This is a genomic window from Paenibacillus guangzhouensis, from assembly GCF_009363075.1.
GTDB classification, from domain to species: domain Bacteria; phylum Bacillota; class Bacilli; order Paenibacillales; family Paenibacillaceae; genus Paenibacillus_K; species Paenibacillus_K guangzhouensis.
The window spans coordinates 865,070-922,740 of record NZ_CP045293.1; the positions used below are offsets into that span (position 1 = coordinate 865,070).

Below are 57,671 nucleotides of genomic sequence, written 5' to 3' on the forward strand. Positions count from 1 at the left end.
GACCGGACGCGCGCCAGAGAAGATGATGGCGGACATGATCGATTTGTGCACGTTGCGCGGGACGATAATCTTGTCGCCAGGCGAACAGACGGACATGATCATCGTCATGATCGCGCCGCTTGTCCCTTGGACAGAGAATAGCGTGTAGTCCGAACCGAAGGCGTCAGCGGCAAGCTTCTGCGCTTCCTCGATTACGCCAGTCGGCTGATGCAGGTCATCTAGGGGAGCAATATTAATCAAGTCTATAGAAAAGGCGTTATCGCCGATAAATTCACGGAATTCTTGATCAGAGCCGGCTCCTTTTTTATGGCCTGGGATGTGAAACTGAACGGGATTGCTCTCCGCGTGCTGCCGAAGAGCAGTGAACAAAGGTGTACGTGAATGATCCATTCTTTCATCCCAACTTTCTCGAAATAATAAACAAACAAGGAGAAGTATAACAAAAACGTGGGGGAATGCAAGCAATTTATTAGTGGATATTTGGAAGATTTCATGGATGATGTGCAATTTTTCCATCAACTTGGGCCACACTAGTGGAATAGGGTTGCTTACGGACTTGATAAGGAAGACGAAGTTGATAGAGGAGTTGGTTGAATATGGAAAGGACGACAAAGAAACATAAGCTGCGGCAGCTGTTATCTCCGTTTGTGATTGAGCTGCTGGTTATTCTATTTCTTGTGGAATTTGTGAAGGGAGCGCTGCTCGTTACAATTCTTCCCATTTATATGGGGACAGTCCTTGGACTATCAGCTTTTGCGATTGGCTGGGCGTTCTCCCTGCAATATATCGGGGATAATATATTTCGCAGTCCGATCGGTTGGGTGACGGAGCGTGTAGGATACCGCGTCACAATGTTGGTGGGGCTGATCATTACATTTATCTCGGTAGGCCTAATTGCGTTTACCTCGAATTTATTTCTTATCGTATTCGCTTGTCTATTGCTTGGTATTGGGACATCACCGCTGTGGCCCTGCGTCGTGACCGGCACGACACAGGTTGCGGGTGAGAAGGCGCAAGGGACCGTGCTGAGCATCGTTTATGTGGCATGGCTTAGTGGTACCGGCGTCGGCCCGGTCGTGATCAATTTCTTCGTTGCGCACTCGTATGCGCCGGCTTTTCGCGTTCTGTTGATCTGCATGGCTGTTGTAACGATTGTAGCGCTCTTCTTGCCGGGCAGACAGCAGACAGAGGAGATTCATGCCCATGAAGGCAGTTCGAAGTCGATATCCAGCCCAAGTGCGAGACTATCCGTTCAGAATCTATCTAGCAAAGTGCGGGAGACCTTGCGTGAGGTGCGGCGCAATCTGCATGTCAGTTGGCTGTTCTTCTTCGGGCTCTTTCTGCAGACCTTCTCGATTGGGTTGTTAACTCCCGTTATCACGCTTTATGCCAGAACGGTTATTGGTCTAACGCCGGCACAGTATAGTGTTCTGCTGATGATAGGGGGAGGGATTACGGTGCTGGCCCTTATCCCGATGGGAAGGTGGGTGGATAAGATCGGAACGAAATGGTTCTTGCATATTGGGTTTGGTATAACGGCTGTCACGTTATTTATCTTTGCGACAGCGCGCTCGATGTTCCTGGTCTATATCCTGGTATGCCTAATTGGGGTCGGCTATGCGCTAATCGTTCCTGCTTGGAATGCTTATATTGCATCGGTGATTCCGAAATCGGAGCGGGGGGCGGTCTGGGGATTCTTTCTTACGATCGAAGGGTCTGGGATGGTCGTTGGTCCGATTATCTCGGGGAGACTGTGGGACATCCTAGGTCCGCATGCGCCGTTCTATGGCAGCAGCTTGGTGTTAGCCTCGTTGTTCGGCATCCATTGGTATATGACGTCAAGATCGCGTTCGAAAGTGACGGCCTAATTTGCAAAATAAAAGGCAGTACGGTGTCCTATCGTGGGAACTGTACTGCCTTTTCATCTATGTGGGCAAAGATCAGAAAGCGAGTCGATATAGCGGAAGCAGCTGTTCGAAAGTATGTTCGATCGTACGGAGCAGCTTCTCGCCGTCGGCAAGTAGTGGATTATCGCGATCAATGCGCAGACCGCAGAGCACTTCGGATTTCTGGATATGCTGCAATTTGTGAATGATCGTCTCGAACGCCTCGTCATTCATCTCCGTATGCGGCGTTCCTTCCGGCTTCATATGATCAAGCGACCAGAAGTAGTTCGCTGGAATCGTCTCGCGTACTTCCTTAAGATGCTCAGCAAGATGCTTCGCGAACACCTTCTTATTATCGCTCTCATAGATGACGGCGAAAATAATAAAGAGATGCGACCCGAACATGCCAACTTGAAAGTGCGGGTGGGCTTTGTAGCCGCGTTTGTTGTTTGCCCATGCGACCCAAGTGTCGTTCGGCGGGTTGATCGTGCGTCTAGCATGTTTTGCGACGTGCGGGAACATCTCTTCGCCGCAGAGCGCCGTTAGATGGGACGCAAGCTGGTTACCAAGCTCGGTAAGCTTTGGACGCACGCGCTCGATTAAGGCGCTCATACGCGCTTCTAGCCCTGAAATAGCGAAGACATTAAAGTCTTCCGCAACAAAGTTTGGTATCGATTGTGTATTGGTTGTCATGATGAGGTTAGGCCTCCTATGTTAAGTAAAAGATTGCGATTTGCGTTCGGTCTCGTAAGGATAGTTTGCTAAGGATGTCTGAAATATAATTTTTCACGGTGCCTTCGCTTAGGAAAAGTGTCTGTGCAATTTCCTTGTTGGATTTGCCGGCGGCAATGAGCTCTACAATCTGCTGCTCCGCCTTCGACAGCTGGTGCTGCGCAAGCTTCGTGCTGCGGTCAAGCGCCGGCGGATTCGGTTTCGGTTCGCTTACGAGCGTCGCGAGTTTCCTCGCAATATCCGGATGAATAAGCAGGTCGCCACGATGAACGGTTCGAATGCCTTCCATAATCCGCTCTGGAGGGATATTCTTGAGCAGATAACCGCCTGCCCCATGACGAATGGCCTCCACAATATAATCATCATCATCGAATGTCGTTAAGATGAGTACAGCAACATGAGGCGCATGCGCCTTGATCAGCTTCGTTCCTTGCACTCCATCGCATTCTGGCATACGGATATCCATCAGTACCAGCTCAACTTCGGGATGGGCCTGGACGAACGCGAGCGCCTCATTTCCATTCGCGCAGGTACCGACGACTTCAAGATCCTGCTGCAAGTCAAGGATCATCTTCAAGCTCTCCCGGATGAACGCATCGTCATCCACGAGGAGGATTCGAATCATAGTATTGCTCCTTCCGATAAGCTTCTTTCTTTAGGATAATGCGGGAGAATGGTCATAATGCTGAATTGATCCGTGCAAGACCATTGCAATTGTCCGCCGATTAAGTGGACCCTCTCTTCCATGCCCCTTAGACCAATGCCTTTCTGAAGCTGCTCTGAATCGGGCACACGGCCATTGTTGCTGATTCTCATCAGGATTTGGTCCGAATCATAGCGTAGTAGAATGTGAACCTCGGTTGCACCTCCATGACGAAGCGCATTCGTGACGGCTTCCTGTGCATTGCGGTAGAGGACATATTCGATGCTAGGATAGAGCGCGTAAGGCATACCTTCCACCTGATGTTCCATAGCAATCCCGAAAGATTCACGAGTTGATTGAATCAAGTGATCCAGCGAATATTGCTGAGAATCTTGAATAGGCGGCGCAATGCGTCGTACGGTCCGGCGAAGCGTCTCCATGGAATCGCTCATTTGATCACGAACCTGTTCGAGCATGGCAATCGCTTGATCTGGCTTCGTCTTGTAGATTTGTAGAATGGCTTCTGTCATCATCTTCTGCCGGATAAGCCGGTGCCCGAGGTCGTCATGAATGTCTTTGGAGATCCGATTCCGCTCCTCAAGCTGAGCGAATTGCTCGACCTGCTTCGCATACTGGACAAGTCGCGTTCGCGCCTCGCTTAATTCCATGTGACTTAAGCTTAATTGATCGTATAGCGATTCCGCTTCATGCTTCTGAACTGAAGTAATTCGGATGCTGATCAATAGCAGTGCCGTGAGCAAGAAGGCGACATTGGCGACGAACACCATCATGCTAGCCTGATGCACGAGCGCGAGGTTATATCCGATGAGCAGGAGAAGGCTTCCAGCGATTTGGTGGTTCAGATTCTTCCAAGGTGATGAAGGCTCGAACAATGCGACTAACGGAGATAGCAGCATTAAGAACATGATGCCTTGATAGTGAAGGCTGATATAGATGCAGAGTGCCACTTCAGCTGTGAACAGGATAAACGCAAATGGCTGAAACTGCAGCAACCTCACACGAGCCACCAGCAGCGTCATGAGGGTGAATGCGACATAAACAGCAGGTGAACCGATATCTCCCCACCAAATCGTTCCGATGGCCGGAATGACAAGGAGGAGATGACGTACCCAGGATAAAATGGCGAACATAATGGCACACCTTTCGTCCAAAATCATGAAAATAGTATACCATACCGAGCCATTACGGTCATGAGATGACTTTCGTCACCTTCATTTCATGACCAATCGGACGTGTGCTGTTGCGAGATATTTCCTACAATGAGTACATACCACATAACGGTGAAGGAACGGAAGGGGATACGGGCGATGAGTTTTATTGAATTGAATCAAGTATTAAAACGTTATGATACGAAGGTATCAGTAAATCATTTAAGCCTCAAAATCGAGAAGGGTGAAGTATTCGGCTTACTCGGACCGAACGGAGCGGGCAAGAGCACGACGATCCATATGCTGACTGGTCTCTTGCCTTATGATCAAGGCGAAATTCTGATCGATGGACGATCAGTTCACAAGCATACGTTAGATATCAAGAAGAAGATCGGGCTTGTACCGCAAGACTTAGCGATCTACGAGGCGCTTACGGCGCGGGAGAATGTTACTTTCTTTGGCCGATTGTACGGACTTCGGGGCAAGCTGCTGCGGGAGCGGGTCGATGAAGCACTGGATTTCGTAGGGTTGAAGGATCGTGCGAGCGATAAGCCTGGGGCATACTCGGGCGGGATGAAGCGCAGATTGAATATCGCTTGTGCCATCATGCACCATCCGGAGCTTATCATCATGGATGAACCGACGGTAGGGATTGATCCACAATCGCGCAATCACATCATGGAGTCGATTCGGAAGCTAAATGCCATGGGATCAACGATCATATACACGAGTCATTATATGGAAGAGGTTGAAGCGATTAGTACTAGGGTCGGGATTATGGATCACGGCAAATTGATTGCATGCGGTACGAAGGAAGAATTGCTTGAACAACTTGGACGTGATGAGAAAATGTTCATTACCGTGGATACCTTGCGGGATCCCGCTCTCGCTGAGCTTCGCAGGCACCCGCATATTCTGAGTGTCGAAGTTCAGGAGAATGAACTGGAGATCTTGCTGAAGCCAACGGATACCGTATTCCAAGATATACTATTCATTTTGTCGAATCATCAGATTAAGCCAATTTCGTTCAAGCGTGTTGAACCGAATTTGGAGGCGCTATTCTTATCGTTAACTGGACGTACCTTGCGTGACTAAGGGGGGAGGATCATATGCGTAACATATTGACTGTCATGAAACTGGAACTGCTTCAAATTTCGCGGATGCGAAGCGTTCTTCTTATCTTGTTCGTCTTGCCATTGTTATTGATCTTCGTGTTAGGATCTGCACTGTCGAGTCAATTCTCTGCGAGTGAATACAAGCCTGAGCAAGTAAAGCTTGCGGTGTATAACCAAGATGCAGGCATGATGAAGACGATCTTGCAGCAATTTTTCCAATCGACGAAGACGCAAGAGATCTTAGAAATAACGAATGTGGATTCTGAGGTGGCATTGAAGAATCTTATCAAAACAAATGAGGCAGATGGAGGGCTTATCATTCCAGCCGCATTCTCGCAAGAGATCATGGGCGGTCGTACAGCAGATTGGACGTACGTCGCAGGGCCTAGCGCGAGCAAGAATGATATGGCACGAATGATGCTGCAAACTTTTACAGATCAGGCAACACAAACGCAAGCTGCAGCCATCGTTCTTGGGAAGAATTCCATTGCGGATGGACAGCATCAAGTCGGTATACCAACGAATCATGCTAGCAAGGTCGCGGAATCGGCAAGTGCAGTGAAGATCGGCAAGCTGCAGGATAATCTCTACGAAGCGAGCTCCTTCCAGTATTATTCTTGCACGATGCTCATTATGTTCTTGTTGTTCGGGGGGATGTCAGCAGCGATTAGCCTGCTGCAGGAAGTGGAGAACAAGACGTTTCAACGAATGATTGCCGCGCCAGTACCTGTCTCTCACGTGCTCTTGGGCAAACTACTCGGCTCTACGATCCAGTCGATCATACAAGGTGCGATTATTATCGGATTTACGGGCCTCGTATACGGTGTAGATTGGGGAACGCACCTCTTAGGGGTAGGTCTGACCGCGTTCTTCACGATCATTGCATCAATTTGTCTTGCCACGATTCTTGCGGGTATTCTGAAGAGCAGTAAGGCAGTGGAATCAATCTACTCAACCATTGTATTTGTCATGACCTTTCTAAGCGGCGGCATGATTGTATTCGTCGGGGGAGAACTCGAAGGCGCTGGGAAATTCACTTTGAATTATTGGGCTAATGGCAGTGTTTTTCGATTCATGATGGGTGTGGATGTGGGTACGGCATGGAATTTATTAATCGTATTGATGGGCATCGCCGCTGTGCTGCTTGTACTGGCAGTAGGTTTCTCAAGAAGGGTAGGGAGCATTTATGAATAGCCTAATCATTGCTGGATCTTTCATTCGTCGTATGCTTGGCAATCGAAAAGCACTACTCAGTCGGATTATCATCCCCGTTGCTGTCATCTCCGCCATTATTGGAGTCACTGCGTCGATGGGGGCTGAGAATATACGTATTATCTATTACAATGCGGACCAAGGACAGCTCGGGAAGCATATGGCGACCGGATTGCAAGGCAAACAAGGCTTCACGGTCGAAGCAGTTGACAGCATAGAAGAAGTAAAGCGTCAGATCGTTGCGCATCAGGCGAGTGGGGCTCTCGTGATTCCGCGGGACTTCTCTGCAGTCTTAATGGAAGGCAAGCAGCCTGAGGTAGAATTATTTGAACTTACGCAGACGAAGTCAACTGTCATGCTGCACCAATATAGCGATGCTGAGATCACTCGCGTGCAGCAGGCTATCGTTCAGACGAGAGCGGCAGATACGGCGAAGGGGCAAGATCATCAAGCATTGCTCGAACAACTGCTTGCTCAGCAAGAACAATCTGCGATCAAGACGAACGTAGATCCTGGACACTATAATTCGAATCCGTACTTTAATTCGATTATCGGATTCATGCTCATGTTCCTCTTAATGATGAGCAGCGGCGGTATCCATATTATTATGGAAGACCGGGTGAACCGAACCATGCAGCGGGTCTTTAGTGCTCCAGTGCACACTTGGGAGATCACCTTAGGGAATTTCCTCGGGAATGCGGCGATCGGTACGATTCAGATTACGGTCACTTTACTCTTTACACGGTATGTGATCGGGTATGAATACAATGGCATTCCCGTATGGGCGCTATTCCTTGTGCTCGAATGCTTCTTGCTCGCAGCGATAGGTATGTCCAGTGCAATCGCTGGAACGGTTCGGGATACGAGGAGTTTGGGGCAAGTGAACAATATTCTAGTAACGCCTACATGCATGATTGGGGGTTGCTTCTGGCCGATCGCGATTATGCCGGATTTTATGCAGAAGATTGCGAATTTCGTACCGCAGAAATGGGCGATTGACGCGGCGATGAAGCTTGCTGATGGAGAGAAACTAACGACCATTGCATCGAATTTAGGAATATTGCTGCTATTTGCCGTTCTTTTGCTATCGATCGGGGCGTCGATCCTCCGGCCCGCGCAGAAAGCTTTATAGACGAGAAAGTCCCTTTCGAGGGGCTTTTTCTTTTTATGAAGAATCAGGCTTGAAAATAGTCAATAAACCAAGTTACCGAAACATAAAATAACGTATAAGATATGGTAAATCCATAAGTTGTCAACATTTTTAGATGGAGATTAGGCTTGGCTGGAGGATTCAATCACATGAAGGGAGGAATTGCCGTGAACAAGAGCTACGAAGTGGAGTATTGCAATTTGGAGCTGCGGTTTGATCGAAGAACAATCCAGAATTTGATTCGCGATTTGATTCATGAAGGCTACTCCTTATATTGGAGTGAGAATGAATCATTATTTATCATTTCCGTGCGTACAGGTCGTAAGCTGGTCAAACTACGTTTCCAGCGAATACAGAATCGTTATAAAATTGTCGGCAACTACACCATTAAAGACGAGAAGTTATCAGAGTTTATGGAGCGCCTGATTGGGGATACCCGAGGGCATGCGGTTGTGAAGCGGTTTAAGGATCGACAAATTTTGATTGAGAGCATTTTATTTGGGGAGTTAATTCTGCTTGTCGAGGTATCCGGTGTGGATCATCGGATTATTTTCCAGAAGCGGCCGCTTGTCACGACCGAGGAAATGATTCGTGCCTTCCAATCGACACGAGCGGAAGACCGCATTGGCGTATTGCGCATGGAGCTTGATTATGAGCTGTCGAATTTGTATGAAGCGCTGGAGCGGGAAGATGATGCATGTGTGCAGCAGTGCAAAGAAAAATTGCTTGTTTTACGCAGCGAAATGCTGCAGCTTGAATGCTAGTAGGGGTTGTATGTTCTCCAGACACCTCACGGCTGTTGGGGTGTTTTTGGTGTGTGATGGAGTTAGGGGTTCACTTCTGCATATAAAAAGAGTAAAATAGGTATATTGAGAAAATCTACATATACAAAGGAAAAGGGTGGAAAACCAAATGTCGAAACAGCAAATCGGGGTTATTGGTTTGGCGGTAATGGGGAAAAACCTCGCGCTAAACATTGAGAGCAGAGGGTTTACGGTCTCCGTGTACAATCGTTCAAGAGAGAAAACAGACGATCTTGTACAAGAGGCGCAAGGCAAAAACTTATTCGGTACATACTCCATTGAAGAGTTCGTACAATCGCTTGAAACTCCTCGCAAAATTTTGATCATGGTACAAGCTGGTAAGGCGACCGATGCTACGATCGAACAGCTTCTTCCGCACTTGGATCAAGGGGACATCATCATCGATGGCGGTAATGCTTACTTCCCTGATACCGTTCGTCGCAGCAAAGAGCTCGAAGACAAAGGCTTCCGGTTCATTGGTACAGGCGTATCCGGTGGTGAGGAAGGCGCATTGAAAGGTCCTTCGATCATGCCAGGCGGACAGGAAAGCGCTTATCAATTGGTTGAGCCAATTCTTACAGCGATCTCCGCAAAAGTAAACGGCGACCCTTGCTGTACGTATATCGGACCAGATGGTGCTGGACATTATGTAAAAATGGTTCACAACGGCATCGAGTACGGCGATATGCAATTGATCTGTGAAGCGTATGATCTTCTCAAGAACGTTCTTCACGTTAGCGCTGAAGAATTGCATGAAATCTTCACAGAGTGGAATAAAGGCGAACTTGACAGCTATCTGATCGAGATAACGGCAGATATCTTCTCTAAATATGATCCAGAAACGAAAAAACCTATGGTTGACGTGATTCTTGATTCTGCAGGTCAAAAAGGTACAGGAAAATGGACAAGCCAAAGCGCGCTTGACCTCGGCGTTCCGCTCTCCATGATTACGGAATCCGTGTTCTCCCGTTTCTTGTCTGCAATGAAAGAGGAACGTGTTCAAGCTTCCAAAGTGCTTAACGGTCCAAAAGTATCGGCATTCGACGGCGATCGCGCTGCATTCATCGAAGCTGTTCGCAAAGCATTGTTCACAAGTAAAATCGTATCGTACGCACAAGGCTTCGCTCAAATGCGCGCAGCTTCCGACGAATACGGTTGGGATTTGAAATACGGCAACATCGCAATGATCTTCCGCGGCGGATGCATTATTCGTTCCCGTTTCTTGCAGAACATCAAAGATGCTTATGATCGTGATGCTAATCTTCCGAACTTGCTCCTTGATCCATACTTCAAGGATATCGTAGAGAACTATCAGGATGCATGGAGACAAGTTGTTTCGGCAGCTGTAGCGAACGGCGTTCCTGTACCAGGCATGTCCAGCGCGCTTGCTTACTATGACAGTTATCGTACAGAAAGACTTCCAGCGAACTTATTGCAAGCACAACGCGATTACTTCGGTGCGCACACATTCAAACGTGTGGATATGGAAGGAACATTCCACTTCAACTGGATGGATTAATATCGGACCGGCTCTCCTGTTCTTGAGGATACAGCCCGTGTACGGCTTCCAATAAGAGCTGGCGGAGTCGGTTAATTTCCTGATCATGCCCTGTACGGCGATGCGTGAGCAACATGGCGGCTTCAGCGAAATATTGGAAATTCTCTAAAAGGCGTGGTTGTGATAGATCCAATAATCGTGGGTCTTTATCAGCCACCCTTTTTTTAATGAATTCTAGCACGTAAATAATGTCATCCTTGCATAATGAGTGATTCGGATCAAAGATTCGATCGAGGCGTTGGGTTACATTGTGTTTGTTCGATGTCTCCAGCTGCATGAAATGGCTCACTCCTATCTCCAAATTAGCGAAAAAAAGGCTATTAACATCTTTACGATGAAAAACCCTTTTTTATACGTTTAGAATCGATAAATTTCCAGGGATATTTATATGTTCTTTTCCGGGTTTCAAATGTAATCTTTCCTTAAGTGTGGTATGATATGGGAAGTTTCGCTCACAGAAGAATCGCTACTCGAGGTGAAAACTGTTGGAACATGTCAAAAAACGTAATCTTATTCTTATTGGTTTTATGGGTACAGGTAAATCATCTGTAGGGAAAATGCTTGCTGAGATGATGAATTATACGTTCGTTGATACGGATTCATATATCGAATCGAAGGCAGGGAGTTCAATTCCTGAAATATTCGCTTCAAGCGGCGAGGAAGTGTTTCGTCAATTGGAGCAGGAAGCGATTCAGGAAATCTTGCAGGGCGATGGACAAGTTGTATCGACTGGCGGCGGATGCGTCCTTCGTGAATCGAATCGAGTTGCCATGTTAGCCGGCGGACAAGTGATTGCGCTAACGGCCGATGCGGACAGCATTATTGCTCGTGTGTCGCAGGATCCGAATCGACCGTTATTGCAAGGAAATGTGGAAGAACGTGTTCATACGTTATTAGAACAACGCAAGGATGTATATCGATTTGCCGATTTGACGATCGATACGACCGATTTGACAGTGGATACGATCGTCGGGATCATTCTAGGCCATCATCGATAAGACGGATTGGCTTAGAGTTCGTTCCAAGCGAGCATGCCGCCTTCCATGTTCTTCAGCCCTTCAAGGCCGAGCTGCGTCAGATATTCGCAAGCACGTTCGCTGCGGTATCCACTGCGGCAGATCATAATAATTTCACCTGTCTGCTGAATCTCTTCGATCCGATCAGGGATTTGACCGAGTGGAATATGAACGGCGCCAGGAATCATGCCTTGTGCGACTTCTTCAGGCTCGCGCACATCTATCATATTTAATGATTCACCGCGTTCCAGTCTTGCTTTTATTTCCTCGGGTTGAATTTGTACAATGTTCATTAGGTAGTCCCCCATTATTTTTCATTCTGACGTAAGATCTTATATTGGATCTAGATGTATGAACAATCTGAACCTTATTTTAACATATATTATTGAAGGAGTGAATCAAGGTGGATGTGATTGTAACCCCAACTTCGAGGCTTGAAGGAGAGATTCAAGCCCTATCTTCCAAAAACTATACGACGCGCTACTTGCTCGTTGCAGCGCTCGCGAACGGGACCAGTACGATCCATTTCCCTGCCCATAGTGAAGACAGTGATGCGATGCGTCGTTGTATCCGCGATCTAGGTGCTGTAATTGAAGAGGATGAGACCAAGATTGTCATTACAGGCTTCGGCAATCGCCCTGCGCATGTTCGTGAACTGAATGTTGGCAACGCAGGCGCTGTCTTGCGCTTCTTAATGGCAATTGCATCATTATGTCCTGAAGTGACATTTGTTAATACGTATCCAGATTCACTTGGCAAACGTCCGCATCATGATCTAATTGATTCTCTGCAACAGATGGGTGTTGAAGTCGAACATCAAGAGGGCAAGCTTCCGATTACGATTCGCGGCGGTCAGCCAAAAGGCGGTAAAATTACTGTATCAGGCAATGTCAGCTCGCAATTCTTAAGCGCTTTGTTGTTCCTTACGCCGATGCTGGAGGAAGATAGTGAAATCGAAGTCTTGGATGATCTGAAATCGAAGGTTGTCGTTGGACAGACGCTGGAAGTGCTGGAGCAGGCGGGGATTGTAATTCATGCGAGTGACGACTTGATGCATTACAAAGTACCTGGCCGCCAGCAATACCAGGCCAAAGAATATATCGTTCAAGGGGATTATCCAGGATCTGCCGCTGTACTTGCTGCTGCCGCTGTGACGAATTCCGATGTAAAAATTCATCGTTTAGCAGAGAATAGTAAGCAGGGCGAACGTGCGATTGTCGATGTGCTCCGCATGATGGAAGTACCGCTCACACATGAGAATGGAATTGTTCATGTGCAAGGAAACCAACAATTAAAAGCACTGGAGTTCGATGGGGATGCCGCTACGGATGCGGTGCTGGCGATGGTCGCAGCTGCCGTCTTCGCCGAAGGCACATCCAGATTCTATAACGTTGAGAATTTGCGTTATAAGGAATGTGATCGGATTACGGATTATTTGAATGAGCTTCGCAAAGCAGGGGCAAATGTCGAAGAGCGTCAGGCTGAGATTATCGTCCATGGCCGTCCTGAAGGAGTAGAAGGCGGAGTCGAGATTAATGCGCATTACGACCATCGCGTAATTATGGCGTTGTCGGTCGTTGGATTGCGCGCGAAGGCGCCGCTTCGGATCAAAGATGCCCATCACGTGGCGAAATCGTATCCGATCTTCTTCGATCATATGAGATCCATCGGTGCTCAAATCGAGTGGGTATAAGTCTTATAGCTCAAAATGAATTATAATTTCCGGAGGTGCTAGGAAAAATGGCATATCAGAACCCAAGTCAAGAAGAAATTCGTGAAATACTCCGCAGTTCGAAGGTCATTGCCGTCGTTGGATTGTCAGAGAAGCCGGATCGAACTTCCTACCTGGTATCGGAAGCGATGCAGCGCAGAGGCTATCGGATTATTCCGGTAAATCCCGTCGTGGCAGGTACGAAGATTCTTGGCGAGACATGCTATGCATCATTGAAGGATATCCCTGAACAGGTGGATATCGTAAACGTATTCCGTAGAAGCGAATTCTGTGAGCCGGTAGCTGAAGAAGCTGTTGCGATCGGCGCAAAGACGCTCTGGCTCCAACAAGGTATTATGAATATTAGTGCAGCGAACATTGCTGCGAAGGGCGGCCTGAAAGTTGTAATGGACGTCTGTATTAAAGTCGCTGACGCGGTGTTGTTACCCGGCGGCCAATAACAACGGAATCGGGACCGTAGCTTGAAGGGGGGTTAGCGCATGAATGGGCTTGGAGCGTTGCAGCAGTTCGGGCGAGCGATTATGCTTCCAACCGTTGTGCTACCTGTTGCAGCCTTGATGTTGTTTCTTGGCAACATGCCTTGGGAACCGATCGGCCTCGAGTCGATTGGTCATGTCTTGAATGTGGCTGGGAATACCATTTTCATGTATTTGCCTTATATATTTGCAGTGGGTGTCGCCCTTGGACTCGGGAACAATGATGGTACTGCGGCAATCGCTGCGCTGATCGGGATATTTATCGAACAGCAGGTGACGGCGTATTTCGGTGCTGCCGAATCCCAGCCGAGCATTCTTGTTGGCATTCTGATTGGTGTGCTCGCAGGCTACATAACGAATCGATACAAAACCGTTCAGCTCCCTGAATATATTCAATTTTTCGGGGGGCCGCGGTTTGTTCTGCTTGTGATGAGCTTTGTGATGCTAGGCTTCTCATCCGTGATGGTCCTTATCTCCGAACCGTTGCAGCAAGGAGTGATTGCATTAGGCAATTTCCTGTTGTCTTTAGGCGGTTTCGGCGTGTTCTTATTTGGTATTTTACAACGTGTACTCGTCGTTGTTGGATTGCATCATATTCTAAATAATATTTTCTTCTTCCATGTAGGGACGTTCGAGACGGCAGGCGGCCAGATGGTGTACGGAGACTTGCCGCGATTCTTCGCAGGAGATCCGACGGCAGGACAATTTATGACGGGGCTCTACCCGCTAACGATGTTCGCTATCCCAGCCATTGCATTTGCGATCATTCAAGAGGCACGCGAAGACCTGAAGCCGAAGGTGCAGAAGATGTTCTTAATGTCAGCCTTTGTCTGCTTCTTAACAGGGATTACGGAGCCGATTGAATTCGCGTTCTTATTCGTCGCGCCATATCTATTCGTCGTGCACGCGATTATCTCAGGTCTTACGATGTGGATATGCAGTTACTTGAATATTCATCTTGGCGTTTCATTTTCTGCTGGAGCGATAGATTTCATTATTAATAGCCATTTAGGGACCAATCAATGGCTTCTGATCCCGATTGGGATTGCGCTTGGCTTAATTTATTATAATTTGTTCCGATTCGCTATATATAAGTATCGGATTCCGACGCCAGGCCGTGAAGAGGGCTCCGAAGTGGATGATTGGGCAGGAAGTCTGCCGTATCGTGCGCCGCTCATTCTCCAAGCGCTTGGTGGGAAGGACAATATTATTCGGATGGAAGCTTGCGTAACTCGGCTCAGGCTATCGGTCGTGAATGATCGGCTAATCGATCGAAGGGCACTAAGATTGCTTGGTTCTGCGGGTATGATTCGGTTGGGCGGCGGCGCGGTTCAAGTCGTGTTCGGAACCTATTCGGACGTGATTCGCGCCGAGATTATGAAGGTCATCAACAAGGACTTGAATCAAGTCCTCTTTCATGCACCGATGCAGGGGCGTATGATACCGCTCGAGGAAGTGCCGGATCAGATCTTCGCGAAGAAGCTGGTGGGTGGCGGCGTAGCTTTTATCCCAGATAAGGGCGAGATGGTTGCGCCGCTGGCCGGCGAGATTATGACGATCTATCCGACGCAGCACGCGATCGGCATCGTGACTGCTGAAGGATTGAATGTATTGATACATCTTGGCATCGATACGTCGAGCTTGAACGGATACGGCATCACTGTGTTGGTGAAGGAAGGGGACCAGGTGGAAGCCGGTCAACTGTTAATGAAGTTCGATTTGGATTATGTGAAGCAGCATGCGACATCGATTGTAACACCTATGGTGATCACGAATTCAGAGATTGTACAGTCTTGGAGTTTTGCGCCGTATAAAGCTGTGAAGAAGGGGCAAGCATCCGTGATGTCGGTTGTATTAAATGATAGGAATGTTGGAGGGAATGCAGAATGATACAGGGTATCGGCGCTTCATCAGGAATCGCAATTGGAAAAGCCTTTGTACTCCCGACCTGGGAATGGGATTTGCCTGATCAGCGGATAGATTCCATCGATTTAGCGAAAGAATTTGAGAGACTGTATGAAGGGGTTCGTACCTCCAAGAATGAGATCGAATTTTTGAAAAATGAGTTCCGCGAAGTGGTAGGGCCGGATCAATCGTCTATTTTTGATGCGCATATCGCGATATTGGAGGACCCGGTATTCATGAGCGAAATCCAAGCGATCATTGAACGTCAATATAAGGCGGCCGAGGTTGCGGTGAAGGAAGCGATCGATCATTTTGTCAAAATGTTCGATTTGCTTGACGATGAGTATATGAAGGAACGGGCGCTGGACATTAAAGATGTCGGCAACCGTCTGCTAAAACATTTATTAGGTGCTCCAGAGATTACATTGCCATCGGATACCAATCCGTATCTGCTCGTGGCGAAGGAATTATCGCCATCGCAGCTGGCGAACCTGAATCAGAACTATGTGCTCGGGATTGCTACGCTGCAAGGCGGACGTACATCCCATTCAGCCATTATGGCTCGTGCATTAGGAATTCCGTTCGTCCTCGGATTAGAAGGCAAGCTGGAAGATCCGATTCAGACGGGCGATGTGCTCGTGGTGGATGGCGGGGATGGTATCGTCTACGTAAATCCAGACGCGGATGTCCTCGAGCGCTATACTCAAATCCGGGATGAGCAGTTGGAGAAGAAGAGCAGGCTGCGCCAGCTCGCTTCTGTACCGGCAGTAACGCTAGATGGCGTCGAAATGCGTCTTGCCGCGAATATCAGTTCACTGAAGGAGCTGAACGTCGCTCTATCGCACGGCGCTTCTGGTGTAGGGTTATTCCGTACGGAATTCCTCTATATGGATCGGCAGCATTTTCCTGAGGAGGAAGAGCAATTTGACGTATACCGTGAGGTAGCCGAGAAGGTATCGCCGAATACAGTCGTGATTCGGACGCTGGATATTGGCGGAGATAAGCATTTAGATTATTTCGCGCTGCCGGAGGAAGATAATCCTTTCTTAGGCTACCGAGCGATTCGCATATGTCTAGACCGGAAGGAATTGTTCAAGACGCAGCTTCGTGCCATTCTCCGGGCGAGTCATTTCGGGAATGTTAAAATCATGTATCCGATGATCTCTTCGTTAGATGAGGTTCGTGAGGCGAATGCCGTGCTGGAAGAAGCCAAACGTGAGCTGGATGAGGAAGGGATTCCGTACAATACGGCCATTCAAGTGGGTATCATGATCGAGGTTCCTGCGGCGGTGATGATCGCTGATCTGCTCGCTGAAGAGGTCGATTTCTTCTCGATTGGAACGAACGATCTCGTACAATATGTACTGGCCGTCGATCGGATGAACGAACAGATTGCCCATATGTACAATCCATTCCATCCATCCATTCTGCGCATGCTGAAGATGACCGTTGATGCGGCCAAAGCGAAAGGCATTACGATCAGTGTATGCGGAGAACTCGCGGGTGACGAACGTGCTTTGCCGTTATGGGTAGCGCTCGGTGTACATGATTTGAGCATGTCGGCCCATTCCATTCTCCATCTGAAGAGCCGTGTGCTTGAGATGTGCGAGAAGGAATGCGTCGAGATGAAGGGACGTTTGTTCTCTTGCCGAACGAATCGTGAGATTGAACAGCTGCTGAATGATTTTACGCAAAACAAGTCGTAATGGCATGATACCGCTCTGACACTGCGTGTGAGGCCGTGGGGCTTATATCATCTACAAGAAGATAAAAAAGAGGCTGTCGAGCGATCGACGGCCTCTTGTCTTATGTTGTGCTTTTATTCACCTGCAAGCAAGTCACAGAATGCTTTACCGTAAGGCGGCAAGTCTGGCGGACGACGTGCGGAGACAATATGTCCGTCCACGACAACGGCTTCGTCCACCCAAGTGGAGCCTGCGTTCTCCATATCATCGCGAATGCCTGGTGTAGACGTGACAGTACGTCCTTGTAGGATTTTCGCCGAGATGAGCACCCAGCCTGCATGACAGATCTGTCCAATTGGTTTGCCAGCAGCGTCCATCTCACGAACGAGGGAGATGACCTTCTCGTAACGGCGCAGCTTGTCCGGCGCCCACCCACCAGGAACAAGGATGCCGTCATATTCAGAGCTGCTCACCTCGTCAAAAGCATATTCTGCTTCTGCAGGCACACCATATTTGCCGATATATTTTTTGCCTTTTTCGGGACCGACCAAATGAACGATCGCACCTTCTTCCCGAACGCGATAGATCGGATACCATAACTCCAAATCTTCAAATTCTTCGTCGACGAGTGCGATCACTTTTTTTCCAGATAATCTCATGTATTTAACCTCCTAAATGCGCTGTAGTACGAGTCTTTTAAGCTTTTCTTGTGCATATGTATCTAACAGTATAACAAAGCGTGTGATTAATATCATAGCTTTTTTACAGAATAACCATCTAATTTCCGGAAAAGTCATTAATTACATCTAGTCAAATCCGAACGAATCTGCGAATATAGTCGAATAATGGTCTTTTATTTCCGAACAATTCGAAGCAATTTATAACTTACTATAATGGGGTGGTCAATGTGCACATGCAATGTGAGTGTGGACATGTTATGAATTTGTTACTAAGAACGGTCATTTTTGCCAAAAAGACAGAAATCCAGAGTGTACCCGTCTTTACGTGTTCGAGTTGTTCGAAGAGCGAAGTCTATGTGGATGTGAAAAAAGATCTAACGGATCTCATTGCGAAGTATGGCAAGAATGCGACAGAGAAGCAAACCTTATTGTTCCAAGAATTTAATGAACTTGTAAACGTATTCTTCGAAATGTTCACGAAAGGAAGCAAGTACGTTAACATTGCGGAGTTCGAATCGATGCGTGAAGAACGTGTCAATCAGCTGCTCGATGTGTATTTGCTGGCGAAGACGATGAACGATGAAGAATGGATGGAAGATATTCAGAAAAGATTGAAACAACTCAAAAAATTTACTGCAAACCCTTACCGAATGAACATGAATTCATGATTAAAAGCGTAGTCACGTTGCGCAAAGTATGAATATGTCGTATCATAACATTAATATGTAGGATATGAACGAAAAACTTTAATGTTTGGAGAGAAGGAACGTGACTGTAACTATTTATGATGTAGCAAGGGAAGCAGGCGTATCGATGGCAACGGTATCACGGGTTGTGAACAATAATCCGAACGTTAAGCCACAGACGCGTAAGAAAGTATATGAGGCAATTGAGCGCCTAGGATATCGTCCGAATGCGGTAGCAAGAGGTCTTGCGAGCAAGAAGACGACGACGGTTGGCGTAGTCATTCCAGATATTTCGAATTCGATTTTTGCTGAAATTGCGCGCGGTATTGAAGATATCGCGAACATGTACCACTATAATATTATTTTGTGTAATGCGGATAAGAAGAAGGAAAAGGAAATTCGCGTTATCAATACGCTGCTGGAGAAACAAGTCGATGGCTTGCTATTCATGGGCGGCGCTGTGACGGAGGAACACATTCAAGCGTTCCAGACGGCGGCAGTGCCGATCGTTCTTTGTGCAACGAAGGACGAGCAGGGGGTTATCCCATCCGTTGATATTGATCACGAGGGCGCTGCCTTTGATGCGGTCAATACGTTGATCCGTCATGGACATCGCGAGATTGCGATGATCAGTGGTACGCTGCAGGACCCTGCGAACGGGTTCGCTCGATTCCAAGGGTACAAACGTGCGCTTGAAACGGCTGGAATTACGTATCAAGAAGATTTGGTTCGTATTGGGAACTACCGTTATGAATCCGGTGTCGAAGCGATGAAATATTTCCTTGGGCTCCGCAACAAACCGACAGCGATCTTCGCTGCAACAGACGAAATGGCCATTGGTGCGATTCATAGCATTCAAGACTCGGGACTTAAAGTTCCGGACGATTTCTCTGTTATCAGCGTAGATAATATTCGGATGGCTTCGATGGTTCGTCCATTGCTCACAACAGTCGCTCAGCCGATGTATGATATCGGCGCGGTTGCGATGCGCTTATTGACGAAGCTGATGAAGAAGGAGAATGTCGATAATGCGAACGTCATTTTGCCGCATGAGACGATTCTTCGCTTGTCCGTAACGCACGTGAACAAATAATTATAAGATCAAAAAGTCGGCTTTTCAGCACCGAGAAGGTTGTGTGAATCCGAAGAAAGAGGAACGGAGTTTAGGCAAAACCTAAATGAGTACCGGAATTCGAGGATGAACACAAGATTCGATGTCGAATCTACTTCTTGAAACACTTCATGATCAAAAGATGACTTTTTGAACTACCTCTATAAGAATTGAATTAGAACGGGGAACTTGATGATGGTGTATCACAAAATAGGCCTGATTGGCGCAATGAACGAAGAGATTGAACTACTGCTTGCTGATCTGCAGCAGAGTAAGCGTTCAGAACGCGCAGGCATTACCTTTTATGAAGGGATCTTCCATGGGAAAGAAGTTGTTCTCTGTAAGTCTGGCGTAGGTAAAGTCAACGCTGCGGTAACGACGCAAATCTTGATTGATACCTTCGGCGTGGATAGCATTCTATTCACAGGCGTTGCGGGTGCGCTGCACCCGGACTTGAATATCGGAGATATTGTTGTATCGACCGTATGCAAGCAGCATGATATGGACGTTCGTCCACTCGGGTTCGAGCGCGGCGTTATTCCGTACCAGGAGCGTTCAACGTTCGAAGCTGCACCAGATTTGATTGCGAAGGCGAGAGAGGCGTGTGAGCGGTTGTTCCAAGGTCATTATCGTCTTGGAGCGGTATTATCCGGGGATCAATTCGTGGCAAGCCGTGAACTCGTACAGGAGCTCTATGAGACGATGGACGGCGCTTGCACGGAGATGGAAGGCGCCGCCGTCGCTCAAGTATGCGATATGCATCGCATTCCGTTCGTTGTTATTCGCTCAATGTCCGATCGGGCTGATGGCTCAGCCCATGTGAATTTCGCAGAGTTTACGATTCAAGCTGCGAAGCATTCGTATCAGATCATCGATGACATGCTAAGTCACATATAAGGCGAACTGTTGATATATCACGAATTAGGGGATATATTGCAGTGCAATTGCATTGGTCTTACGATTTTGAATAGAAATTTCTGATCGCCTCGGCATCGGTTCCCACTCGGTTAGATCATCTAACCAGGTCGTTGGAATCGGGACCGGGGCTTTTTGCTGCCATCGCGTCAGCCAAGGTTCAGGCAACGATATCCTATTATCCTGATGTAACTGCGCCAGCAGGGGATGGTCCGTCATTTCGAGCCATAAGAGACTCCAAGCTCTTGGGACGACACGCCAGATGTCATAGCCTCCGCCACCGAATGCGGTCCACCGTCCATCGCAGTATTGATGAGCTAATTGATGGATGATCGCCGGCATTTCTTGATAAATTCGCATACTGCAGTGCTGATGGGAGAGAGGGTCATAGGCATGCGCATCGCATCCATGCTGACTGACAATAATATCTGGCTTGAACATAGCGGTAACACGCGTAATGGACTCGCGGAAGCAATCGAGCCACGATTCGTCTTCTGTATAAGGTTCGAGTGGGATATTGAAGCAGGTACCATAGCCATCAGATTCGCCGCGTTCCGAGACAAAGCCTGTCCCAGGGAACAAATACTTTCCTGTCTCATGAATCGAATATGTACAGACATTAGGATCCGTATAGAACGACCATTGCACCCCGTCCCCATGATGGACGTCCGTGTCGATGTAGAGCACGCGCGCGTTGTAATGTTCACGCAAATAGGCTATTGCAACGGAAGCATCATTATAGACACAGAAGCCTGAGCCGCGATTAGATAGAGCGTGATGCAGACCGCCGCCCAGATGCAGGGTATGCCTGCTCTTGCCGGACATGACATGATCTACCGCCGTAATGGATCCTCCGACGATCGTCGAGGTAACCTCATGCATTTGTGGAAAATAAGGTGTATCTTCGCTCGTGAACCCGAAGAGGTCCGCTTGCGCAAGCCACATCGGTTCGGGATTGGGACTGCTTAAGCCTTTGACAGAATGCAGATATGCAGGTTGGTGAATGGTCAGCAGCTCGTCTTCTGTTGCAGATCTAGGTACGACAATATGCTCGGGAGATAGCGCTTTGATTTCAGTCAGCAGGTCGTAGGTGAGTGCCAGTCGTTGCTGGTTAAACGGATGATCATCATTGAATCGATACTTCAATTCATCTTCATGATGAATGAACATAGCATTGATTAACATGCGATTGTGGTACCTCCTACTTTTACCTCACTAGCGAATTAGTACATGAACCGTTGTTGGAACCGTACACGATCGAATTGCTGCTCCGACTGAAGCGGAACGTCTTTGCCAATGCGCACCATGAGACAGTTGGCAGGATGAGAGCAGATTTCAGGATCATCGGTTGCATACCAGATCATGCCGACAGATTCCATCAATTTCTCCATCATTTTGCGGTAATCCCACACACTGAGCTTGCTGCCTTCCAGGTCCCAGTGCCAATAGTATTCGGTGGTGAACACAATATAATTTTCCATCTGATCTTCTTCGAAGGCGGTCTGAATCATTTTCTTGCCGAGCCCGTAGGACCTGTAATCATTTGCGACCTCGACAGCGCCCAGTTCGATTAAATCTTGCATGTTCCCTTGGGACCAGCGCTCCATCTCGTCTGCATAATGGAACGTAACATAGCCCACGATGGTATTCTCATGCCGTGCGATAATGATGCGCCCTTCCGGCAGCTCCGCAATTTCGATCAGCGCTTCGTGTTGATCCTTCGGCCTTCGGAAGGCGTCAAGATCTGGGTGCATATCCAGTGTTCGCAGCACTTCTGAGCGAACCGGGCCTTCAATAATGAGTACAATTTCTTGGTGCTGCTGGATATGTGCATGATAGATCTTCCGATGTTCCACGGATTCAACTCCTTTCCTCATCTCCTCTCACTTATATCACGGAAACGAATCTTTGAAAAGGAATAGGCGAATGAACAGAGGTATGCTATAATGAGATTTGCCATAAATTATACAAATTTATCTTCTTGACATCACGAACTGCATACGTTGTAACATCGTTCATCTCTCAAGTTAGCGGCCATCTGGTCTTCAGCGTGTAGTGAATCTCTTATTTTACGAACCTTGTAAGCGCTGTCGCTAACATTGCAGAGAAACTATATTTATTTTCTTACTGAGATATTATGGGAGGATGAAACAATGGGAAACGTGCAAGGTGAAATTATTGAGGCTGTAGCATCATCGTCAAATTTGGGCAAATATGAAGACGTGTACAGTCAGTTTAAGTGGGAAGAGATCGAGAAGAACTTCTCCTGGTACACAACAGGACAAGTAAATATGGCGTACGAGGCAATCGACCGTCATGTCGAGCAAGGTCTCGGCGACAAGGTTGCGCTCTATTATAGCGATGCAACACGGGATGAGCAGTACACATTCGCAGAGATGAAAGCCAAATCGAATCAATTCGCCAATGTGCTTCGCAAGCATGGCATTCAGCGCGGGGAACGCGTGTTTATCTTCATGCCGCGTACACCGGAATTGTATTTCAGCTTGCTTGGTTCGCTTAAAATCGGTGCTGTCGTAGGTCCGCTATTCGAAGCGTTTATGGAGACGGCGGTCAAGGATCGTCTTGAAGATAGCGGCGCAGTTGCTGTCGTAACGACTCCAGCCCTTCTAGGGCGTGTCCCAAGAGAGCAGCTTCCTGAACTGAAGCACGTCATTCTCGTGGGAGCAGATGTTCAAGCAGGGGAAGGCGTAATTGATTTTTATGCTGAGATGGCGGAGGCTTCGGAAGAGGCGGAGATCGAATGGTTAGGACGTGAAGACGGCCTGATTATTCATTATACTTCCGGCTCTACAGGCAGACCGAAGGGTGTTTTCCATGTTCAGAATGCCATGATGCAGCATTACTTCACGGGTAAAATTGTGCTTGATTTGCAAGCCGACGATATATATTGGTGTACCGCTGACCCAGGCTGGGTAACGGGTACGTCTTACGGGATTTTTGCGCCGTGGCTCAACGGAGCGACGAATGTCATTCGTGGCGGACGTTTCAGCCCGCAGGATTGGTATAATACGATTCAAAAATATAAAATTACGGTCTGGTACAGTGCGCCAACAGCATTCCGGATGTTAATGGGCGCTGGCGATGACATCATCTCGCATTTTGATTTATCCAGCTTGCGCCATGTGCTGTCGGTAGGTGAACCGCTCAACCCTGAAGTTGTGCGTTGGGGAATGAAAGTGTATAACCAACGGATCCATGATACGTGGTGGATGACGGAGACCGGGGGACAGCTTATCTGTAACTACCCGGGGATGGCGATTAAGCCAGGTTCGATGGGACGTCCAATTCCAGGTGTGGGCGCAGCGATTATTGATGATAACGGTAATGTGCTTCCACCATACCGCATGGGCAATCTGGCGATTAAGACGCCTTGGCCATCGATGATGCGTCAAATCTGGAATAACCCAGCGAAGTATTCAGAGTATTTCCGTCTGGAAGGGTGGTATGTATCAGGAGATTCGGCCTATATGGATGAGGACGGCTACTTCTGGTTCCAAGGTCGTGTAGATGACGTGATTAACACGTCCGGTGAACGTGTAGGACCTTTCGAAGTGGAGAGCAAGCTCGTTGAGCATCCTGCAGTCGCTGAGGCTGGGGTTATCGGTAAGCCCGACCCTATGCGCGGTGAAGTCATTAAGGCGTTCATCTCACTTCGTGAAGGCTTTGAACCTTCTGAAGAGCTGAAGGCGGATATCGCGAAATTTGTCAAAGAAGGTCTATCGGCGCATGCTGCACCGCGTGAGATCGAATTTAAGGATAAATTGCCGAAGACGCGCTCAGGTAAAATTATGCGTCGGGTATTGAAAGCTTGGGAGTTGAACTTACCTACAGGCGACTTATCCACGATCGAGGATTAATGAAATTTCAACTTGTCAATGCAACGAATGACTTAATTAGAAATTTATGTATTGACAAATTTATGAACTAAGATATATATTTTTTATAACAAAATATTTACAACCATAACATGTTACCTCATGAAGGGCATTCGTTATGAAGCAGGTAAGTCAGAGATGCTTCTATACGTATGCCCTTTTTTGTGTCGGTTGGATTGTATTATTTTGTAATCACTAGCAAAAGAGAGGGGTTTTCGAGTGCAAAAGAAATGGGGCAAATCAATTACGTTACTTCTCATCACGGCACTATTACTCATGCTAGCAGCAGGATGCGGCACCAAGAAGGAAGAGACGAAGACGGAGCCGACGACATCGACTGAGACCAAAACGGAGACCAAGACAGAACCAACAACGACGACAACAACGGAGCCGACAACGACGGAGGCAGCTGGCCCTGAACTAGAAGGCGACTTCGAACTTCAGTATTTCGTCGGAGGCTATGGTGATGGATTCTGGAAAGAAGCGATCGCCGAGTTCGCGAAGAAGTATCCGAAGCTGAAGATTAAAGAATCAGCCGGACCGAAAATTAACGATCAAATGAAGCCACGCTGGATTCAAGGCAATCCGCCGGACTTCGTATATATTGACGGTGCAGGTTCCAATGCAACACAAATGGTGAAGGACGACCAATTACTAGATATGACGGATTGGTTAGAGACAGCGAAGAACGAAGACGGCAAATTGATTAAAGATCTCTTGATCATGCAGCCGGTGAAGTATGACGGTAAAGTCGCGCCAATTCCTTTCGTATTCGGTACATGGGGCATTTTCTATGATAAAGCGGAGTTCAAGAAAAACGGCTGGAATGAGCCTAAGAACTGGGAAGAGTTCTTAGCGGTGTCGAAGCAAATTCAAGATTCTAAGAAAATGTATCCGTTCATCCACACAGGTAAATATCCATACTACATCAACGGCGGTCTAGTAGATACAGCCATCCTCGTTAATAACAACTACGACACTTCCATCTTTGATAAAATACAAGCGCTTGAGCCGGGCGTATTCAAGTCCGATGCTGTGAAAAAGGCACTTGATCAAGTGAAGCAATTGGTTGACGCAAAATACATTGACCCAGCTTCTGCAGCCATCAACCACACAGATTCCCAATCTTTATTCTTACAGCACAAAGACGCGTTCATCCCGAACGGTCTATGGGTAGAGAATGAAATGAAAAAAGACGTTCCAGCAGGCTTTGAGTTTGGTTTCGTACCATCGGTTACACAAGCAGCTGGCGGCAAATTTGTAGCGATCCCGTACACATCCACGATCGGCGTTGCAAAGAAAGCGAAAAACCCTGAAGCGGCAAAAGCGTTCATGCAGTTCATTTTGACTGAGAAATGGGCTGTACGTTGGGCTGAATTAACAGGTGCGCTTGATAATATTAAAGCGGACTTAAGCCAATCTGCCGCAGTTAGCAGCTTGTCCAAACAAGCGAGCGGCTACTACAACTCCCCAGATACCATTGTTGCTCCTTATGTTGAATTGAATGCAGATGTAGATAAAGTGAAGCAAGATTCTACGCAAGCGCTTGCAAACGGTAAGATCACGCCAGAAGAGTGGATGGATCGTATGGAAGCAGCAGCGGAGAAGGCTCGCGGTAAGAAGTAATATCGATCAAACGTCATGAGGGCAGCCCCCTCATGACGTTTATTAACTAAGAGTAGACCTATGGGGTGATAACCGTGAACCAAGCTCCATCGATTGGCCAAGCCGTGGAAAAGCCCGCAGCAGGTAAAGGGATGAATTGGAAAACAAAGCGTAAGCTGTTTATTTTCGTATTCACAGTACCCACACTATTATTCTTTTGTTTATTCATGATCTATCCGATTGTTCAAGGTTTATATGTTAGTTTCTTTGACTGGTCTGGTGGTTCGGAGACCAAGACGTTCATTGGATTTGATAATTATAAGGAAATGCTGAATGACCCGATCATCGGACATGCAATATACAACGATTACTTTCTCGTATTCTGGAAAGTGATTGGAATCGTTGGCCTAGGGATCTTTTTTGCGGTAGCGGTAACGAGGTTCCGTTTGAAAGGTGCAGGCTTCTTCCGTCAAGTGTTCTTTATTCCGAATATTTTATCGGTCGTCGTCATCGGTGTCCTGTGGAATTATATTTATAACCCGAGTATTGGATTCCTGAACTCGTTCTTATCGTTATTTACGGAGAATAAGGTGGAGATTTCATACCTTGGAGATGAAGCGTATGCGATGTGGTCTTTGTTGCCTCCAGCGATCTGGGCAGGGGTAGGATTCGTTATGGTTCTGCTCGTCGCATCCATTCTCAATATTCCTGCTGAGCTGTACGAGGCAGCGAACTTGGATGGCGCATCGCAGTGGCAGCAGTTCACACGAATTACGATGCCGCTAACGTGGGAGCAGATCAAAGTATCTATCCTATGGGTGGTCATGACGACATTGAACGGCTCGTTCGTTATTGTCTGGATTATGACAGAAGGCGGACCGGATAACGCCACTCAAGTCATGGGCTCCTACTTGTATCAGATGGGCTTCAGACAGTTCCATATGGGTTACGCGTCGGCGATCGGCGCACTGATCCTGGTGCTCTCTCTGATTACGACACTGGCTCTGCAGCGCATTATGCGCCGCGATACGCATGAAATGAGTTAGAACGACTGGCTGTTTCGTTTATGCTTACGAAGTGATTTTCCCTATGGGAAAATCTTTAGGAGGACGCCTATGCACAAAAAAACGCTCGGTTCTTCAATCCTTAGCGCAATCATCTACGTGATTATGATTCTGTGGGCGCTCTGCGTATTGTATCCGCTAGTATGGTCTGTTTTTGGCTCGCTCAAAGATAATCAGCAGTTCCTGCTGAAGATGCCGTGGAGTTTGCCAGAATGGCCGTTATTATGGGAAAACTTCTCGAATGTATGGACCAATTATAATGTTGGAACTTATTTTATGAACTCGCTCATTGTTACCATTGTGAGTACGGTGCTTGCATTGTTGCTATCATCGACGACGGCCTATGTCATCGCACGGTTCAAATTTACAGGGAGTCAGGCGTTATATAATCTGTATCTTGCATCGATGATGATCCCGTTGATTCTGGGGCTTATCCCATTATTCTTCCTACTAACGGATTTGCATCTGAGCAACACGCTAATGGGGTTAATCTTGGTGTACACGGCGATGAACGTCTCCTTCGGGGTATTCGTACTTGTAGGATTCTTCAAGACATTACCCAAAGAGTTAGATGAATCCGCTTCAATTGATGGCTCATCGGATTATGGGGTATTCTTCCGGATTATGCTTCCGTTAGCAAGGCCAGGCTTAATCTCTGTGGGGATTATGAACATACTTAACATTTGGAATGAATACGTCATGGGTACCGTCCTCGTGAATGACCCGTCGAAATACACGTTGCCGATTGGGATCGCTGTGATGCAGGCTGAAATGCAATATCGGACTGAGTGGGGACCGTTGTTCGCAGGGCTGCTCTTATCGATCATTCCAGTGTTAGTTGTGTATTTCATCTTCCAGCGACAAATTACAAGCGGTATGGTAGCGGGTGCGGTTAAGTAACCTGCGATCTTATGGCCACAATAGAAAGGACGTACCAATCAGCAATGATGGTACGTCCTTTTCATTATTCAGAGGCTTCCACGTTTATTTTTTTTACTTCAACCCTGCGAATTCGGTGTTTATCCGCTTTTTTGATCGTAAATAGGAAGTCTTCATATTGCCATTCACCGCCGCGTGATAAATCAGGGTTATGTTCGAACAGCCAGCCGCTAATCGTATCGACATGCTCACTCTCGTAATGGGTGTTCAGGAGATCATTCACTTGAGAGAGAGGGACCATTCCATCAAGGATATAATGATCATCATTGATTTTCTCAACCGGCGCTTGTTCATCCGTATCGAATTCGTCCCGAATCTCACCGACGATTTCTTCCAGAATATCTTCGATCGTAATCATACCCGAAGTACCACCGTACTCGTCGATCAAGATCGCAATATGCGTCCGCTCTTGCTGCATCCGTTTGAGTAAGGTCTTAATCGGAATGGCTTCGGATACCGTCAGTACGTTATGAATCAGAGGTTTGATGTTCGTATCGTCGCATAGATCTTTGTTGACAATGAACTGCTTGGTGTGAATCATCCCGATAATATTGTCTTTGCTACCGGAGATCACAGGGAATCGCGTATATTGCTCGCGTTGGATAATTTTCAGATTCTCTTCCATTGATTGATCCGCATCAAGACAGATCATATCGGTACGAGGGACCATAATTTCACGAGCAAGTAGGTTATCAAAAGCAAATATTTTGCTCACATAGCCGTATTCCGTCGTATTGATTTTACCGCTCTCATAGCTTTCCGACAAAATAATCTGAAGTTCTTGTTCGGAATGGGCTTCATCGTGCTCTTTGGCGGGCTTTAGACCGAACAGACGGACGATCGCGTTCGCAGATCCATTGAACAACCAGATTAATGGGTACATGATTTTATAGAAGTAAATGATCGGACGAGCAGTAAGTAAACTAATCGTCTCTGCTTTACGAATTGCAAATGTTTTCGGCGCCAATTCTCCAAGAACAACGTGGAGGTAGGTCACCAAGAGAAAAGCGATAATGAAAGAAATAATAGACGCTGCGCGGTCTGCAATTCCTAACTGTTCGAATAAGGGATGCAGTAGCTTCTCGACCGTTGGCTCTCCTAACCATCCGAGGCCAAGGGCGGTAATGGTAATACCGAGCTGACAGGCAGATAAGTAACCGTCTAGATTGGACGTCACAATTTTAACAGCCATCGCATTTTTACGACCTTCTAATACGAGCTGGTCGACTCGGCTGGGCCGCAACTTAATCACAGCGAATTCGGTAGCAACGAAGAAGGCTGTTGCGATGATTAGTAATGCGACAAGAAATAGGTTGAGAATAGGCATTAGATTCTCTAAAGTCTCCTTATGGATTTATTTTGTTAATATGAGTTCTTATGAACTTATACTATGAACTAATTATAGAATGTTTAGGCCGCAAGATCAAAGTCGATTTCGGATGCCATTCATCGTTATCCGTCCATTTTGGGGGGTTACATCCATAGAACAGCATCGAATCGCTTATTTAAGCTCGCTTTGACAATCAGAAGCGAAAGTCTTAAGATAAGTTCATATGAACTTATTATGAAGAGGGGATCTCCATGGAGATTTTTACGATAACACGTTTCCAAATGTCTGAGTTGCTGGGCGGTATCGCGTATACAGGCTCCAAATCACCATTAGTTATCTTGCAGCAAGCTTGGGCTAAAACACATACAGCTGAGAAAATGAGCGGTAAAATGCTCGGCGCCTTCGTTGAGACCTCCTTATCGCCTATTTTTGAGAAATTAATCAAAATGACGGCACATAGTTCAGGGTTTTCATTGAATGAAATTATTGCGCTAGGCAATCAGATTGAGTATTCCCACTATTCGATTACATCGGTTCAGAATTGGGTAAAGCGGGATTTTAAAGACCTTATCAGTGTACCAGACCATGGAAAAAAGTATTCCATTGATCAAGCTGCGCTTATATTTATGATTGATGATCTGAAGGCGACACTTGATTTCGATTCGATCCGTAAGTTGCTAACCATTGTGTTTCGTCAATCGGAGACGGGAGAACGCTCTGTTAATCCGCTGCAAATCTACGCCGCATATACATCGATCTTTGAACAGCTGGATAAGAACAATGACCAGGTGTTGGATTTGTCCGGACATGAGAGCGGGAAGAGGAATCAAGATCATATTTTGGAGAATATGATCAAGCAGAAAGCCGATGAATATGCTGCAAGTCTCGTTGAAGTGACTGTAAGGGAGAGAGAAGCGATAAGTAATTTGGTATTCATCGCGATGCTGTCCGTACAGACGTCCTATTTCCAATCGATGGCCAAACGGATCTTCAACGCAACCTTGTTCCTTCAACATATCACGACATAACCGATCGAATGGAAAAACGCCTAGCGCATGATAAGTGCACTAGGCGTTTTGTTTATTCTTTGTAATACACAGCCGATGTTGGTGAGGATTCTCCTGCATCATTGACAGCTGTTACACGGTAATAGCCGGTCACTCCTGTACCGATGTACTCGAAATGCGTCTCAGGTGAAGAAGCAAGAAGGGTGAAGTTCCCGTCTTTCTTATCGCTGTAGTATATCCGATACTCTTTGACAGATGATTTGGCATTGTTCTGCCAAGTTAATTCGAGTCCCATATTCGATGACTTTGCTTTTAATTTGCTAGGCTTAGCGGGTGGACCGGACTGCTCATTGTCTTGTGGATCCGTAGATTCACCACTCGTATTGCCTGATGGATCGGTTGTATTTGGATCCGTTCCCGTGGATGTTCCAGGATCGGTAGTCCCTGAGTCTGGTGTGGCTGGAATACCTGGTAGCCCAGAACTGCCGCCATTGGCAGATACGATTGCGCTTGGTGCAGATTCTTTGCCTGCAACGTCAACAGCCGTCACATAATAACTATACCCGTTACTGCCGGATACGAAGTTCGAGAATCGGGCAGGCTGCCCAGTTAACACTGGTGTAGATGTAACTTGGTATCCGCTGCCGTTCATCGAACGGTATAAGCGATAACCAACAACATCTGCTTCTGAATTCGGAGTGAAGCTGATAATCGCTTTTCCGCCTGAATTCTGAAGCTGTACATTTTGCGGTGCGCTTGGAGCATGACCATCATCCGTTCTCGGATCTGTTTTGGATGGGGCATCAAGATCTGCGTCCTGCGGCAGATACGATTGAATCGATTTCCGGCTGCTGCTTGGCATTCTTGGCAGTGCCTTTTGGATCTCTTCAATCAAGTCCTGAATAGATTTCTCTCGCCGTACGACTACTTTCTCTTGCACCATATCCGAAGGCGTTGCATCTTGCGCGATATAGTTGACGCCGTTGTATGAGATAATCTTCATACTCGTAATCGCGTCATCCCGCTTGGTCGGGATGAATTTCTTATTAAAGATATCGGTTACTAACCGGTTTGCTTGTCTCGTTAAATCTGTTGGCAGCTTACCGCTGAAACCGGATACGGTCATCGACACGATACCGCTCGGTTTCTCGAACGATTTGGTCTGGAACAACTCTGGTCTGATGTCCGTCACTTGGTTCATAATCGTCGCCCAAATTTTGCGCGCACGCATTTTTCCGTCACCCGTTAATGTGTTGATCTGCTCCTCATAGCCAGCCCAGACACCGAGTGTAATATCAGGTGTGAAGCCCATGAACCAGACATCGCCATAGTTCTGTGTCGTACCGGTCTTACCTGCAATCGGAATCTTACCATACTTCTTAAATTCCCCTGTCAGTCGACCAGCTGTCCCGGATGGACCAGCAATGACGGTACGGAGCATATCCTGCATGATGTATGCTGTCTGCTCAGAGAATACAGTCTGTGGGTTATTCTGATGCTGATAGACGATGTTCCCTTTGGTATCTACAATTTTCTGAATGATATAAGCATCATTCAGTACGCCATTATTCGGGATGGTACCATAGGCGTTGGTTAGTTCCTCTACAGATACCCCGTATTTCAGACCTCCGATAACACCCGTTTGCGCATAGTAATCTTCAGGTTGAATGGAGGTTATTCCAAGTTTCTTTACGAATGTCCATGCTTTTTCGATACCGACCTTATCCAAGAATACCTTCAGCGCTGGAAGGTTGAGCGACTGATTCAAGGCTTGCCTCGCTGTGACCAACCCTTTGTAGCGGTTGTTCGCATTCTTCGGAATATGGAAGCCCTTCGTGCCGTCCTTGAGTACGATTGGCGCATCGTCCAGAATCGTGGCTGGCTGAACCGTGCCTTCCTCGATGGCTGGCAGATAGGCGCCGAGCGTCTTCATCGCGGAACCAGGCTGACGAAGCATTTGCGTCGCGTAGTTCATCTGCTCAACATAGTAGTCACGACCTTCGATCATCCCGAGGATTGCGCCTGTTTTATGATCGAGCATGACAGCTGCTGTCTGCTCCATGCCTTTCGTTTTGCTGTCTGGCGAGAAGTTCTTCGGATCGCTGGCGATTTTACGCATTGCGTCGTAGATCTTTTTGTCGATCGTTAGGTAAATTTTGTAGCCGCTGCGAAGCATCTGTTCTCGTGCATCTTGCATGAGCTCCGCATTTTCTTTCTTGCGCAAATCTGCCACCGTCAATGATGGATTCTGCTGGAGCACAAGAGCCTCCGAAGCAGAACGTTCTGCTTCCATCATGAGATACGGGTATGTATTGTAAGCTTTTTGATTCGGCTTCGCGAGGGAAGCTTTAATGTCGAAGCTGAGCGCCTCGTCATATTGTTGTTTGGTAATTTTGGATTCCTCGAGCATTCGGCGCAATACGAGCTTCTGGCGCTCAACGGCCCGTTTGAATCCCTTCTCGTTAAATGCACCTTTACCATTAAATGCAGAGTAGGCGCTAGGCAATTGAGGCAGACCCGCAATGTACGCGGACTGAGCGATATTGAGCTTATTAATCTCGAGATTGAATATGCCTTTCGCAGCCGCCTTGACACCGAAGAGGTTATAGCCTGTCGAACCATTGCCGAATGGGACTTTGTTCAAATAAGCGGTCAAAATCTCATCCTTGGTCAAGAATCGTTCCAAGCGGATCGCAAGGAAAATTTCCTTGACCTTTCGGTTATCGGTACGGTCCAGATTCAGGAATACGCGTCTTGCTAATTGCTGCGTGAGCGTACTTCCTCCCGTCTGAATGTTCTCATTCAATACCCGCTGCTTGACGGCACGAACGACGCCGTTGACGTCAATTCCGATATGATTGTAAAAATTATTGTCTTCAATGGCGAGTACGGCATCGATTATTGGCTGCGGAATATCCTTGAGTGCGATTAATCGCCGGTCCTCGTCGGTTCGCAGTTGTCCTACGAGCGTCCCGTCATTAAAGTATACGAATCCTGTCTCAGAATTCTCGTGTATCTTCTCATCAATGAGTGCGGCAGATCGAACAGGGTCGTCTTTGACGATCGAAGCGACATAGCCTAAGACGGCGCTGCCTCCGAATAACCCTAATGTAAATCCGATAAATAAGAACCATTTCGTAATGCTCCAAGCGATGCGTCCACCGGATCTCTTCTTCGGAGCAGGTTTATCGGATTTTGTCTGCAAATTTTCTTCATCCATGCATTGGCCTCCTTTTAACAGCACTATTATAGCATAAGTGGGGTCCTTTTTGGAAAAGAGATCTATAGATGGAGAGGGGATACAGTGCGAAAAGAAAGTAAAAAAACCCTCGATCCGAGGACCAAGGGTTTTTCGTGTAGTGCAATAATCGATCTTAACGGCTGTAGAACTCGACGATTTGTTTCTCATCGATTTCTTGAGGCAACTCAGCACGCTCTGGCAAACGGATGTATTTACCTTCCATAGCGTTGTCGTTGTACTCAAGGTAACCAGCAAGGTGGTTACGGTTTTCAAGAGCTTCTTTGATCGAAGAAAGACCACGGCTTCTTTCACGAAGGCTGATTACATCGCCAGTGCTAACAAGGTAAGAAGCGATATCTACTTTTTTACCGTTAACTGTGATGTGACCATGGGAAACCAACTGACGAGCGCCTGCACGAGAGTTTGCGAAACCAAGACGATATACGAGGTTGTCCAAACGGCTCTCAAGCAAGACCATGAAGTTTTCACCGGAAATACCTTGCATTTTGGAAGCTTTGTCGAACAAGTTACGGAATTGTTTTTCGTTCAAACCGTACATGTGACGAAGTTTTTGTTTCTCTTGAAGTTGCATACCGTAGTTGCTAACTTTCTTGCGTTGGCCTGGGCCGTGTTGTCCTGGAGGGAAAGGACGTTTCAATTCTTTACCAGTACCGCTCAAGGAAATTCCAAGACGGCGGCTTAATTTAAACTTAGGACCTGTGTAACGTGACATGTATAAAAGACTCCTTTTAAAGTAAAATTTAGTGGGGTCCTTTTGCGCCGAATTTTGCTTCATGTTGTGCAAGTGCATCTTGCATTCAACTCTGACATGAAAAGTTCAGCCGCTGTCCTGTCAGCAACAAAATTCGTGAGGGTGACACAATCGTTACGCCCGTTTATACATCAATACATATTATATGAGATCCTGGCCGAATGTCAAGTTATCCAGCTAGTTCGAAAAGTTTATAGTTCCAAATACCTAAAAATATCTGAAGAACTGCTAGATTACTAGTGCAAAATATATGAAAAAACGTTATGATGAGATTAGGTTTTTCGTTGCAAGGAATTGATGACTTAAAGCGGGTGGTGGGAAACGTATGATTCATAATCTACGAAATGCACAAGTAGAGCTCAAACAACATCATACAGTCCAATGGCCTACCTCACCCTCAGGTATTTACGATGAAAATGAGTTATGGCTGCAACAACAAGATATTGTTAGCAGTGATTATCCATACATCGAACCCCTGATTCAATCAAGCTTCCAGGAGTGGCTGCATGTCATCGCAGATTTTCCAAGTCTTCAATTGGGTAAGTTGGCCATATTCGACTACCAAGGGAAAATGGTTGCTTCAAATCGAAGTGATGACCTGGGAGAACCTGCTTCAGCATGGAATGAACAAGTTGTGCAAGCAACAATATCTACGAAGAAATCTACGGTAGCTGTCTATGAGCATGCAACAATCGCAGTACCGATTCTAAGCCGCAAGGGGCAAGACGTATTCGCCGTTGTGGTCTATCAAATGCCAAGTCATGTGTATGAGTCCAGTATGCTGGATCTGCTTGCCATGGCTGCTTTTACGTTACGAAATAGCTTCTATCGTCGATTTGAGCATATATTTATCCGCGATCTCATGCAGCTCCAGAATTATACAGATCGTGAAGCGCGGAAGAAAACCGTATTTTTTAATGTGGTTCAACGGATCCATGGGAAATTCGACGTTGATTCCGTACTTAGCGAAGTGATCGAGAGTATTTTATTTCTGTATCCCTCGGCAAGTATGGAATTATACATCTCATCCGATCATCGCAGTGCGAACGAACATGTCAAACCGCTTATTCTTCATAATTTCACGGATGATTTGTGCGTACGTGCTTTTATGGAAGGCCGGATGATTCAAGAGACTTCTTCGGAGGATTCTGAGACCGAACACGTCAACATTGCCGTACCTCTAAGCGGTAAGCAAGGTGTATACGGTGTATTGTTCATCAGTCTAGAGATGCATTTGCTGGAGGATCTTGATTTTCAGTTGATCACAATGCTCGCAGATACGGCCGGTACAGCTTTCGAGAACGCGAAGTTGTACGAGCAGTCGAACATGCTTATTCGCGAGCTGCGCCTGATTAATGAGTTAACGAAGCAGCTGAATCAGAGTCTGCGCTTGAGCGAAGTTTTTGATTTTGCGTTGAACGAGCTCTTGCATATTTTCAAGGCGGAATTTTGCTCTATTCTTCAATTGGATGGGGAGAAGAGCTTTTTCAAAGTGATGTCCAGCAATGTCGATGTGATTTCCAAGCAAATTTACTCTACAGATTACGGATTCAGCGGTCTGGTGTACGCAACGAAAGAACCGCTCATCCTGCTCGATTATAAAATGTTCAGTAAGGTTCGTTCTGATTTCATGGAGGAGACGGACTCTCGGTCCTTGATGGCCGTTCCACTCGTTATTAATAATGAAGTGAATGGCGCGATCCTGCTGGCCCATAGCGATGCGAACTATTTCTCTTATGACAACTTCAAGTTATTTCAAGTGTTGTCTACGCATATTGGCCTTGCGATTGCGAATGCTTCCCTGCATGCCAAAGTGCAGCGTATGGCGAATCATGATAATTTGACCGGACTTTACGCAAGACATTATTTGGATGACAGGGTGCACCAGAAGCAGAAAATTGATTTCTGCGGTTCACTCATCGTGGTGGATATCGATCATTTTAAGCAGATTAACGATACGTACGGTCACCAGATTGGAGACAAAATTCTACGGCAGGTTTGTGAGATTATCCGTTCATCGATTCGCGATTCGGATATTGCGGCGAGATGGGGCGGTGAAGAACTCGCGATCTATCTTCCGCAGCTATCGAAGTCACAAGCGTCGCGCGTAGCGGAACGTATCCGAGCACGCGTTGAAGTCGAGACGAATCCCGGTGTGACGGTATCTTGCGGCATATCGGAGTGGAACTGGGATGATGACAAGATCAGTGTAGAGCTGCTCTTCTATAAGGCAGATATGGCACTGTACGAGTCGAAGAATAATGGCCGTAATCGTATTACGATGGATTAATAGGAAGTATCCTTCTAGTTGGGAAGGGTACTTTTTTTATGCCAGGCTCCTTTGCGCATAACTTCGATGGTTCAGGAAACGCTATAAGGCGACTACGGACTTAGGGAAAGGAGCGTAAACATTGTCTAGAGGATGGACGTGGAATCGATGGTTGCGTATGCTGTCTTGCTGTCTAGCTGCTGGTTTGCTCATGAGTACGGTGGGGTGTTATACGATTGAGTCTAAGAAGAACCCGAATGAATTGTACCAATTGGCTCTATCCGGTCTGTCGGGGACAGATAATTTTACGTTTCGCGGACAATCGTTTATCTATGGAAATAACAGAGCGCTTATTCGTGAACCCATCCAATATCACGGAACGGTAAAAGCACATCAGTTACAGGGCTTTCAAATGTCAATGGCGAACAAGCAAGTGACGTCATTTGCTGACCGATGGAATCCGCTGCGGCAGCTTGAAGAGATTAAAAATTTAGCGAAAACGATGGAGATTGATGGGACGGCTTCGAACCGAACGCATATCGTCATGCGGATGAGATTAGCACCAGAAGCAGGAAAGATGCTGCTAACCCAGAATCTTAATGATGAGATGCGTAAGTTGGAAGAGCAGAAAATTCAAGTGCAAAATCTTCATTCGCTAACTGACGCTGATCGTTCGAAGCTGCAGTCAGAGCTCGGGCAAATTTTATCCACGGGTTATAATAAATTACAAAAAATGACAAGTGATATGCAGGTTGACTCGAAATATACCTTATGGATCAATCGTTCAACACTCCTGCCCTCGAAACTGTATTCCAAGACCAAAACGAACTATCATCTGAATGGTGTGCCACGGGAAGAAGTCGTTGTGACGGAATCCAAATTTGATGGCTACCAATGAATTTACGTTTAGATTTGACCATGGTACAATAACTGCATGCAATAAATCTATACATAATCCTGTTGTAAAGCGAGATTAAGGGGAGGTTGACGAAGATGAGAGACGCAAGAATCGAGAAGTTAGCTCAGAATTTGGTAGGCTATTCTGTCGATGTACAACCAGGCGAGAATGTGCTTATCGAAATGATCGGTACGGAGCGCGACCTGTTAAAGTGCATTATTGAGGAAGTAGCTAAACGCGGTGGACACCCATTTGTTGAGCTAACAGATCGCACCGTGCTTCGCGCGATGCTGATGAACACGAACGAAGAGCACTTGAAAACGTGGATGGAGTATGACCTTGCTCGGATGCAGAAAATGGATTGCTACATTGGTATCCGCGCAGGTGAGAATGTGAATGACCTGTCGGATGTACCAGAGAACAATCTGAAGCTCTATAATTCGATTTACAGCCATCCGATTCATTCCGAGGAACGGGTGAAGAGAACGAAGTGGGTTGTTCTTCGTTATCCGAATGCGGCTATGGCACAACTCGCGAACACAAGTACAGAAGCGTTCGAAGACTTCTACTTTAACGTCTGTAATCTAGACTACGCGAAGATGGATCGTGCACAAGATGCGCTTCAAGCATTAATGCTGAAGACAGACAAGGTTCGCATTGTATCGCCAGGGACAGATCTAACGTTCTCCATCAAAGATATCGGCGCTGAGAAATGTTCGGGTCAGAAGAATATACCGGATGGCGAAGTATACACGGCTCCTGTTCGTGATTCCGTTAACGGAACGCTTCAATATAACACACCAACGGTATACAACGGTATTTCGTTCGAGAATGTATTTTTCCGGTTCGAGAACGGGAAGATTGTCGAAGCGAAGTCGAATGACACAGCGAAATTGAATTCGATTCTGGATACAGATGAAGGCTCCCGTTACATTGGCGAGTTCGCGATTGGCTTCAACCCTTATATTTTGACACCGATGAAAGACATCCTGTTCGATGAGAAAATCGCGGGCAGCTTGCATTTCACACCGGGTCAAGCGTATGATGTTGCGGATAACGGCAATCGTTCCGCGGTTCACTGGGATCTCGTGTTGATTCAGCGTCCAGAGTATGGCGGCGGAGAGATCTATTTCGATGATGTTCTGATCCGTAAAGACGGCATTTTCGTAATTCCTGAACTAGAACCGCTTAATCCGGAGAACTTGAAATAGCACCCTGAGAATTTTATGGTTGCGTTTCCACAGAGGATCAAGGTATCATGAAATTGTAAAAAAATTCGTACTAGACGGAGGTCGTTCCCATGTCTAACAACACAGCTATCGTAGAGATTTCTCAAACAGCAAGTAAATTCCGTTCTTCGATCGTACTTCAAGCAGAGCACAAGTATATCGACGTTAAAAGTATTCTCGGTCTTTTCACAACTCTTGTGAACAGTCATGCTTACGAACTTCACGTTCATGGTCCGGATGAAGAAGAAGCAAGAGCTGCAATGAAAGAAGTATTCGAGAAACACGGTTTGCAAGTAACCGTTGTCTAATTGTGACATGTTCATGAAAAAAGCGTGCCTTCCGTTATGAAGGGCGCTTTTTTTCTATATTTTCTTGTGTAATAGCTCATAATCGCTTAATATTAGGATTAGCAGTATTTGATTTTCGGGCATAGAGGGGGGAGTTACATGTCTTCATCAGATTTCATGGAACAATTGAATCTAAGAGCTTTGTCTCTGCTTCAGGGAGATGCAGATAAAATCGAGAAACTTATTGAAGTTCAGATGGAGAATCTGGCAACCCGCAAGTGTCCTCTGTATGAGGAAGTGCTTGATACGCAAATGTACGGATTCTCGCGTGAGGTTGATTTTGCCGTTCGTGCAGGGCTGATTGACGAAGCAGTAGGTAAAGAGATTCTCAGCAAGCTTGAGCGGAACTTAGCAGTCTTATACGAGGCGTTAAATGTAAAAGGGTAGCTTCCATTATGGAGAGCTACCTTTTTTTTGTATATTGGATAAGTTCTCGATCTCGCCTCAATTAGACGAGGAAGAAGGCGACACCCAGGATAATATAGACGAGCATGAGAAGGAAGCCTTCGTACCAGTTGGTCTTGCCATCCTGTGTGATGGACTTGGCGATGATGACAGACACGCCAATCGCTACAAGCTCGATCGTCGTGAAGACAAAATCCATTGGATTCCCGAATAGGAAGCTGACAAATACGAGAACGGGCGCAACGAATAACGCAATTTGAAGGCTGCTGCCGACAGCGATTTCGACGGAAGTACCGATCTTGTTCTTAAGCGCCATCATGACAGCGGCACTATGTTCAGCAGCATTGCCGACGATCGCGATGACGAAGGCACCAATGAAGAGTTCCGTGAAGCCGAATTGAGCTGAAAATTCATGTAACGTTCCTACAAGCCATTCACTCACTAACGCGACCATGACGGTTGCAATCACGAGGAACAGAATAGATGTGGATTTAGACCAAGCAGGCTCTTCATGATGGTCTGGCTCCATCTCCTCTTGATCGGACAGCACATTCTTATGCGTGACCATGGAGAAGTACAGCCAAAATATATACGCCACAATGAGGACACCAGCAACGATTAAGCTGAGGGTGTTCGTCTCTTCATGGGTGATCACCTTCGTACCCGCGAACATGGCAGGAATGAACAAGGCTGCGATTGCCATCAACATAAGGGTACCATTATGTCCAGCAAGCGACACGTTGAATCGCTGCTCTTTAAATTTCAGTCCGCCAGCAAAAAGACTAAGTCCAAGGACGAGCAGCAGGTTACCGATAATGGCCCCGGTTAAGCTGGCCTTTACCATATCGAACAAGCCTTCTTTGATCAGGAAAATAGCAATGATCAGCTCTGCAGCATTCCCGAAGGTCGCGTTCAGAAATCCTCCCAGCCGCTGTCCTGCATAGTGTGCAACGCTCTCTGTAGCTTTACCGAGGAATCCCGCGACGAAAATAATTGATACCGCTGAGATAATAAATTGAATGGTTGAATTCATCCCGGCATAATGAGCAAGCCCGCTCAATATAAATGTGATAATCAACGCACCGTAAAATAACTTCTGTTTCAAACGTTCCACACCTCGATAATTTTTTTCTCTAACTATAAACCAATTTATTCCTGAAGTAAACCTTACGAATCCGTAATTTGCTTTCGGTCAACAAAGGCATTAAACTATGATTATTATGGTTATTGAAAGGAGAGGACAAGTCCATGACAGAAGAACTAGTACAATCGGGTGTTATTCGAATTTCTGATGATGTCGTATCTACCATTGCGGGGCTTGCAGCACTCGAGACGCCAGGCATTAGTGCCATGTCGGGAGGAATCTCGGAAGGCTGGGCGAAGCGATTAACGGGGAAAAATGCGCAGAAAGGCGTGATCGTCGAAGTAGGTCAGCTGGAAGCAGCAATTGATCTGCGAGTGATCGTCGTGTATGGATCAGCGATCCACCAAGTATGCCGTGATCTTCAACAGAACGTGCGCGAAGCGGTAGAGAACATGACCGGCCTTCATGTCGTAGAAGTGAATGTGAAGGTGGAAGGGGTAACCTTCCAAGAGGAAGAACAGCAATTGAAAGAAGAGACTCAGAAACTGAAATGATCCAGTCCATAAGACACATATGATGACGAACGCAGATAGTAATGACGTCGACATAACCTGAAAAGACTCCGAAGAGATACGACCTCTCGGAGTCTTTATTGTTGTTAGAGTGTGATGCGGCGATTTTTCGTAACTTTTGTGCTCGTATCTGGAGGCCGATTGGCTTCTCGCGAGATACTGAGCAATATCCCGATACTGCCGAGCATCATGAAGAGGGAGGACCCTCCGTAACTGATAAAGGGCAGCGTTACACCAGTAATCGGGATGGTCTGAGAGACTCCGCCGATGTTGATGAACGTCTGAACGGCGATCAATCCCATGATGCCGACCCCCACGAGCGTTCCGTAGCGATCTGGGCAGCGCAAGGAGACGATCAATCCCCGCCAAATGAAGTAAAGGTAGAAGAGCAAGAACAGCGCACTTCCGATAAATCCAAATTCCTCACCAATGACGGCAAAAATAAAATCATTGTAGGGGTATGGGAGATAGTGCAGCTTCTGAATGCTCTGTCCAAAGCCGGCCCCCGTTAATCCCCCATGACCTAATGCCTTGAGTGAATTAATCAGGTGGAAGCCTGTCCCTTGCGGATCTTGCCAGGGGTCGAGGAAGGACGTGAGCCGTCCTACACGATATCCACCGCTCGAGCCTCCGTTAATTAAGAAATTAATCCCCATTACGATACTGGCGCCGACGGCAAGAACAGCGATACAGGCGAAGATATGCTTCAAATTCGCTCCGCCTGCAATAATGATGATACCGGAACACGCCACTAGGATCAGACAAGAACCTAAATCCGGCTGAAGCATGATTAATCCGGCGACAAACCCGACAATGAGCATGACGGGAAAGAAGCCCTTCTTGAAATCGCGGAATGTCTCACCTTTCTTGGAGATGAGCGCCGCGAGATATAGAATCGTTGTAATCTTAGCAAGTTCTGTCGGCTGTACCCCGAGGGAACCGATCCCAAACCAACTGCGAGCTCCGTTACGGCTCTCACCGACGTAAGGTACGAGTGCGAGTAATATGATGGTCAGTATGAAGAACGGAATAAACAGCTTCTTATATTTCTCATATCGTATATTCATGGCAATCATCATTGCGAAGAACCCAAGACCTGCCCACATTAACTGCTTCTTGACAAAGAATAAGGAATCGTAATGGTAGTTCTTGTTGATGACTGCAATGCTGGAGCTGGCGCTAAAGACCATAACAAGTCCGAAGCCAACAAGCAGAACCGTGAGAATTAATAACTGAAAATCCGGCGCACCTCGTCGTTTTGTTTGAGATTGTTTATCTTTCATCTGATCGTCCGATTAGGCTTCGAGATTACGTTTAAGCTGCTCGATTTTCTGTTCGGCCGCACTGACGAACGACGCTGGAATTGGCGTTTCATAATCAAGACCATGAGGGAAGGTTGTTATGCCCATATATACCGCTTCAATGGCAAGAATCGCGTCTGGATTCTCTAGTTTTCCCTCGACTGCACGTGTATTGATACGTAAGTAATATTCTTTGTTATTTTTTTTATCTTCCATTTTGAAATCGTATGTAGCGCGTGTGTATTCCCACTGCCAACGAACAAAACCTAATTTTTCTGCTGTTTCATCTAAATAGGCCAAGTCGCTTTTGAGACCGATTAAGCCTGAATTTTCAAATATCATCGTTAAATATCCTCCTTAAGTTGACTAAGCCTCCAAAATTAATTCAATATTCATGATAGTATGTTTCCTAATGATACGCAAGCCTTCCCTTCGAAGAGTTGGGTGAAAATGGTTATGAACTTTTTGTGAAATTTAGGTAGACAATCGGTCTCGAATTGAGGAAAATGATAGAAATAAACAAGGAAACCATGGGATAGTTGATTATATACATATCAGGGAGGGTTGTTTGCATGGAGATACGATTTCATGAAGAGGTATTATTGAATATCTTTACATCTATGGTAGAGTGGCGTAGATATTTGCATATGAACCCTGAACTTTCTTATAAAGAAGCTAAAACTGCGCAGTTCGTAGCTGAACGACTCAGCGCATGGGGTATTGAGGTAAAGACGGGTGTCGGCGGGCATGGCGTTGTCGGCACGCTCCGCGGAGATCTTCCTGGCAAGACGGTGGCACTGCGGGCGGATATGGATGCGCTGCCGATTCAAGATGAGAAGACGTGTGACTATGCTTCAACAGTATCCGGTGTGATGCATGCTTGCGGGCACGATGGACATACATCCACATTGCTCGGAATTGCAAGTTACTACAGTCAGCATCGGGACATGATTCGCGGTGAGCTGCGGTTTATTTTTCAGCCAGCGGAAGAGACTTGTCCAGGCGGCGCGATTCAGATGATTGAAGCGGGTGTGCTCGAGGGCGTCGATGTCATATATGGCGTTCATCTCTGGACACCGATTGCAGTAGGGAAGACGGCGAGTGTCGCAGGGCCGCTATGGGCAGCAGCAGATGAATTCTTCATTGAGATTGAAGGGCGTGGCGGACATGGCGGCGTACCCCATGTGACGGTTGATAGTGTGCTCGTCGGGGCGGCTCTCGTTATGAATCTGCAGACGATCGTTAGCCGTTCGGTGGATCCGCTTGATTCGGCAGTGGTCACCGTGGGGTCGATGCAAGCGGGGACGATGCAGAATATCATTGCGGAACGATGCTCGATCATGGGGACGGCTCGAACTTTTAATGATGCAACACGCAGCTTGATTCGGCGTAGGATTGAGACGATTGTCGAGCAGACCTGTGCGATGTATGGCGCGAATGTGCATCTCAATTACATGATGGGATATCCGCCGCTTGTGAATGATGCAGTAGAAACAGAGCGTTATCAACGCGTCGCGACACAAATATTCGGTGAAGAGCAGACGATGGTAGCGCCTAAAATGATGCCTGCAGAAGATTTTGCTTATTATTTGCAGCGTGTGCCGGGATGCTTCATTCTGGTCGGCGCCGGCAACGAGGAGAAGGGGATGCATTATCCGCATCATCATCCACGCTTTGATTTCGACGAACAGGCCATGTATACTGCGGCCAAATTATTAATTCATCTTGCTGCGGACGCGATGATCCATGAATGAACCAGGGCTCAATTGGAAAAAATGTAGACGAATATGAGATAATGCATAGGATACGGCTTGCGCTGCAAGCCGTTTTTCGTTAGTTGTTCGGAAGGAGGGCTCGAATTGATGCATGATCAGACCAATCGGCCATGTATTGTTCAATCAGATTTAACGGTGCTATTGGAGACGGAGCATCCATCATCTCAGGAAGCGAAGGAACTGCTATTTCATATTGCAGAGCTGCTCAAAAGCCCTGCAAATATACATACATATCGAATGACTTCATTATCTTTATGGAACGCTGCATCAACGGGAATGACACCAGATGTGGTGATCCAAGAATTAAGACGATTCGCCAAATGGGATGTTCCAGCCAAAGTACAACAGCAAATCAAGCTCTGGATGGGACGATACGGCAGCTTAAAGCTGGAGTTGTACGACGAAGAATTAAGGCTGTGTGCAGCGGACGAGACAATTATCGATGAATTTATTGCGGAGCGAAGTCTTCAGCCGTACATCGAAGCGCGGTTGGATTCGATGACGGTTCAGCTTAAGCGACATGCCCGAGGACTAATGAAACAGGAATTAACGCGTCTTGGCTATCCTGTCCTAGATGCCATAGGCTTTCATGAAGGGAAGGCATTGCCTATCGGGTTCAATCGGGGTGATGTAGGAGGCTGCATGTTTGCGCTGCGACCTTATCAGGAACAGGCCGTGCAGGCGTTTAAAGGTGAAATCGGAGGCGGTTATGGAGGCAGCGGCGTTGTTGTATTGCCTTGTGGTGCCGGGAAGACGGTTGTTGGAATGGCTGTCATGGAACAATTTCAATGTGAGACGCTCATTCTGACGACGAATGTGACATCCGTACAGCAGTGGAAAGCGGAGATTATGAGCAAGACATCACTTAAAGAAGAAGACATTGGCGAGTATACGGGTTCAACGAAAGTCGTTAAACCTGTGACAATCGCAACCTATCAAATTTTGACCCATCGGAAGCAGAAAGGCGATCCATTTGTGCATATGCAATTGTTCCAAGAGCGCGATTGGGGGCTTATCGTCTATGATGAAGTGCATTTGCTTCCAGCACCGGTATTTCGGGCAACAGCGGATATTCAAGCAACACGCAGGCTTGGACTGACTGCAACCTTGGTCCGTGAAGATGGATGTGAGAAGGATGTCTTCTCACTCATTGGCCCGAAACGATATGAATTGCCGTGGAAAGAATTGGAGCAACAAGGATGGATAGCTACCGTACATTGTTGTGAGATACGTGTGCCACTCAATACACCGCATCTCGAACAATACTGGCGAGCGGATGCCAAGAGTAAATTCCGAATCGCTGGGGAGAATCCTGCCAAGATGGATGTGATCCATGAGCTGCTTAAGCGTCATGAAGGAAAGCCTACATTAATAATAGGGCAATACCTGGATCAACTGGCGGACATTGCAGCCGAGCTTCAAGCCCCGTTGATGACTGGAACGACACCGCAAGGAAAGCGTCAGGAGCTCTATGATGGGTTTAAACGCGGAGAGATTCCGCTGCTCGTCGTCTCTAAAATTGCGAACTTTGCAGTCGATTTGCCTGATGCTGCTGTTGCGATTCAAGTGTCTGGTAGTTATGGATCGAGGCAAGAAGAGGCGCAGCGCTTAGGACGTATTCTAAGGCCCAAAGCAGGAGATAATACCGCGTATTTCTATACGATCGTATCGAGTGATACGAAAGAGCAGGAATTCGCGCTTAAACGACAATTGTTCCTTGTGGAGCAAGGATATTTGTATGACATTCAGAATGTATCCAGTATGGCGAAGGAGGCAGCGGCAACGTGAATACGCAGGAGATTGCATCCAAATTATCGGAATCGGATCTGCATACGTATCAACCAGCATTAGAGGCTGCACGAAGCCATGCTGCTTTATCGTTCCTATTGGAGCAGCTCCCTCAGATAGCGCTTGAGACGCTGGATGTTATTTTAAAACAGGTCGGCACGCAATCCTTCGAACTGCCGCAGCTTACGAAGCTTGCAGGAACGACGGTGAGCGGCGCGTCACTGCGCGTAGGCGTGCACGAATTACGGCGGCATGGGTTGATCTATGCGGTTCGCAAGGCGTGGGGAGATCAATTGTTTTTTATTCCGACAGATTTATATGCGCCGCTGCAGCATCTTCGGTTGCCGCTTGAGCTGCAGCCTGTTCATGTGAATCCTTCGGATCTTACAATGACTCATGAAGCTGGAAGAGGGCTCGCATATGAATTATTCTACATGCTGGCAACCATTGCGAAGAACGGCGCTCCACTCACGGCTAAAGGGACATTGCATAAGAATCATATCCAGAAAATGCTGACTTCACTCCAGATCACCGTTCGTGATCTCGTTCCGCTTCAATTGCAATATCCCCATCCAGATACGTTGCCATCTTCCATAGCATTGGTGCTCGACTGTGGGTTCCGCTTCGGGTTGCTGCGCAAAACGCCAGAAGCTTATGAACTTGAGCATGACAAGCTGTTCCTATGGCTGTCGCAGCCTCAGATTACGATGCAGCAGCGACTATGGCAGCTATGGCTCACCGTTCAACCTTTCCCCGAGAGATGGATCCAACAATGCATGGTTGCGATGGCGTGCGCATCCTATGAACTGGATGCTTGGTACACGGTAAGTTCGTTCTCCGGCTGGATCGAACGGCATCGTATCGATGCGAAGAAATACAGCTCTCGGCAAGAAATTGAGGATTTGATCCAAGATTGGCTGGCTGTCCTGTGTGCTTTTGGTTGGGCAGAGCTTAGTACCGCACACGATGGGGAACGTTTATTTCGATATACGCTTCCGTCAGGGCTGGAGCGAATACCTTATGCTGATTATGAATTACAAGATGAGTATAAGCCGCTGATGGACGGGAAGTTCTATGTACAGCCTGATCTGGAGATTATTGTGCCGCCCGATGTCTCTTTCCTTACGCGATGGGAATTGGAATGCTGTGCGGATTTGATTCGTTCAGACCAGGTTGCTGTGTATCGATTAACCAAAGATAGCTATATGCGAGCTGTCGATCAAGGACGTTCAGTACAAGATCTGATTGATTTTCTGGGACAAAAGTCCTTATCTGGTCTCCCGGAATCGGTCAGAGCCACCTTAGAGCATTGGCGACAACAATATGGCAGAGTCTATTTATCAGAAGTTGTGCTGCTTCGGTGCGAAGATGCGGAAATGGCCCAGCGTATCCAGGGGATGGCGCAGCTTTTGCCACAGATTATCCCCATTGGCGCGTTTGATTTCATCGTTCCATCCGATCAAGTGGATGCGCTTCGATCGACGCTTGATAAAGCCGGGATTACGCCAAGAAGGCAAATCGAGTCCTCTGCGAATACGGAGTCGATGACGAAGATTGGATTTGCACGATTTAATCGCGTGACGAGTGATGTTATGGGGAGTGGTGAAGGCGAGGACGAATCACTTCAATTATTAAATCAAGGGTATATTTATACCCAGCAGAACGTTCAATATTATGATCTGGATACTTCCCTACCTTCAAGGGAAGAACTCTTCCCGGAAATTGCCCGAATCTCTCCGATGTGGCTGCAACAATTGCGTGCATATCATACGTCTACCATGAAAGAGATTATCGAACGTGCAATGGCATGGCAGACCTACATCAGGCTGGGGAATAAGACGGAATCGATTGTCATATTACCGCACCAAGTATGGTTGAACGGAGGCGCATGGCACCTGAAGGGATTTATCGCTGGACAAGCAGATCGCGGCGTCCAAGAGGTCTCTAGTGATACATGGGATCAGATTCAACTCATTCTACCAACAATAAACTAAATTTAAGGTTCATTGCAGATCATTTCATGGTATGATAGAGAAGAGCGATAAATTTAATAGAAAGAAGTTGAAATTCATGAGCGTATCTGAGATCAATACGATTGACATGGCCTCTCTGCTGTGTAACGCCTATGAATTAGGCGATATGATTAACGGTTCTGCCGACGTGGCTGAATATATATATTGGAAGCAGAAGGTTGAGCAGAGCGAGGAAGTGAAGCTTCTTCTACGGGAATTTGAGAAGAAGAAGGAGCTTTTTGAAGAAACGGAACGATTTGGTCGATTCCATCCGAATTATCATGAAGCGAAAGACGCTGTCAAAGCTGTCGAAGCGAAGATGGATGCGATCGAAGAAGTAAGACGCTTTAAGGAATTGGAACAACGCTTAGATGATATGCTCTATGATATCTCGAAGCTTATAGCCCATTCTGTCTCTGAGACCATTAAAGTGCCAAGTAATGATCCAAATCCAAAAGGCGGCGGATGCGGCGGTGGCGGTAGCTGCGGCTGCGGCGGATGATCGGGAGAAGAGGGGTTAGCGAACATGTTTGCGGAACGCACTGGCTACATTATCTGGGTTAGCGATGTAAAAGCAGCAAGAAATTTAGAGAAGTATGGAACGGTTCATTATATTTCACGTCGAATGCATTATGTTGTGATGTACGTTAATTCAGAACGTGCGGAAGAAACAATCAAGAATATTCGCAGGCTTGCGTTTGTGAAGAGGATTGAGAGGTCTTACCGGAATGAAATTAAGACCGAATATAGCAGCAATGGTCCGGATAAGGCAAAATTCTATAACCTCTAGTCTCATCGGCGCACTTGTAAATAGGGCTTGAGAAAAATAGTGCATTCATGTAATATAGTGGGTATAAATGCTTAGATAGAAAGACCTATCTAACCTGGAGAGTGATGCCCAATGAGAGATAAGGTGATGGAACGATACAGCACATACGAACCTTTCTATGTCACCTTGGGTGATAAGAAAGTGGCCGATGTGGTCATAACGAATCATGCCAAATTTCGCTGGGCAGAGCGGGTTGAGCATGAGAAGACCGGTTATGATGATATTGCAATGTTTTTATGGGAATGTCTGAAGCAGAATCGAATTCAGCCGTACTATCGGAATGAAGAAGACGTCTATCTGATTGATGATGATCTTGTGGTTGTCGCAGAATTTCCGATTCTTGAGAACGAGATTGATATCGCGGGCAACCCGCTTCATAAGATGATTATTGTTACCTTTCTTGGCCGAATGTCGGAGACCATGGAGCTTCGAGATTTGAAAACGTATTATTCTTGGCTGCGTCATTCACGACGGATGACGTTAATTAAGAATAGTCGCAAAAGAAAGTAATAAAAGAAATGTAAGCATACCGCTGCTGTGGTGTGCTTTTTTTGTACAAAAATGGGAAAGTTATTGCGTATGATCTGGTATAATGATGGTAATTCGTCTACTTATGATTTGAACTCGGAAGGGGGGATTGCATTGAATTTTCATCAGCTACATATCTTTTATACCGTTTCCGAGAAAGGTAGCTTCTCTGCTGCCGCGCAAGCCTTACATATGACGCAGCCGGCTGTAACCATGCAGGTTCAATCGCTGGAAGAGTATTTCGGTACGAAACTATTCAATCGTTCAACTAAACGCATCGAGCTATCCGAAGCTGGCCGGGCTCTCATGCCATTTGCCCGAAGGAGCATCGAATTGGTTCGGGACACGGATATAGCCATGTCCAAATTCACGCATATGCTTCAAGGTCGACTTCAGTTGGGGGCAAGCTTAACGATCGGCGAATATGTGCTGCCTCGCATGCTGGGACCATTCGGTCAGCAATATCCGAATATCGCCATTAGTATGAAAGTGATGAATACCGCACAAATTTTAGAAGAAATTACGAATCACCAATTAAATTTTGGGTTGATCGAAGCGCCTGTACAGCACCCGGATATGCATATTGAAGCGGTGATGAAGGATGAATTAAAGCTGATTGTGCCCGCGAATCATCCTCTTGCAGAAGCTTCTATAGTCTCGCTTAAGGAAGTGCTCAAGTATCCTTTTATCGTGCGAGAGCAAGGATCTGGCACAAGGCAAGTCATGGAAGAGCAATTTGTGCGTAAGAATATAGATATACAGTCTGTTCGCACCGTGATGGAGCTGGGCAGTACGGGTGCGATTAAGTCCGCCGTCGAAGCGGGGCTCGGTATTGCGATTATCTCACCGTCTTCGGTGAAACATGAAGTGACGTTAGGTCTCGTGAAGATTGTCGACATCGAAGATTGTTCCTTTGAACGCCAATTCTATTCGATTTATTTAAAATCAGCCTTGCTTCCGATATCGGCGGTGACGTTCTTATCATTCCTTCAGGAGCAGCAATTAGACAAGTAGTTCGTTAGACCTAGCTTTGTTTTGTTCTATATGAGGTTCAATATTTGTAAGGAGATGGCAGACAGATGAATACACAGCAAGGATACGTAGACTTACATACACATACAACCGCTTCCGACGGGATGCAGCCGCCAGCAGAGAATGTTCGACTAGCCAAGGCAGCAGGTCTTACCGCCGTTGCGATTACAGATCATGATACCGTTGCTGGCATCGAGGAGGCGATACGCGAAGGGGAACGTATAGGAATAACTGTTGTACCAGGAGTGGAGATCAGTACTGTGCTTGAAGGCAAAGACATTCATATTCTGGGTTATTACATTAATTATCAAGATCCAAGTCTTCTGGAACGTCTGGCTGAGCTTCGAGCAACGAGAGATCGCCGTAATGACATGATGATAGCGAAGCTGCAGGAGCTTGGGATTGAGATTACGATGGAAGAAGTCATTGCGAATCTGGGGAGAGAACTTGCTCCCGATGAGACAGTAGGCCGCCCTCATATCGCAGATACCTTGGTTATTAAAGGGTATGTGAACAATATGGCCGAAGCGTTCGATCGTTATCTAGGCTCAAGCGGTGCTGCCTATGTGAATCCGCCGAGAATTACGCCTACGACGGCTGCAGATTGGATTCGTGAAGCGGGAGGAACACCTGTCATTGCGCATCCGGGTCTCTACGGCGATGACGAGCTTGTGGAGAACATCATTCAAGACGCAAGAGTGGCAGGAGTGGAGGTCTATCATTCGGATCATGGGGAAGCAGAAGAGGTACGTTACCTTCAACTCGCGGAGAAATATCGACTAATAATCACCGCAGGTTCTGATTTCCATGGCGCGAGACAAGGCGTCGTGTTCCATGGAGAATTAGGCGGGCGATGCATTTCTACTGACGTATTAACGGCACTCATGCAAGCAAAAAGCTGATTCAAGCGCAGGAGAACGAGGTTGGATGCTTGAGAATGGAAAGGTGGGATTTATATGGGATTTGATGGTTTTAACGCGATGATGAGCGGATTCGGAATGTTCGAGACATTCATCTCACTCATTTTTGGCGCTGTTGCAGTCATCATCATCTATTCGCTAGCAAAAGGGGTAACACAATGGAGCAGCAACAATAAACAGCCGATCTTAAACGTAGCCTCTCAAATTGTCAGCAAACGTACCCATGTAAGTCATCGTCATGATACCAATGACGGTCATTTCCATAATGCGACCAGTACAACCTACTACATCACCTTTGAAGTCGAGAGCGGCGATCGGATGGAATTCAAAGTAGATGGTCACGCGTTCGGCCACTTGGCAGAAGGGGATCACGGCACTCTCAAATATCAAGGCACCCGTTATCTGGGATATGAGCGCTTGACCAGACATGTCTCAGGCCGGGAATCCTCTGCGAGCAAGCGCAGAAGTATGTCGTAATTCTTGATACGTAAGGATGAATTTTCACCTGTGAAAAAAAGAAGCTTCCATGACCCTATGTTAAGGTCCGTGGAGGCTTCTTTGATGTGTCATGTGTAATTAGCTATTTTTCAAGACATAGGGGAGCTGTTTCAGTTTGTCCTCATCCGGCGTGATGAATAGTGTCTTCTGATGATCGTATATCACGAATCCAGGTTTCGCCCCGCTTGGCTTCCGCACATGTCTGATTAACGTATAGTCGACAGGTACCATGCTGGAAGACTTCGCTTGACTGTAATGGGCTGCTAACATCGCTGCCTCTTCCAAGGTTGGATTGCCGAACTCGCTGCTGCGAATGACGACGTGGGAGCCTGGAATATCTTTGGTGTGCAGCCACGTATCATTAGGCCCTGCGAGTCGGTTCGTCACATATTCGTTCTGAATGTTATTCTTGCCGACGTAGATCGCGATTCCTTCTGAGGAGGTGTAGCATTGGACGGTTGGTTTGTCGTTCTTTTTCTTTTTGCCTTTTTTCTTCGAACGATCTCTTAGGTACCCTTGTTCTGTCAGCTCTTCCCGAATCTCATCGATATCGCGCAAGGATGCATGCTCCAGCTGCTGCAGCAAGAGCTCCATGTACTTAATCTCATTAGCCGTTAACGTAAGCTGCTCCTCGATGACGGCAAGGCTGTTCTTGAACTTGTTATACCGTTTCAAATATCGCTGTGCATTCTCGGAAGGGCTGAGCAGCGGATCAAGCGGAATTCGGATGCTTTCTTGATTCTCGTCGTAATAATTAACAACTTCAATCTCCTTCATCCCTTTCTCCACCGCGTGGATGGAGGCGAATAACAATTCCCCTTGGACACGGTAATGGTCAGCATCTTGAGCTTCTTCGATGGACTCATGGAGCTTATCGATTTTCTTGATGTTCTTGTTCTTCTCGTTCTGCAAGAAGCGGATGAGATCGCTAACGCGCTGCTTGACTGTATCCCGTTCGGCCTTGTCTCCATAGAAAGCTTCCATACACGCACTGATCGACGGATAAGTTTGACGCTCATCGTTGATGGAAGTCAATGGCATGGCGGAGAAGAACATTTTGCCCTTCGCATCTACAGCGATGCAGGGGCTGAATTGATTCTCACGGACGTCGGCCATGATCGATGAGAATGCTTGCCATAGCGAAGCAAGCCCCGTATCCCGATCGTGTTGTGAAGCGCGGTATTCAATCTCGCGGCTAATCAGTGGACTTAGACCGCTGAATTGCTCGACGAGACGGGATGCGTAGGATAGAGCGCCTTGGCGTTCAGCAGCTTCTTCTTGTTCGTCTACGATTGGATCGGGCGTCATCGCCGCTCGGAACTCCGCTTCTGTCACGTCAAGCGGGTGCAGCTTATGCTGCTGCGGCGGTTCTGTATATCCGAAGCCAGGCATGACAATCCGATAGCTGCTGATGGCTGGCGTGACATGATGAATGCCGTCCAGCATCGTGCCTGTCGTTGGATCGACCAAGATAATGTTGCTGTGACGCCCCATCAATTCAATAATAATGCGCTTCGTCGACTCATCGCCGAGTTCGTTCCGCTGCCGAATTGTGATATGGAGAATACGCTCGAACGCTACTTGCTCCACGGATTCGATGATGCCGCTCTCACAATGCTTGCGCATCAGCATACAGAACATCGGCGCTTCCTGCGGGTTAAGGAATTGCTGATCGCTAAAATGCACGCGCGGGTATGTAGGATTTGCGGATAAGAGCAGTTTGAAATTTTCACCTTGCGCGCGTATTTGTAGGACCAAGTCATGTTCCGTGGGTTGATAAATTTTATTAATACGTCCACCGATGCATCGGGATAACTCCGAAGCAATGGCGCGTGTCACGATACCGTCTAATGCCATAGTACATTCTCCATTCTATTCCCCTGTTTCATTCACCAAGGAGATCAATCGTACCTCTCTATGATGCCATACTTTGCGGAAAAACTTAAGTAGAAGAGGGATAATTTCTGGCTTGTCTGAATACATTTACACCAGAAGAGGGTTGTTCAAAGGGCTGGAAAAGCTGTTACACATACAGTGAGAGTCCTTGGATTATGGCGCGGAAGGGGAATTAAGGGACATGGAACAGAAAATGTGGCACCAGATGAATACGGAGGAGCTGCAACAAGCATTAGGTGTGGATGGTCATAGTGGGCTGTCCTCGGCCGAGGCAAGCAAACGCCGGGAGACTCATGGGCCGAATGAGCTGTCGGAAGGGGAGAAAGTCTCGCCGATTGCGCTCTTCCTGAACCAATTCAAAGATTTCATGGTGCTCGTACTGATGGGAGCGACATTGATTTCAGGCTTGCTAGGCGAGTATTTGGATGCAATCACCATTGTGGCGATTATTGTGATTAATGGGGTTCTTGGATTCGTGCAAGAATTTCGTGCCGAGCGTTCACTGCGAGCGCTTAAGAAGCTGTCAGCACCGTCAGCACATGTGCTTCGCGATAACGAAGTCATTCAGATCCCGGCTGATCAACTGGTGCCAGGTGATGTCGTCTTGCTCGAGAGCGGAGACCGGATCCCAGCGGATATCAGGTGGATGGAGACGAATAGCTGCTACGTGGAGGAGTCTGCATTAACCGGGGAGTCTGTTCCGGTAAATAAGCATGATTGTCCGATTGAAGAAGCGAGCATACCGCTTGGGGACCAGCGAAACTTCGGTTTCATGGGGACGATGGTTACTAGAGGGACAGGCAGAGGTATTGTCGTACGCACGGGTATGAATACCGAGATGGGCAAAATCGCAGATTTGATTCAACAGACCGAGAGTATGGAGACACCGCTTCAGCATCGTCTTGAGCAGCTTGGTAAAATATTGATTATCGTTGCCTTGGGTTTAACGGTGATGGTCGTGATTGCGGGTATTATGCATGGTCAGCCTGCCTATGGTATGTTCCTTGCAGGGGTAAGCTTAGCGGTAGCTGCGATTCCAGAAGGACTGCCTGCGATTGTTACGATCGCTCTAGCACTCGGCGTACAACGTATGATTAAGCGTAAAGCCATTGTCCGTAAGCTCCCGTCAGTAGAGACCTTGGGCTGTGCTTCGGTTATTTGTTCCGATAAGACGGGAACGCTTACCCAGAATAAAATGACGGTTACGCATCTATGGCTCGGAGGGCGCTTGCTGCAGGTATCCGGGGAAGGGTATGAACCGATTGGTCATATTCTTGAAGACAATAAGGCTGTAGATCTCAAAACAGATCAGGCGCTGCGCCGTTTCATGCAGATTGCAGCGCTGTGTAATAATGCATCTCTAACAGAAGCCTACCGTTCGGAGAAGTCGAAGAAAAAAGTGAAGGATGAGTCCATATCAACGTGGGAAATCAAAGGTGATCCGACGGAAGGCGCCCTGGTTGTCCTTGCTTCGAAAGCGGGCGTAACGCAGCAATCCTTGAACGCGTTGTATGAGCGGGTCAGCGAGTTCCCATTTGATTCGGAACGGAAACGGATGTCCGTACAGTTGAAGCATCAAGGCGGACAATTGATTTACGCGAAAGGCGCTCCGGATATGCTGCTCGAACAATGTGCGTATATATTATGGGATGGGAAAGTTGTGCCTTTCACCGGGACGCTACGGCAGAAGGTGCTCGCAGCGAATGAAGGTATGGCGAAGTCTGCGCTGCGCGTACTCGGCATGGCTTACCGTGATGTGAAGTCTTACGAGAATGTGGCGAACGAGCAAGATGCCGAGTCTAACTTGATCTTCGTAGGACTAACGGGGATGATTGATCCGCCGCGGAAGGAGGTGCGGGATGCGATCGCCAAATGCCGCCGAGCAGGCATTAAGACCGTTATGATTACGGGGGACCATCAGACGACGGCAGAAGCGATTGCGAATCAATTGGGCATTATTCAGCGCGGTGGATCCCTTCTGACAGGACAGCAGCTTGCGAAATTGTCGGACGATGAGCTTGATCAGCAAGTGGACGATATCTATGTCTACGCTAGGGTGTCGCCTGAACATAAGCTTCGCATCGTGAAGTCTCTGCAGCGGAAAGGGCATGTCGTCGCGATGACCGGCGACGGCGTGAACGATGCGCCAGCGATCAAAGCGGCCGATATTGGCATTGCGATGGGAATTACCGGTACGGACGTCTCGAAGGAAGCTTCCGCGCTCATTCTTAGCGATGACAACTTCTCGACGATTGTCGCTGCGATTGAAGAGGGACGTGGCATCTACGAGAATATTCGCAAGTTCATCCGTTACTTGCTGGCATCGAATGTCGGCGAGATTCTAACGATGTTCATTGCGATGATGCTAGGCTTTCCATTGCCGCTGGTGCCGATTCAGATTCTCTGGGTCAACCTTGTGACGGATGGACTGCCGGCGATGGCGCTTGGCGTGGATCAGGCGGAGAAGGATCTGATGGAACAGAAACCGCGCGGCGCGAAGGAAAATATTTTTGCAAGAAGATTAGGTTGGAAAATTATTAGCCGCGGGATCTTGATTGGTGTGTTCACACTACTTGCGTTCTGGCTGACCTTGCGGGTGGATCCGAGCAGCAGTGAACAGCTTGTCAAAGCCCAATCCGTAGCTTTTGCGACGCTCGTTATGGCGCAGCTTATCCATGTTTTTGATTGCCGCAGCTCACGCTCGATTTTCCACCGCAATATTTTGCAGAATCGCTATTTGGTATTGGCTGTCTTATCATCAATCGTACTCCTGCTCGCCGTGCTCTATATCGAACCGCTGCAGCCTGTCTTTAAGACGGTGCCGCTTGATTTGAGAGATTGGGCCATTACACTCGTCGCCGCTGGCGTGCCAACATTCGTGATGGGGATTGGCAGTGTGTTAACGGGTGGTAAGCCGCGGAAGACAACGCCGACACAGCATCGGAAACCGATTATAAAAAGTACAAACATTCGTGCATAAAGTGAATCCACTTCGGCGCAGCCTCTAAGATATGCTTATGGATATGGTTGAAGTAGAGGAGTGCTGTAGAATGAAATTCACGAAAATGCATGGACTTGGTAATGATTTTATCGTCGTTGCTGGGGAGCGGGAGCTGCCTAGCAACGCGTCACAACTAGCAATAGAGACGTGTAACCGATTTTTCGGCATCGGGGCAGACGGGCTTGTCTACATTCTGCCATCTGAACGCGCGGATTTTCGGATGCGCATCATGAACTCCGATGGGACCGAAGCTGAGCAATGCGGCAACGCCATTCGCTGTGTAGCGAAATATGTATACGACCGCGGTCTGACGGACCGGCAAGAGATTACGATCGAGACGCTAGGCGCAGGTGTACAATCGCTTCAGCTGGAAGTAGACCAGGCAACCCATACGGTCACGCGTGTTCGCGTAGATATGGGTGCTCCGATTTTGGAAGGCAAGCTTGTGCCGACGACGATTGATGCGTCATGTGTGGTGAACGAACCGATTGAGGCCGCTGGCCAGACGTTTCATTTTACAGCGGTATCGATGGGGAATCCGCATTGTGTCATCTATGTGGATGACGCCGTGAACTTCGATCTGGAGACATGGGGACCGAAACTCGAGGTGCATCCGTTCTTCCCTCGGAAGATTAATGTAGAATTCGCGACGGTAAAATCGAAGGAACACGTCGATATGCGTGTATGGGAGCGCGGCGTAGGACCTACGCTCGCTTGCGGTACAGGTGCATGCGCGACGCTCGTCTCTTCCGTGTTGAATGGTTTAACAGATCGCACGGCCGTGATATCGCTGAAAGGCGGCGACCTTCATATCGAATGGAATGAGTCAGACAACCATGTCTATATGACAGGGCCAGCAGCGATGGTGTTCGACGGCGTATTATAATTCATTCAGATGAATAGGCATGATTGCTTCGAAATGCTCCGAAAGGGGCATTTTTTTGCTTTTCAATTCAGGG

The 57,671-nt window shown here is 47.2% G+C and carries 52 protein-coding genes (1 of these 52 cut by a window edge); 36 read left to right on the forward strand and 16 right to left on the reverse strand.

The genetic code is table 11. The features are described 5' to 3' along the window. On the reverse strand, positions 1-390 hold the start of the coding sequence (locus GCU39_RS03660; RefSeq protein ID WP_152392264.1) for an aminotransferase class I/II-fold pyridoxal phosphate-dependent enzyme. The gene continues 1,086 nt to the left of window position 1, outside the view; the window shows 390 of its 1,476 coding nt (coding positions 1-390); its start codon is at positions 388-390; its stop codon lies off the left edge, out of view. Between the two features lie 206 nt (positions 391-596). Between GCU39_RS03660 and GCU39_RS03665 the strand changes: the two genes are divergently transcribed. After that, positions 597-1,868: an MFS transporter gene (locus GCU39_RS03665; RefSeq protein WP_152392265.1), complete on the forward strand. Its 1,272-nt coding sequence runs from the start codon at positions 597-599 to the stop codon at positions 1,866-1,868. 72 nt (positions 1,869-1,940) lie between these two features. Here GCU39_RS03665 and GCU39_RS03670 read toward each other — a convergent pair whose 3' ends face one another. Genes GCU39_RS03670 through GCU39_RS03680 form a run of 3 tightly spaced genes read right to left on the reverse strand, consistent with a single transcriptional unit; the run spans position 1,941 to position 4,412 of the window. Continuing rightward, positions 1,941-2,579, reverse strand: coding sequence for a YktB family protein (locus tag GCU39_RS03670; RefSeq protein ID WP_152392266.1), 639 nt, complete (start codon positions 2,577-2,579; stop codon positions 1,941-1,943). Between the two features lie 16 nt (positions 2,580-2,595). Further along, complete coding sequence (locus GCU39_RS03675; RefSeq protein ID WP_152392267.1) at positions 2,596-3,243, reverse strand: response regulator transcription factor; 648 nt, start codon at positions 3,241-3,243, stop codon at positions 2,596-2,598. Further along, positions 3,240-4,412: a sensor histidine kinase gene (locus GCU39_RS03680; RefSeq protein WP_193726757.1), complete on the reverse strand. Its 1,173-nt coding sequence runs from the start codon at positions 4,410-4,412 to the stop codon at positions 3,240-3,242. The genes GCU39_RS03675 and GCU39_RS03680 overlap by 4 nt, the downstream gene beginning before the upstream one ends. A gap of 177 nt (positions 4,413-4,589) precedes the next feature. On the opposite strand from GCU39_RS03680, the gene GCU39_RS03685 reads away from it, so the two are divergent. From GCU39_RS03685 to gndA, 5 genes are all read left to right on the forward strand, one after another. After that, positions 4,590-5,525, forward strand: a complete 936-nt coding sequence (locus tag GCU39_RS03685; protein WP_152392269.1) for an ABC transporter ATP-binding protein — start codon at positions 4,590-4,592, stop codon at positions 5,523-5,525. 14 nt (positions 5,526-5,539) lie between these two features. After that, complete coding sequence (locus GCU39_RS03690) at positions 5,540-6,739, forward strand: ABC transporter permease (RefSeq protein WP_152392270.1); 1,200 nt, start codon at positions 5,540-5,542, stop codon at positions 6,737-6,739. Continuing rightward, positions 6,732-7,889, forward strand: coding sequence for an ABC transporter permease (locus GCU39_RS03695; protein ID WP_152392271.1), 1,158 nt, complete (start codon positions 6,732-6,734; stop codon positions 7,887-7,889). The genes GCU39_RS03690 and GCU39_RS03695 overlap by 8 nt, the downstream gene beginning before the upstream one ends. A 185-nt stretch (positions 7,890-8,074) precedes the next feature. Further along, positions 8,075-8,671, forward strand: coding sequence for a hypothetical protein (locus GCU39_RS03700; RefSeq protein WP_152397072.1), 597 nt, complete (start codon positions 8,075-8,077; stop codon positions 8,669-8,671). A gap of 148 nt (positions 8,672-8,819) precedes the next feature. After that, positions 8,820-10,229 (forward strand): NADP-dependent phosphogluconate dehydrogenase, encoded by a 1,410-nt coding sequence (gndA, locus tag GCU39_RS03705; protein WP_152392272.1) that lies wholly within the window; start codon positions 8,820-8,822, stop codon positions 10,227-10,229. Here gndA and GCU39_RS03710 read toward each other — a convergent pair. Continuing rightward, positions 10,213-10,545 (reverse strand): hypothetical protein, encoded by a 333-nt coding sequence (locus GCU39_RS03710; RefSeq protein WP_152392273.1) that lies wholly within the window; start codon positions 10,543-10,545, stop codon positions 10,213-10,215. The genes gndA and GCU39_RS03710 overlap by 17 nt on opposite strands. Before the next feature lie 208 nt (positions 10,546-10,753). On the opposite strand from GCU39_RS03710, the gene GCU39_RS03715 reads away from it, so the two are divergent. Then, complete coding sequence (locus GCU39_RS03715) at positions 10,754-11,266, forward strand: shikimate kinase (RefSeq protein WP_227793432.1); 513 nt, start codon at positions 10,754-10,756, stop codon at positions 11,264-11,266. Between the two features lie 11 nt (positions 11,267-11,277). Here GCU39_RS03715 and GCU39_RS03720 read toward each other — a convergent pair whose 3' ends face one another. Further along, positions 11,278-11,577 carry a rhodanese-like domain-containing protein gene (locus GCU39_RS03720; RefSeq protein ID WP_152392274.1) on the reverse strand — a complete coding sequence of 100 codons (300 nt, stop codon included), beginning with the start codon at positions 11,575-11,577 and terminating at the stop codon, positions 11,278-11,280. A 110-nt stretch (positions 11,578-11,687) separates the two neighbouring features. Between GCU39_RS03720 and aroA the strand changes: the two genes are divergently transcribed. Genes aroA through ptsP form a run of 4 tightly spaced genes read left to right on the forward strand, consistent with a single transcriptional unit; the run spans position 11,688 to position 17,103 of the window. Further along, on the forward strand, positions 11,688-12,977 hold the full coding sequence (gene aroA / locus GCU39_RS03725) for a 3-phosphoshikimate 1-carboxyvinyltransferase (RefSeq protein WP_152392275.1): 1,290 nt from the start codon (positions 11,688-11,690) through the stop codon (positions 12,975-12,977). Positions 12,978-13,024: 47 nt separating this feature from the next. Then, positions 13,025-13,456 (forward strand): CoA-binding protein, encoded by a 432-nt coding sequence (locus tag GCU39_RS03730; RefSeq protein WP_152392276.1) that lies wholly within the window; start codon positions 13,025-13,027, stop codon positions 13,454-13,456. Positions 13,457-13,495: 39 nt separating this feature from the next. Beyond that, positions 13,496-15,382, forward strand: a complete 1,887-nt coding sequence (locus tag GCU39_RS03735) for a glucose PTS transporter subunit IIA (protein WP_152392277.1) — start codon at positions 13,496-13,498, stop codon at positions 15,380-15,382. Next, positions 15,379-17,103, forward strand: coding sequence for a phosphoenolpyruvate--protein phosphotransferase (gene ptsP, locus GCU39_RS03740; protein ID WP_152392278.1), 1,725 nt, complete (start codon positions 15,379-15,381; stop codon positions 17,101-17,103). Before GCU39_RS03735 ends, ptsP begins: the two co-directional genes overlap by 4 nt. A gap of 113 nt (positions 17,104-17,216) precedes the next feature. On the opposite strand, the gene GCU39_RS03745 is transcribed toward ptsP, so the two are convergent. After that, positions 17,217-17,741, reverse strand: coding sequence for a type 1 glutamine amidotransferase domain-containing protein (locus GCU39_RS03745; RefSeq protein ID WP_152392279.1), 525 nt, complete (start codon positions 17,739-17,741; stop codon positions 17,217-17,219). A 278-nt stretch (positions 17,742-18,019) separates the two neighbouring features. Here GCU39_RS03745 and GCU39_RS03750 point away from each other — a divergent pair, with 278 nt between their 5' ends. The 3 genes from GCU39_RS03750 to GCU39_RS03760 all read left to right on the forward strand — a co-directional run bounded on the left by GCU39_RS03750 (position 18,020) and on the right by GCU39_RS03760 (position 20,456). Beyond that, positions 18,020-18,430, forward strand: a complete 411-nt coding sequence (locus tag GCU39_RS03750) for a hypothetical protein (protein ID WP_152392280.1) — start codon at positions 18,020-18,022, stop codon at positions 18,428-18,430. A gap of 100 nt (positions 18,431-18,530) precedes the next feature. Continuing rightward, positions 18,531-19,541 (forward strand): catabolite control protein A, encoded by a 1,011-nt coding sequence (gene ccpA, locus GCU39_RS03755; RefSeq protein ID WP_152392281.1) that lies wholly within the window; start codon positions 18,531-18,533, stop codon positions 19,539-19,541. 213 nt (positions 19,542-19,754) lie between these two features. Next, positions 19,755-20,456, forward strand: coding sequence for a 5'-methylthioadenosine/adenosylhomocysteine nucleosidase (locus tag GCU39_RS03760; RefSeq protein ID WP_152397074.1), 702 nt, complete (start codon positions 19,755-19,757; stop codon positions 20,454-20,456). 24 nt (positions 20,457-20,480) lie between these two features. Here GCU39_RS03760 and GCU39_RS03765 read toward each other — a convergent pair whose 3' ends face one another. Together GCU39_RS03765 and GCU39_RS03770 are read right to left on the reverse strand one after the other, a co-directional pair. Further along, complete coding sequence (locus GCU39_RS03765) at positions 20,481-21,659, reverse strand: acetoin utilization protein AcuC (RefSeq protein WP_152392282.1); 1,179 nt, start codon at positions 21,657-21,659, stop codon at positions 20,481-20,483. Positions 21,660-21,697: 38 nt separating this feature from the next. Continuing rightward, on the reverse strand, positions 21,698-22,330 hold the full coding sequence (locus GCU39_RS03770) for a GNAT family N-acetyltransferase (RefSeq protein WP_152392283.1): 633 nt from the start codon (positions 22,328-22,330) through the stop codon (positions 21,698-21,700). 297 nt (positions 22,331-22,627) lie between these two features. On the opposite strand from GCU39_RS03770, the gene acsA reads away from it, so the two are divergent. The 4 genes from acsA to GCU39_RS03790 all read left to right on the forward strand — a co-directional run bounded on the left by acsA (position 22,628) and on the right by GCU39_RS03790 (position 27,939). Continuing rightward, on the forward strand, positions 22,628-24,352 hold the full coding sequence (acsA, locus tag GCU39_RS03775; protein ID WP_152392284.1) for an acetate--CoA ligase: 1,725 nt from the start codon (positions 22,628-22,630) through the stop codon (positions 24,350-24,352). Between the two features lie 237 nt (positions 24,353-24,589). Beyond that, entirely contained in the window at positions 24,590-25,996 is a 1,407-nt protein-coding gene (locus GCU39_RS03780; protein WP_152392285.1) for an ABC transporter substrate-binding protein, read from the forward strand. A 131-nt stretch (positions 25,997-26,127) separates the two neighbouring features. Next, on the forward strand, positions 26,128-27,021 hold the full coding sequence (locus GCU39_RS03785; protein ID WP_152397075.1) for a carbohydrate ABC transporter permease: 894 nt from the start codon (positions 26,128-26,130) through the stop codon (positions 27,019-27,021). Between the two features lie 69 nt (positions 27,022-27,090). Continuing rightward, positions 27,091-27,939, forward strand: coding sequence for a carbohydrate ABC transporter permease (locus GCU39_RS03790; RefSeq protein ID WP_152392286.1), 849 nt, complete (start codon positions 27,091-27,093; stop codon positions 27,937-27,939). Positions 27,940-28,003: 64 nt separating this feature from the next. Here the strand turns inward: GCU39_RS03790 and GCU39_RS03795 are convergent, their stop codons facing one another. Then, the gene (locus GCU39_RS03795; protein ID WP_152392287.1) at positions 28,004-29,305 is read right to left on the reverse strand and encodes a hemolysin family protein; all 1,302 of its coding nucleotides are present in this window, start codon (positions 29,303-29,305) and stop codon (positions 28,004-28,006) included. 254 nt (positions 29,306-29,559) lie between these two features. Between GCU39_RS03795 and GCU39_RS03800 the strand changes: the two genes are divergently transcribed. Then, positions 29,560-30,336 carry a DUF1836 domain-containing protein gene (locus tag GCU39_RS03800; RefSeq protein WP_152392288.1) on the forward strand — a complete coding sequence of 259 codons (777 nt, stop codon included), beginning with the start codon at positions 29,560-29,562 and terminating at the stop codon, positions 30,334-30,336. Between the two features lie 52 nt (positions 30,337-30,388). Here GCU39_RS03800 and GCU39_RS03805 read toward each other — a convergent pair whose 3' ends face one another. Together GCU39_RS03805 and rpsD are read right to left on the reverse strand one after the other, a co-directional pair. Further along, positions 30,389-33,535, reverse strand: a complete 3,147-nt coding sequence (locus GCU39_RS03805; RefSeq protein WP_152392289.1) for a transglycosylase domain-containing protein — start codon at positions 33,533-33,535, stop codon at positions 30,389-30,391. A 154-nt stretch (positions 33,536-33,689) separates the two neighbouring features. After that, positions 33,690-34,289, reverse strand: coding sequence for a 30S ribosomal protein S4 (rpsD, locus tag GCU39_RS03810; RefSeq protein WP_152392290.1), 600 nt, complete (start codon positions 34,287-34,289; stop codon positions 33,690-33,692). Positions 34,290-34,653: 364 nt separating this feature from the next. Here rpsD and GCU39_RS03815 point away from each other — a divergent pair, with 364 nt between their 5' ends. The 5 genes from GCU39_RS03815 (at position 34,654) to GCU39_RS03835 (ending at position 39,458) form a co-directional block, all read left to right on the forward strand. Next, positions 34,654-36,618 carry a diguanylate cyclase domain-containing protein gene (locus tag GCU39_RS03815; protein WP_152392291.1) on the forward strand — a complete coding sequence of 655 codons (1,965 nt, stop codon included), beginning with the start codon at positions 34,654-34,656 and terminating at the stop codon, positions 36,616-36,618. A gap of 121 nt (positions 36,619-36,739) precedes the next feature. Then, a complete protein-coding gene (locus tag GCU39_RS03820) occupies positions 36,740-37,495 on the forward strand; it encodes a hypothetical protein (protein WP_152392292.1) in 756 nt (251 codons plus the stop codon). 95 nt (positions 37,496-37,590) lie between these two features. Next, positions 37,591-38,706 (forward strand): aminopeptidase, encoded by a 1,116-nt coding sequence (locus GCU39_RS03825; protein WP_152392293.1) that lies wholly within the window; start codon positions 37,591-37,593, stop codon positions 38,704-38,706. An 89-nt stretch (positions 38,707-38,795) separates the two neighbouring features. Next, positions 38,796-39,032, forward strand: a complete 237-nt coding sequence (locus tag GCU39_RS03830) for an HPr family phosphocarrier protein (RefSeq protein ID WP_152392294.1) — start codon at positions 38,796-38,798, stop codon at positions 39,030-39,032. Positions 39,033-39,170: 138 nt separating this feature from the next. Continuing rightward, positions 39,171-39,458 carry an Fpa/YlaN family protein gene (locus GCU39_RS03835; protein WP_152392295.1) on the forward strand — a complete coding sequence of 96 codons (288 nt, stop codon included), beginning with the start codon at positions 39,171-39,173 and terminating at the stop codon, positions 39,456-39,458. Positions 39,459-39,519: 61 nt separating this feature from the next. On the opposite strand, the gene cax is transcribed toward GCU39_RS03835, so the two are convergent. Continuing rightward, positions 39,520-40,581 carry a calcium/proton exchanger gene (gene cax / locus GCU39_RS03840; protein WP_152392296.1) on the reverse strand — a complete coding sequence of 354 codons (1,062 nt, stop codon included), beginning with the start codon at positions 40,579-40,581 and terminating at the stop codon, positions 39,520-39,522. 143 nt (positions 40,582-40,724) lie between these two features. On the opposite strand from cax, the gene GCU39_RS03845 reads away from it, so the two are divergent. Continuing rightward, complete coding sequence (locus GCU39_RS03845; protein ID WP_152392297.1) at positions 40,725-41,114, forward strand: Asp23/Gls24 family envelope stress response protein; 390 nt, start codon at positions 40,725-40,727, stop codon at positions 41,112-41,114. Positions 41,115-41,218: 104 nt separating this feature from the next. Here the strand turns inward: GCU39_RS03845 and ftsW are convergent, their stop codons facing one another. After that, on the reverse strand, positions 41,219-42,415 hold the full coding sequence (gene ftsW / locus GCU39_RS03850; RefSeq protein WP_152392298.1) for a putative lipid II flippase FtsW: 1,197 nt from the start codon (positions 42,413-42,415) through the stop codon (positions 41,219-41,221). 12 nt (positions 42,416-42,427) lie between these two features. Continuing rightward, the gene (locus GCU39_RS03855) at positions 42,428-42,775 is read right to left on the reverse strand and encodes a YugN family protein (RefSeq protein WP_152392299.1); all 348 of its coding nucleotides are present in this window, start codon (positions 42,773-42,775) and stop codon (positions 42,428-42,430) included. A gap of 230 nt (positions 42,776-43,005) precedes the next feature. On the opposite strand from GCU39_RS03855, the gene GCU39_RS03860 reads away from it, so the two are divergent. The 9 genes from GCU39_RS03860 to GCU39_RS03900 all read left to right on the forward strand — a co-directional run bounded on the left by GCU39_RS03860 (position 43,006) and on the right by GCU39_RS03900 (position 51,794). Further along, positions 43,006-44,187, forward strand: coding sequence for an amidohydrolase (locus GCU39_RS03860; protein WP_152392300.1), 1,182 nt, complete (start codon positions 43,006-43,008; stop codon positions 44,185-44,187). A 108-nt stretch (positions 44,188-44,295) separates the two neighbouring features. After that, positions 44,296-45,996 (forward strand): DNA repair helicase XPB, encoded by a 1,701-nt coding sequence (locus tag GCU39_RS03865; RefSeq protein ID WP_152392301.1) that lies wholly within the window; start codon positions 44,296-44,298, stop codon positions 45,994-45,996. Beyond that, positions 45,993-47,990 carry a helicase-associated domain-containing protein gene (locus GCU39_RS03870; protein WP_152392302.1) on the forward strand — a complete coding sequence of 666 codons (1,998 nt, stop codon included), beginning with the start codon at positions 45,993-45,995 and terminating at the stop codon, positions 47,988-47,990. The genes GCU39_RS03865 and GCU39_RS03870 overlap by 4 nt, the downstream gene beginning before the upstream one ends. A 76-nt stretch (positions 47,991-48,066) precedes the next feature. Continuing rightward, complete coding sequence (locus GCU39_RS03875) at positions 48,067-48,510, forward strand: YlbF/YmcA family competence regulator (protein ID WP_152392303.1); 444 nt, start codon at positions 48,067-48,069, stop codon at positions 48,508-48,510. 24 nt (positions 48,511-48,534) lie between these two features. Beyond that, positions 48,535-48,798: a YlbG family protein gene (locus GCU39_RS03880; protein WP_152392304.1), complete on the forward strand. Its 264-nt coding sequence runs from the start codon at positions 48,535-48,537 to the stop codon at positions 48,796-48,798. A gap of 111 nt (positions 48,799-48,909) precedes the next feature. Next, complete coding sequence (locus GCU39_RS03885; RefSeq protein ID WP_018756556.1) at positions 48,910-49,347, forward strand: hypothetical protein; 438 nt, start codon at positions 48,910-48,912, stop codon at positions 49,345-49,347. 126 nt (positions 49,348-49,473) lie between these two features. Continuing rightward, positions 49,474-50,379: a selenium metabolism-associated LysR family transcriptional regulator gene (locus GCU39_RS03890; RefSeq protein ID WP_152397076.1), complete on the forward strand. Its 906-nt coding sequence runs from the start codon at positions 49,474-49,476 to the stop codon at positions 50,377-50,379. 65 nt (positions 50,380-50,444) lie between these two features. Beyond that, complete coding sequence (locus tag GCU39_RS03895; RefSeq protein WP_152392305.1) at positions 50,445-51,299, forward strand: PHP domain-containing protein; 855 nt, start codon at positions 50,445-50,447, stop codon at positions 51,297-51,299. 54 nt (positions 51,300-51,353) lie between these two features. Continuing rightward, positions 51,354-51,794: a DUF2500 domain-containing protein gene (locus GCU39_RS03900; protein WP_152392306.1), complete on the forward strand. Its 441-nt coding sequence runs from the start codon at positions 51,354-51,356 to the stop codon at positions 51,792-51,794. 99 nt (positions 51,795-51,893) lie between these two features. Here the strand turns inward: GCU39_RS03900 and GCU39_RS03905 are convergent, their stop codons facing one another. Beyond that, on the reverse strand, positions 51,894-53,672 hold the full coding sequence (locus GCU39_RS03905; protein WP_152392307.1) for an Rqc2 family fibronectin-binding protein: 1,779 nt from the start codon (positions 53,670-53,672) through the stop codon (positions 51,894-51,896). A gap of 220 nt (positions 53,673-53,892) precedes the next feature. Between GCU39_RS03905 and GCU39_RS03910 the strand changes: the two genes are divergently transcribed. Together GCU39_RS03910 and dapF are read left to right on the forward strand one after the other, a co-directional pair. Next, positions 53,893-56,691 carry a calcium-translocating P-type ATPase, SERCA-type gene (locus tag GCU39_RS03910; RefSeq protein WP_152392308.1) on the forward strand — a complete coding sequence of 933 codons (2,799 nt, stop codon included), beginning with the start codon at positions 53,893-53,895 and terminating at the stop codon, positions 56,689-56,691. A 70-nt stretch (positions 56,692-56,761) separates the two neighbouring features. After that, positions 56,762-57,598, forward strand: a complete 837-nt coding sequence (gene dapF, locus GCU39_RS03915; RefSeq protein ID WP_152392309.1) for a diaminopimelate epimerase — start codon at positions 56,762-56,764, stop codon at positions 57,596-57,598. The last annotated feature ends 73 nt before the right edge of the window (positions 57,599-57,671 follow it).

Excerpts from the sequence above, each read along its gene's own strand:
- GCU39_RS03665 (WP_152392265.1), top strand. The coding sequence starts at position 597 with ATGGAAAGGACGACAAAGAAACATAAGCTGCGGCAGCTGTTATCTCCG.
- GCU39_RS03670 (WP_152392266.1), bottom strand. The coding sequence starts at position 2,579 with ATGACAACCAATACACAATCGATACCAAACTTTGTTGCGGAAGACTTT.
- GCU39_RS03675 (WP_152392267.1), bottom strand. The coding sequence starts at position 3,243 with ATGATTCGAATCCTCCTCGTGGATGACGATGCGTTCATCCGGGAGAGC.
- GCU39_RS03680 (WP_193726757.1), bottom strand. The coding sequence starts at position 4,412 with ATGTTCGCCATTTTATCCTGGGTACGTCATCTCCTCCTTGTCATTCCG.
- GCU39_RS03685 (WP_152392269.1), top strand. The coding sequence starts at position 4,590 with ATGAGTTTTATTGAATTGAATCAAGTATTAAAACGTTATGATACGAAG.
- GCU39_RS03690 (WP_152392270.1), top strand. The coding sequence starts at position 5,540 with ATGCGTAACATATTGACTGTCATGAAACTGGAACTGCTTCAAATTTCG.
- GCU39_RS03695 (WP_152392271.1), top strand. The coding sequence starts at position 6,732 with ATGAATAGCCTAATCATTGCTGGATCTTTCATTCGTCGTATGCTTGGC.
- gndA (WP_152392272.1), top strand. The coding sequence starts at position 8,820 with ATGTCGAAACAGCAAATCGGGGTTATTGGTTTGGCGGTAATGGGGAAA.
- GCU39_RS03710 (WP_152392273.1), bottom strand. The coding sequence starts at position 10,545 with ATGCAGCTGGAGACATCGAACAAACACAATGTAACCCAACGCCTCGAT.
- GCU39_RS03720 (WP_152392274.1), bottom strand. The coding sequence starts at position 11,577 with ATGAACATTGTACAAATTCAACCCGAGGAAATAAAAGCAAGACTGGAA.
- GCU39_RS03730 (WP_152392276.1), top strand. The coding sequence starts at position 13,025 with ATGGCATATCAGAACCCAAGTCAAGAAGAAATTCGTGAAATACTCCGC.
- GCU39_RS03735 (WP_152392277.1), top strand. The coding sequence starts at position 13,496 with ATGAATGGGCTTGGAGCGTTGCAGCAGTTCGGGCGAGCGATTATGCTT.
- ptsP (WP_152392278.1), top strand. The coding sequence starts at position 15,379 with ATGATACAGGGTATCGGCGCTTCATCAGGAATCGCAATTGGAAAAGCC.
- GCU39_RS03745 (WP_152392279.1), bottom strand. The coding sequence starts at position 17,741 with ATGAGATTATCTGGAAAAAAAGTGATCGCACTCGTCGACGAAGAATTT.
- GCU39_RS03750 (WP_152392280.1), top strand. The coding sequence starts at position 18,020 with ATGAATTTGTTACTAAGAACGGTCATTTTTGCCAAAAAGACAGAAATC.
- GCU39_RS03760 (WP_152397074.1), top strand. The coding sequence starts at position 19,755 with ATGGTGTATCACAAAATAGGCCTGATTGGCGCAATGAACGAAGAGATT.
- GCU39_RS03765 (WP_152392282.1), bottom strand. The coding sequence starts at position 21,659 with ATGTTAATCAATGCTATGTTCATTCATCATGAAGATGAATTGAAGTAT.
- acsA (WP_152392284.1), top strand. The coding sequence starts at position 22,628 with ATGGGAAACGTGCAAGGTGAAATTATTGAGGCTGTAGCATCATCGTCA.
- GCU39_RS03785 (WP_152397075.1), top strand. The coding sequence starts at position 26,128 with ATGAATTGGAAAACAAAGCGTAAGCTGTTTATTTTCGTATTCACAGTA.
- GCU39_RS03790 (WP_152392286.1), top strand. The coding sequence starts at position 27,091 with ATGCACAAAAAAACGCTCGGTTCTTCAATCCTTAGCGCAATCATCTAC.
- GCU39_RS03795 (WP_152392287.1), bottom strand. The coding sequence starts at position 29,305 with ATGCCTATTCTCAACCTATTTCTTGTCGCATTACTAATCATCGCAACA.
- GCU39_RS03800 (WP_152392288.1), top strand. The coding sequence starts at position 29,560 with ATGGAGATTTTTACGATAACACGTTTCCAAATGTCTGAGTTGCTGGGC.
- GCU39_RS03805 (WP_152392289.1), bottom strand. The coding sequence starts at position 33,535 with ATGGATGAAGAAAATTTGCAGACAAAATCCGATAAACCTGCTCCGAAG.
- rpsD (WP_152392290.1), bottom strand. The coding sequence starts at position 34,289 with ATGTCACGTTACACAGGTCCTAAGTTTAAATTAAGCCGCCGTCTTGGA.
- GCU39_RS03815 (WP_152392291.1), top strand. The coding sequence starts at position 34,654 with ATGATTCATAATCTACGAAATGCACAAGTAGAGCTCAAACAACATCAT.
- GCU39_RS03825 (WP_152392293.1), top strand. The coding sequence starts at position 37,591 with ATGAGAGACGCAAGAATCGAGAAGTTAGCTCAGAATTTGGTAGGCTAT.
- GCU39_RS03830 (WP_152392294.1), top strand. The coding sequence starts at position 38,796 with ATGTCTAACAACACAGCTATCGTAGAGATTTCTCAAACAGCAAGTAAA.
- GCU39_RS03835 (WP_152392295.1), top strand. The coding sequence starts at position 39,171 with ATGTCTTCATCAGATTTCATGGAACAATTGAATCTAAGAGCTTTGTCT.
- GCU39_RS03845 (WP_152392297.1), top strand. The coding sequence starts at position 40,725 with ATGACAGAAGAACTAGTACAATCGGGTGTTATTCGAATTTCTGATGAT.
- ftsW (WP_152392298.1), bottom strand. The coding sequence starts at position 42,415 with ATGAAAGATAAACAATCTCAAACAAAACGACGAGGTGCGCCGGATTTT.
- GCU39_RS03855 (WP_152392299.1), bottom strand. The coding sequence starts at position 42,775 with ATGATATTTGAAAATTCAGGCTTAATCGGTCTCAAAAGCGACTTGGCC.
- GCU39_RS03860 (WP_152392300.1), top strand. The coding sequence starts at position 43,006 with ATGGAGATACGATTTCATGAAGAGGTATTATTGAATATCTTTACATCT.
- GCU39_RS03865 (WP_152392301.1), top strand. The coding sequence starts at position 44,296 with ATGCATGATCAGACCAATCGGCCATGTATTGTTCAATCAGATTTAACG.
- GCU39_RS03875 (WP_152392303.1), top strand. The coding sequence starts at position 48,067 with ATGAGCGTATCTGAGATCAATACGATTGACATGGCCTCTCTGCTGTGT.
- GCU39_RS03880 (WP_152392304.1), top strand. The coding sequence starts at position 48,535 with ATGTTTGCGGAACGCACTGGCTACATTATCTGGGTTAGCGATGTAAAA.
- GCU39_RS03885 (WP_018756556.1), top strand. The coding sequence starts at position 48,910 with ATGAGAGATAAGGTGATGGAACGATACAGCACATACGAACCTTTCTAT.
- GCU39_RS03895 (WP_152392305.1), top strand. The coding sequence starts at position 50,445 with ATGAATACACAGCAAGGATACGTAGACTTACATACACATACAACCGCT.
- GCU39_RS03900 (WP_152392306.1), top strand. The coding sequence starts at position 51,354 with ATGGGATTTGATGGTTTTAACGCGATGATGAGCGGATTCGGAATGTTC.
- GCU39_RS03905 (WP_152392307.1), bottom strand. The coding sequence starts at position 53,672 with ATGGCATTAGACGGTATCGTGACACGCGCCATTGCTTCGGAGTTATCC.
- GCU39_RS03910 (WP_152392308.1), top strand. The coding sequence starts at position 53,893 with ATGGAACAGAAAATGTGGCACCAGATGAATACGGAGGAGCTGCAACAA.
- dapF (WP_152392309.1), top strand. The coding sequence starts at position 56,762 with ATGAAATTCACGAAAATGCATGGACTTGGTAATGATTTTATCGTCGTT.